The organism is Niallia sp. (assembly GCF_031978665.1).
In the GTDB taxonomy this organism is placed as follows: domain Bacteria; phylum Bacillota; class Bacilli; order Bacillales; family Cytobacillaceae; genus Niallia.
In genome coordinates, this window is record NZ_DALZDK010000005.1 from 1 (window position 1) to 57,671 (window position 57,671).

The 57,671-nt window shown below is 36.7% G+C and carries 46 protein-coding genes and 1 pseudogene; 10 read left to right on the forward strand and 37 right to left on the reverse strand.

What is annotated here, in order from left to right; all coding sequences use genetic code 11:
- The coding region (locus tag RTL21_RS03705; RefSeq protein WP_312093452.1) for a VOC family protein at window positions 1-872 on the reverse strand (872 nt) is incomplete at its 3' end.
- Between the two features lie 226 nt (window positions 873-1,098).
- Window positions 1,099-1,569, reverse strand: coding sequence for a CBO0543 family protein (locus RTL21_RS03710; RefSeq protein WP_312093454.1), 471 nt, complete (start codon window positions 1,567-1,569; stop codon window positions 1,099-1,101).
- A gap of 208 nt (window positions 1,570-1,777) precedes the next feature.
- On the opposite strand from RTL21_RS03710, the gene RTL21_RS03715 reads away from it, so the two are divergent.
- A complete protein-coding gene (locus RTL21_RS03715) occupies window positions 1,778-2,668 on the forward strand; it encodes a LysR family transcriptional regulator (RefSeq protein ID WP_312093456.1) in 891 nt (296 codons plus the stop codon).
- Here the strand turns inward: RTL21_RS03715 and RTL21_RS03720 are convergent.
- The 6 genes from RTL21_RS03720 to RTL21_RS03745 form a co-directional block, all read right to left on the reverse strand.
- Window positions 2,628-3,197 carry a UbiX family flavin prenyltransferase gene (locus RTL21_RS03720; protein ID WP_312093458.1) on the reverse strand — a complete coding sequence of 190 codons (570 nt, stop codon included), beginning with the start codon at window positions 3,195-3,197 and terminating at the stop codon, window positions 2,628-2,630. The two genes, RTL21_RS03715 and RTL21_RS03720, sit on opposite strands and share 41 nt — an antisense overlap.
- A 5-nt stretch (window positions 3,198-3,202) precedes the next feature.
- Window positions 3,203-3,568 (reverse strand): prenylated flavin chaperone LpdD, encoded by a 366-nt coding sequence (lpdD, locus tag RTL21_RS03725; RefSeq protein WP_312093460.1) that lies wholly within the window; start codon window positions 3,566-3,568, stop codon window positions 3,203-3,205.
- Window positions 3,569-3,661: 93 nt separating this feature from the next.
- Window positions 3,662-4,393, reverse strand: a complete 732-nt coding sequence (locus RTL21_RS03730) for a DUF554 domain-containing protein (RefSeq protein WP_312093462.1) — start codon at window positions 4,391-4,393, stop codon at window positions 3,662-3,664.
- A gap of 75 nt (window positions 4,394-4,468) precedes the next feature.
- Complete coding sequence (locus RTL21_RS03735; protein WP_312093464.1) at window positions 4,469-5,962, reverse strand: UbiD family decarboxylase domain-containing protein; 1,494 nt, start codon at window positions 5,960-5,962, stop codon at window positions 4,469-4,471.
- A gap of 646 nt (window positions 5,963-6,608) precedes the next feature.
- A complete protein-coding gene (locus tag RTL21_RS03740) occupies window positions 6,609-8,597 on the reverse strand; it encodes a glycoside hydrolase family 127 protein (protein ID WP_312093466.1) in 1,989 nt (662 codons plus the stop codon).
- Between the two features lie 21 nt (window positions 8,598-8,618).
- The gene (locus RTL21_RS03745; protein WP_312093468.1) at window positions 8,619-9,989 is read right to left on the reverse strand and encodes a glycoside-pentoside-hexuronide (GPH):cation symporter; all 1,371 of its coding nucleotides are present in this window, start codon (window positions 9,987-9,989) and stop codon (window positions 8,619-8,621) included.
- Window positions 9,990-10,266: 277 nt separating this feature from the next.
- Here RTL21_RS03745 and RTL21_RS03750 point away from each other — a divergent pair, with 277 nt between their 5' ends.
- A complete protein-coding gene (locus RTL21_RS03750; RefSeq protein WP_312093470.1) occupies window positions 10,267-11,220 on the forward strand; it encodes an AraC family transcriptional regulator in 954 nt (317 codons plus the stop codon).
- 48 nt (window positions 11,221-11,268) lie between these two features.
- Here the strand turns inward: RTL21_RS03750 and RTL21_RS03760 are convergent.
- Window positions 11,269-12,635, reverse strand: a pseudogene (locus RTL21_RS03760) (glycoside-pentoside-hexuronide (GPH):cation symporter).
- A 15-nt stretch (window positions 12,636-12,650) separates the two neighbouring features.
- Window positions 12,651-15,044, reverse strand: coding sequence for a hypothetical protein (locus RTL21_RS03765; protein WP_312093476.1), 2,394 nt, complete (start codon window positions 15,042-15,044; stop codon window positions 12,651-12,653).
- A gap of 190 nt (window positions 15,045-15,234) precedes the next feature.
- Between RTL21_RS03765 and RTL21_RS03770 the strand changes: the two genes are divergently transcribed.
- Complete coding sequence (locus RTL21_RS03770; protein WP_312093478.1) at window positions 15,235-16,119, forward strand: AraC family transcriptional regulator; 885 nt, start codon at window positions 15,235-15,237, stop codon at window positions 16,117-16,119.
- A gap of 33 nt (window positions 16,120-16,152) precedes the next feature.
- Here RTL21_RS03770 and RTL21_RS03775 read toward each other — a convergent pair whose 3' ends face one another.
- Both RTL21_RS03775 and RTL21_RS03780 read right to left on the reverse strand, forming a co-directional pair.
- On the reverse strand, window positions 16,153-17,982 hold the full coding sequence (locus RTL21_RS03775; protein ID WP_312093480.1) for a hypothetical protein: 1,830 nt from the start codon (window positions 17,980-17,982) through the stop codon (window positions 16,153-16,155).
- 168 nt (window positions 17,983-18,150) lie between these two features.
- Window positions 18,151-19,260, reverse strand: coding sequence for a GntR family transcriptional regulator (locus tag RTL21_RS03780; RefSeq protein WP_312093482.1), 1,110 nt, complete (start codon window positions 19,258-19,260; stop codon window positions 18,151-18,153).
- A gap of 353 nt (window positions 19,261-19,613) precedes the next feature.
- On the opposite strand from RTL21_RS03780, the gene RTL21_RS03785 reads away from it, so the two are divergent.
- Genes RTL21_RS03785 through araA form a run of 3 tightly spaced genes read left to right on the forward strand, consistent with a single transcriptional unit; the run spans window position 19,614 to window position 23,403 of the window.
- The gene (locus RTL21_RS03785) at window positions 19,614-21,227 is read left to right on the forward strand and encodes a xylulokinase (protein ID WP_312093484.1); all 1,614 of its coding nucleotides are present in this window, start codon (window positions 19,614-19,616) and stop codon (window positions 21,225-21,227) included.
- 19 nt (window positions 21,228-21,246) lie between these two features.
- Complete coding sequence (locus RTL21_RS03790; protein ID WP_312093486.1) at window positions 21,247-21,942, forward strand: L-ribulose-5-phosphate 4-epimerase; 696 nt, start codon at window positions 21,247-21,249, stop codon at window positions 21,940-21,942.
- Between the two features lie 42 nt (window positions 21,943-21,984).
- Entirely contained in the window at window positions 21,985-23,403 is a 1,419-nt protein-coding gene (araA, locus tag RTL21_RS03795) for an L-arabinose isomerase (RefSeq protein ID WP_312093488.1), read from the forward strand.
- A gap of 107 nt (window positions 23,404-23,510) precedes the next feature.
- Here the strand turns inward: araA and RTL21_RS03800 are convergent, their stop codons facing one another.
- The 9 genes from RTL21_RS03800 to RTL21_RS03840 form a co-directional block, all read right to left on the reverse strand.
- Window positions 23,511-23,684, reverse strand: coding sequence for a hypothetical protein (locus RTL21_RS03800; RefSeq protein WP_312093490.1), 174 nt, complete (start codon window positions 23,682-23,684; stop codon window positions 23,511-23,513).
- Between the two features lie 148 nt (window positions 23,685-23,832).
- Complete coding sequence (locus RTL21_RS03805) at window positions 23,833-25,176, reverse strand: M20/M25/M40 family metallo-hydrolase (RefSeq protein ID WP_312093492.1); 1,344 nt, start codon at window positions 25,174-25,176, stop codon at window positions 23,833-23,835.
- A 31-nt stretch (window positions 25,177-25,207) separates the two neighbouring features.
- Window positions 25,208-26,473: a M20/M25/M40 family metallo-hydrolase gene (locus RTL21_RS03810; RefSeq protein ID WP_312093494.1), complete on the reverse strand. Its 1,266-nt coding sequence runs from the start codon at window positions 26,471-26,473 to the stop codon at window positions 25,208-25,210.
- Window positions 26,474-26,524: 51 nt separating this feature from the next.
- Window positions 26,525-27,520 (reverse strand): ABC transporter ATP-binding protein, encoded by a 996-nt coding sequence (locus RTL21_RS03815; protein WP_235251969.1) that lies wholly within the window; start codon window positions 27,518-27,520, stop codon window positions 26,525-26,527.
- A complete protein-coding gene (locus RTL21_RS03820; protein WP_235251948.1) occupies window positions 27,507-28,526 on the reverse strand; it encodes an ABC transporter ATP-binding protein in 1,020 nt (339 codons plus the stop codon). Before RTL21_RS03820 ends, RTL21_RS03815 begins: the two co-directional genes overlap by 14 nt.
- A gap of 15 nt (window positions 28,527-28,541) precedes the next feature.
- The gene (locus RTL21_RS03825) at window positions 28,542-29,447 is read right to left on the reverse strand and encodes an ABC transporter permease (RefSeq protein ID WP_235251949.1); all 906 of its coding nucleotides are present in this window, start codon (window positions 29,445-29,447) and stop codon (window positions 28,542-28,544) included.
- Window positions 29,448-29,506: 59 nt separating this feature from the next.
- Entirely contained in the window at window positions 29,507-30,457 is a 951-nt protein-coding gene (locus RTL21_RS03830; RefSeq protein ID WP_235251950.1) for an ABC transporter permease, read from the reverse strand.
- A gap of 204 nt (window positions 30,458-30,661) precedes the next feature.
- Window positions 30,662-32,224: an ABC transporter substrate-binding protein gene (locus tag RTL21_RS03835; RefSeq protein WP_235251951.1), complete on the reverse strand. Its 1,563-nt coding sequence runs from the start codon at window positions 32,222-32,224 to the stop codon at window positions 30,662-30,664.
- 27 nt (window positions 32,225-32,251) lie between these two features.
- Entirely contained in the window at window positions 32,252-33,589 is a 1,338-nt protein-coding gene (locus RTL21_RS03840) for a CapA family protein (RefSeq protein ID WP_235251952.1), read from the reverse strand.
- 235 nt (window positions 33,590-33,824) lie between these two features.
- On the opposite strand from RTL21_RS03840, the gene RTL21_RS03845 reads away from it, so the two are divergent.
- Window positions 33,825-35,120: a helix-turn-helix domain-containing protein gene (locus RTL21_RS03845; protein ID WP_235251953.1), complete on the forward strand. Its 1,296-nt coding sequence runs from the start codon at window positions 33,825-33,827 to the stop codon at window positions 35,118-35,120.
- 57 nt (window positions 35,121-35,177) lie between these two features.
- On the opposite strand, the gene RTL21_RS03850 is transcribed toward RTL21_RS03845, so the two are convergent.
- The 8 genes from RTL21_RS03850 to RTL21_RS03885 form a co-directional block, all read right to left on the reverse strand.
- Window positions 35,178-36,170, reverse strand: a complete 993-nt coding sequence (locus RTL21_RS03850; protein ID WP_235251954.1) for a zinc-dependent alcohol dehydrogenase family protein — start codon at window positions 36,168-36,170, stop codon at window positions 35,178-35,180.
- 15 nt (window positions 36,171-36,185) lie between these two features.
- Window positions 36,186-36,509, reverse strand: coding sequence for a PTS sugar transporter subunit IIB (locus RTL21_RS03855; protein WP_268817889.1), 324 nt, complete (start codon window positions 36,507-36,509; stop codon window positions 36,186-36,188).
- A gap of 142 nt (window positions 36,510-36,651) precedes the next feature.
- A complete protein-coding gene (locus tag RTL21_RS03860; protein WP_312093692.1) occupies window positions 36,652-38,574 on the reverse strand; it encodes a BglG family transcription antiterminator in 1,923 nt (640 codons plus the stop codon).
- A gap of 168 nt (window positions 38,575-38,742) precedes the next feature.
- On the reverse strand, window positions 38,743-40,134 hold the full coding sequence (locus tag RTL21_RS03865) for a glycoside hydrolase family 1 protein (protein WP_235251955.1): 1,392 nt from the start codon (window positions 40,132-40,134) through the stop codon (window positions 38,743-38,745).
- A gap of 22 nt (window positions 40,135-40,156) precedes the next feature.
- Window positions 40,157-40,486: a PTS lactose/cellobiose transporter subunit IIA gene (locus RTL21_RS03870; RefSeq protein ID WP_235251956.1), complete on the reverse strand. Its 330-nt coding sequence runs from the start codon at window positions 40,484-40,486 to the stop codon at window positions 40,157-40,159.
- Between the two features lie 110 nt (window positions 40,487-40,596).
- Window positions 40,597-41,925 (reverse strand): PTS cellobiose transporter subunit IIC, encoded by a 1,329-nt coding sequence (celB, locus tag RTL21_RS03875; protein WP_235251957.1) that lies wholly within the window; start codon window positions 41,923-41,925, stop codon window positions 40,597-40,599.
- 42 nt (window positions 41,926-41,967) lie between these two features.
- A complete protein-coding gene (locus RTL21_RS03880) occupies window positions 41,968-42,276 on the reverse strand; it encodes a PTS sugar transporter subunit IIB (RefSeq protein WP_235251958.1) in 309 nt (102 codons plus the stop codon).
- Between the two features lie 266 nt (window positions 42,277-42,542).
- Window positions 42,543-42,824: a hypothetical protein gene (locus RTL21_RS03885; protein ID WP_235251959.1), complete on the reverse strand. Its 282-nt coding sequence runs from the start codon at window positions 42,822-42,824 to the stop codon at window positions 42,543-42,545.
- A gap of 309 nt (window positions 42,825-43,133) precedes the next feature.
- On the opposite strand from RTL21_RS03885, the gene RTL21_RS03890 reads away from it, so the two are divergent.
- Window positions 43,134-44,024: an EamA family transporter gene (locus RTL21_RS03890; protein WP_235251960.1), complete on the forward strand. Its 891-nt coding sequence runs from the start codon at window positions 43,134-43,136 to the stop codon at window positions 44,022-44,024.
- A gap of 31 nt (window positions 44,025-44,055) precedes the next feature.
- On the opposite strand, the gene RTL21_RS03895 is transcribed toward RTL21_RS03890, so the two are convergent.
- Window positions 44,056-46,110 carry a metallophosphoesterase family protein gene (locus RTL21_RS03895; RefSeq protein ID WP_312093505.1) on the reverse strand — a complete coding sequence of 685 codons (2,055 nt, stop codon included), beginning with the start codon at window positions 46,108-46,110 and terminating at the stop codon, window positions 44,056-44,058.
- 162 nt (window positions 46,111-46,272) lie between these two features.
- On the opposite strand from RTL21_RS03895, the gene RTL21_RS03900 reads away from it, so the two are divergent.
- Together RTL21_RS03900 and RTL21_RS03905 are read left to right on the forward strand one after the other, a co-directional pair.
- Window positions 46,273-46,482, forward strand: coding sequence for a hypothetical protein (locus RTL21_RS03900; RefSeq protein ID WP_312093507.1), 210 nt, complete (start codon window positions 46,273-46,275; stop codon window positions 46,480-46,482).
- Entirely contained in the window at window positions 46,482-46,679 is a 198-nt protein-coding gene (locus tag RTL21_RS03905; RefSeq protein ID WP_312093509.1) for a YwbE family protein, read from the forward strand. Before RTL21_RS03900 ends, RTL21_RS03905 begins: the two co-directional genes overlap by 1 nt.
- A gap of 161 nt (window positions 46,680-46,840) precedes the next feature.
- Here the strand turns inward: RTL21_RS03905 and RTL21_RS03910 are convergent, their stop codons facing one another.
- From RTL21_RS03910 to RTL21_RS03940, 7 genes are all read right to left on the reverse strand, one after another.
- Complete coding sequence (locus tag RTL21_RS03910; protein WP_312093511.1) at window positions 46,841-47,845, reverse strand: DUF3231 family protein; 1,005 nt, start codon at window positions 47,843-47,845, stop codon at window positions 46,841-46,843.
- A gap of 318 nt (window positions 47,846-48,163) precedes the next feature.
- The gene (locus RTL21_RS03915; RefSeq protein WP_312093513.1) at window positions 48,164-50,530 is read right to left on the reverse strand and encodes an immune inhibitor A domain-containing protein; all 2,367 of its coding nucleotides are present in this window, start codon (window positions 50,528-50,530) and stop codon (window positions 48,164-48,166) included.
- A gap of 463 nt (window positions 50,531-50,993) precedes the next feature.
- Window positions 50,994-53,615 carry an alpha-mannosidase gene (locus RTL21_RS03920; protein ID WP_312093515.1) on the reverse strand — a complete coding sequence of 874 codons (2,622 nt, stop codon included), beginning with the start codon at window positions 53,613-53,615 and terminating at the stop codon, window positions 50,994-50,996.
- A 28-nt stretch (window positions 53,616-53,643) separates the two neighbouring features.
- Window positions 53,644-54,687 carry a PTS fructose transporter subunit IIC gene (locus tag RTL21_RS03925; protein ID WP_312093517.1) on the reverse strand — a complete coding sequence of 348 codons (1,044 nt, stop codon included), beginning with the start codon at window positions 54,685-54,687 and terminating at the stop codon, window positions 53,644-53,646.
- Between the two features lie 35 nt (window positions 54,688-54,722).
- Window positions 54,723-55,037: a PTS fructose transporter subunit IIB gene (locus RTL21_RS03930; RefSeq protein WP_312093519.1), complete on the reverse strand. Its 315-nt coding sequence runs from the start codon at window positions 55,035-55,037 to the stop codon at window positions 54,723-54,725.
- A 29-nt stretch (window positions 55,038-55,066) separates the two neighbouring features.
- On the reverse strand, window positions 55,067-55,525 hold the full coding sequence (locus RTL21_RS03935) for a PTS sugar transporter subunit IIA (RefSeq protein ID WP_312093521.1): 459 nt from the start codon (window positions 55,523-55,525) through the stop codon (window positions 55,067-55,069).
- Window positions 55,522-57,441 carry a BglG family transcription antiterminator gene (locus RTL21_RS03940; protein WP_312093523.1) on the reverse strand — a complete coding sequence of 640 codons (1,920 nt, stop codon included), beginning with the start codon at window positions 57,439-57,441 and terminating at the stop codon, window positions 55,522-55,524. The genes RTL21_RS03935 and RTL21_RS03940 overlap by 4 nt, the downstream gene beginning before the upstream one ends.
- Window positions 57,442-57,671: the final 230 nt, after the last annotated feature.

Genomic DNA, 57,671 nt, shown 5'->3' on the forward strand with positions numbered 1-57,671 from the left:
TCCCCTAGTGTTTCGTATGGCTCATCTCCCATGAATCCAGGACCGTCTGTCGCTAACTCAAATAGGATTTGTGGTGCCACATTAGAGTAAAGAGAACCAAAATAATATCTTTCTACAAATCCAGAGTTCGGCAACTTAAAGCTGCTCAAACGCTCTTGCCATTGATCTAATTCTGCACGATCTTCCACTCGGAAAGCAGCATGATGGACCGTTCCAAAGCCTTGTCTTGCTTGTGGAAGAATGGTATTAAATTCCACAATGACTTGTGCCCCATTTCCCCCTTTTCCCATCTCAAATAGATGGAAGGAGCCCTCTTGAGAAACTTCTTTCATCAAGAATACCTTCTCTAATACTTCTTTAAAATAATCAAAGTATGCAGTTCGAACAAATATTGGTCCTAATCCTGTGACAGCAAATTCCAAAGGAACTGGACCATTTTGCCATGGGGTGCCTGCTGAAACACCTTCATTCTTTTCATCTGAAATCAATTGATATTGCTGATCATCAAAATCCACGAAAGATACTATCTTTTTACCAAACTGTTCTTGGATTCCTTTATGCTTCACATCATACTTGTCAAAGCGTTTTACCCAATATTCTAATGCAGCATCTGTTGGTACACGGAAGGAAGTTTTAGAAATTTCATTTGTTCCGTGTACACCTTTTGGAATGCCAGGGAAATCGAAAAATGTCATATCCGTACCAGGACTACCTACATCATCCGTAAAGTATAGATGATAGGTTTGAATATCATCCTGATTGACCGTTTTCTTTACCAGACGAAGTCCTAAAACGTATGTGAAAAACTCATATATTTTTTCTGCACTGCTTGTGATTGCCGTAATATGATGAAGTCCTTTTAATTCATTCATTTCTTATCCTCCTAATTATCTCGAATTTGAGATATTTATATAAAAAAATACCTTTAATTAATATATCTTTAATTCGAAATAATTTTAGCATGTAATAGACTATTCGTCAACATAAAAGAAAAACAACTTACGATAAAAATAATCATGCTGTTTTTCTTAAACTCCCAATTAACTATCCCTTTAATGCCAACCCTTCCTCTCCCTATACCCATTCAGGGCTTTCTATCTATCTCCACATTTCTTTTTTATCTAAGTATTTTATTAATCCAAAGAATCCTCTTATTGTAAATAAAGTGAAATTTACACTTGCAAAAGTATGTAGCGGTGACCATTTCTTCCATTTGAATAATTTGCTATTCTTCTCAAAGTACCATTGACCAAGACTCATAGGAACGCTAAACATAAGACTTTTCAATAGTTTCTTTCCTAAGCGATCTTGCTCCGACATTTTCACCCAAACTACACTTAATAGCGGGAAAAATAAAATATCATAAATGATATTTGTTTTAAAAATCTTTGGAAATGGCCGAGCCGGATAAGCAATTTTTTTTGTCCCTACAACATAAGCATCTATTAAAGTTGCAAGAACACCTTTCGAGAAAAATATTAAAAAATTATCTCTTCTCTTTCCTCGAAACAAAAACGGGATAGCAGCCATACAACCAGCCGTCAATAAACGCAACAATAATTTCTCCATAAGTCGTCTCCTGCTTTCAACATAAGATTCTTTTTTAAGTTTTCCATTTTTCAACAAAGTATGCAGAGGAAGGGACGGTTCTTGTAAGACCTATGCCCTCACAAAAACCATCCCTCTGCTTCCTTAAAGTTCATGAAAACTTCACTTCTTTCTAACTATCCATATGTTAAAATGAATGTAACTCACGTCTATTTTGGAGGTAGATAAAATGAATATAGAAGATTTGAGATACCTTCTTGCTGTTAGTAAATATAAGAGTTTCTCTCTTGCAGCAGATGAAATGTGCATTTCACAATCCTCCTTGTCGAAACATATTAAAAATCTCGAAGAAGAATTTGATACCGTTTTCATTGATCGAAAATCCAGAATATTAGCTCTTACAGAAGCAGGTCATGACTTTATCGAACATGCGATCAAAATCTTGAATGACTACAATGACATGGTCATTGCGATGAAAAAACACTCCAATCTCAAAAAAGGGAGAATATCACTTGCTACGATTCCTGTCATGTCCCAATATGGACTTTCTCCTATAATTGTCTCCTTTTCAACTGCATTTCCTCATATTCAAATCGAAATGACAGAAAAAGAAAATAACTTCATCTTAGAAATGATTAGAAATTCCGCAATTGACGTAGCAATTATGCGGATGAATTATATCCCTCAAGGGTTAGTAGATACATACCCGCTGGTAGAAGATGAGCTAGTATTAGTAACTTCAAAGAATCATCATATCGCAGAAAGAAAATCCATCAGTCTTGAAGAAGTAGCAAATGAACATTTTATCCTACTAAATCCTGAATCTGGCATATATCATACCTGCGTGCAGGAATGCAAAAATTTCCAATTTTCGCCAAAGATTCTCTATACAAATAGCAGGATTGAAACAATTCTTGGTCTTGTAGCAGAGGGGGTTGGGGTATCCTTATTAATGAAGAAGGTAATTGAACCTTTTGATCCATCCAAGCTTTCGATTATACAGCTAAACAAAAAAGTGGCAAGTACATTAGCCCTTGTCACTCCAAAACATAAGAAAGTATCTGATGGTACAAAAGCATTTATTGATTTTGTAACCCAGTCCAACGTTTATCATTCTTGACATGAATACCGAATTGATCAAGAATTTTCATAGCTTGATGATTCACTACATCATCAATATTTTTAGGATTATTATAAAAAGACGGCATTGGTGGAACAACTGCTACTCCCATTTTTGAAAGCTTCAGCATGTTTTCCAAATGAATAGTACTTAATGGGGTTTCCCGAGGACAAATGACCAGTTTTCTTCCTTCTTTCAACATTACATCGGCTGCTCTAGAGATTAAGGAATCAGAATATCCATTGGCTATTGCGGCTAATGTTTTCATACTACAAGGAACAATAATCATCCCATTTGTCAAAAAGGAACCGCTTGAAACTTTGGCTCCCATATCCCGATTATCATATAAAAAGGTCGCCAAACTCTCTAGATATTCTAGTGAATAATGTGTTTCCACCTCTAAATTTTTTTTGGCCCAATTACTGATAATGACATGAGAATGTATCTCTTTAAATGGCTGAAGCATTTCTAACAATTTGACTGCATAAATCGTTCCCGTTGCACCTGATATTCCTATTACGATATTCATACAAATCACCAGCTTTCTGTGTTCTTAACTTCTGAAGTTAGTTCGTCTATTACTTCTTTTCCTAGCTCTATACAAAGATCCGTTAATAATGTTATCTCTTCTTTTTGGATATTATCTAAATGTACGCCTCCACAAATAGCAAAATTTCCAGAAAATTGCTTTCTTAAAAGAATGGATAACTCCTCTGTAATATAAAATTCTTTATGTTGCTGAAGCTGAATCGTCTGAATAGGTTCAAGTCTAGCACCAGCTGTAATGGTTCCTAAGTGAGGTCTGTCGCCGCCTGACAGAAAGAGAAGTAAATCTTCCCCCATAAAATAAGCATCCAAGACTACATGTATTCTGCCGCTCTTCTTTTCTCTATGAATCATTTACCTTCACTTCTTTTCTAAATTTATCTTTTCGAGCGTCTTCTCATCCAATGAAGACGCTCTGTAGTTAACTTGTTTATATTAGTTTTTCTACTAAAATATAAGTGCCCAAAGGGAAGCAATTGGCATGACAATGACCAATCCCGGCAGCATATTAGCTACTGGAAAGGACTTAATTCCACAAATTCTTAAACCAGTCACTAGCATGATTATCTCGCCAAGAGCTGAAAAATCCGCAATCAAATGGTCATTTACAAGGGGCAAAATTAATCCCGAGCTAAAAAACAATCCACATAAAATAACTAATTGTGGCACAGCAACTGTTAATACAATATAGCCTAGGGCTGTTGCAAAAATAGCTGCTGTAAAGAAGTCCAGAAACGACTTAGAAAATAAAATAGAAGTATCTCCAGTCATCCCTTCATTAAGAGCTCCAAATATCCCTGTTCCACTAGCACAAAATAAGACAACAATTCCTACGAATTTCTCCATAAAATCAGCAGAATCTGCAGAATCTGCCGAATCAGCGGAACGCTTACTTGAAAAAAGTTTTTCAATTGGTCCTCGTACTTTTTTTGCACACCATTCTATTCCCTTTTCCAATTTAATTAGTTCCCCAATTGCACTTCCGATAATTAAGGCAAGAACTACAGCTGGAAGTGTGTGCACTTTCACAATAAGTACAATCCCCATTCCCATAGAAGCAGCCCCAAAGGTTAATGGTAAAGCAATACGAAGTCTTTCAGGGATTTTGTTGCCAAGAAAGGCACCAATAAATCCCCCCATTAATACAGCTAACGCGTTTGTTAATGGTCCTACTGGCATAGTTATGTCTCCTCCTGGATTAACCTTGAGCAAACGAGACTGGGCAAAGCCTAGCTCTCGTTTACCATTTTTTTCTTATTCAAATAAAGATGGGGCAAATCGCTTAGCATCCATTTCTTTAAACTGTGCACGCTTAAATCTATCTTTAAGGTGAAAAGGCACTGTACAGTCAAAAATAGTTTTACAAGAAATGCCATGATCTTTAATATGTGGACTGTAGGCAGGATCTTGTGATGGATCTAACGGATGGCATCGTACACCTGGAATAAAGACTGTATCCACATCTCCTTGGAATCTCGTATTTAATGCCCATAATACATCATTGCTGTCAAACGGATCGACATCTTCATCAACAAGAAATACATGTTTCAATTCACTAAAAGCCGAAAATGCCAGCAGTGCTGCTTGTCTTTGTCTGCCTTCGTCACTTGGAACACTCTTTTTAAACTGTAAAACAGCCATATATTTACCGCCACCGGCAGAATGAGCATAGACATTTTGCAGCTTGCCAGGCATCGCTCTTTCTACCATTTGTAGAATACTTGCTTCTGTAGGAATACCGGCCATGCTGACATGCTCTTCACTCGGACCAATAACTGTTTGCATGATTGGATTTTTACGATGGGTAACAGCTTTAACTTTAATTAAAGGTACTGCAGGATTTGCCACTCCTGTATAGCCTGGGAATTCTGGCATTGCTTTTCCTGTATCTGTATTTTGATCCTCGCGAACATAGGAATTCGGAATTAATTCTCCTTCAATAACATACTCAGCATTTGCAATTGCATTTTCCTTTATCGTTAAACAAGGAACTAGTTTTACTGCCTCATTACGAAGTGCTCCTGCAACACATAGTTCGTTATATCCAAGTGGCGTAGTCGGTGGTTCAAAACATGCACCTATTTCAATTGCTGGATCAACACCAATGCTAATGGAGATTGGAAGTGGTTTACCTAGTTTTTCTGCTTTTTCCCGGAACACTCCTAAATGACGTGCGCCTGGTGTAAAGAACATGGAAATTTCATCTTTTGATTGTAAGCATAGGCGGTGGATGGTAACATCTGATTCACCTGTTTCCGTATCCGAAGCATAGCACATCCCCATCGTAATATATGGACCAGCATCTTCCTCGGTATTAGTAGGAGCTGGTATTAATTTGCGAATATCAAAACCTGGCTCATCGGCATAGTGCACTACCTCTTGGCACTTTGCTTCTTCATTTGATATAACAACTGGCTGTATAGGATTTTTTACCGCTTCATTCAAAAGAAAACCAAGTCGCTCTGGCTTTTCATTTAACAGTAGTCCCACTCTTTCACGGCTTGCTAGTAGACCAATAATTACACTTGCATCCTCATGACCTTTCACGTTGTTAAAAATCATTGCTGGTCCAATTTGAGTAGGACGCATAACAGTACCCCCGGCACCGATATAACGATAAACACCTGATATTTCTGCATGTGGATCTACTGGTTCATCTGTTTCAATCAATTGACCTGGAATAGAGCGAAGCATTTCAATAGAAGACCGTAAATCATAATCCTGCTTAATATCTTGCAACACTTTCACCAACCTAATCGTCTCCTTCATCCATCATTATTTACTATCTCTTAGCTAAGATAGTTTTATTATAGGACTGCAAAATTACCCACTCAATTCAAATTTGGAAAGATAAAATTCTATAAAGGAATAAGGAAAGGAGAAAGACAGTTTGTAATATACAGCCAGAGAAAAAGAGTTTACTAAAGTAGCGCTCTTCTCTTAGTATCCAGCACAGAGGAAGGATTTTTGAATTCCTCTTAAAAACAATCTTTTTAATAAGCAATTTTTATATAGATAGTTGCTATTTTTACCAAACTATTAGAAAGTGCTAAATACTGAAAGCAGGAGGGAATTTAGAATCTCTATCGGGAACTCGTTAGATTGTAATGTATCAATAAAAAACATAGAAAACGTCGAGAAGAAAGAAGAAAGGAGGTATTAGGGCAAATCAAATGCTTTTTAAGTGAATGGCAAAAATCCAATTGATCACAGTCAACTATTTACGTGAACTGTAAATAATTCTTTCATTTTTTTCTGTCATATAAGAATAATCCCCCTCCAGATAGACTTTTAAGAACATAAAGCAAAGCGCTCTTTTTTCTCTCTTCTACCAAGAAGGGGATTATCAATTATTTCACTCGTATATTTATTTCTGTTTTATCGCTTACTAAAGTTAGCTTTCTTTACGAACCCAAACAAGCATTTCTCCTATGCTCCTATTTGCCCATGCAAAATAAGGAATAAAGGTTAATTCATTTTCTTCAAATTGGTCCTTTGAATACAAGGCATAAAGAGTATCCTCTCCAAAATCTTGAACACTTTTTTTCTTGCCCTGTGTTTTTATCACGCCAATTCCTTCGCACTGTTCTTCCACAAAGTCATATGTGAACTTCGCATTCTTTGAAACTTGTAGTAAATGAAGATTGTTCCCATTGTCTTCTTCTTCCAGACAATAAATAAATGGACCTCGCTGTATAGCAATTTTCCCCATATTCTCTCTGACAAGTGGATTTGCGCTCCACTCTTGAACAGTCATATCTAATTGCAAAGTTATTTCTTCCTTACCATCCCACTCTTTTTCCAATATTAGATAACCATTTTTAATTGGTGGATTATATAAAGTGCTTCCATTCACCTTTACTTCAAATCTTCTGCTCCAATTTGGAATTCGTATTCCTAATCCAAAGGAAGATTTTGTATTGGCTTCAACGATAAAACGAATTAATCCTGACCAAGGATAGTCTGTATGTTGCTGTACATTGACAGAAGTATCCTTTACTTGGAAGATGGATTCATTTTCCATGAACAAATTTACATAAATCGTATCCTGATGTTGTGTATAAATGTATTTATCTAAAGAATTGATTAATCGAGCAAGGTTTGGTGGACAACAAGCACAACCGAACCATGCTGGTCGTGTTACTTTTACATGACTTTTTCCTGGGTCCTTCTCGCTATATTCTGGCACGACTTCAAGTGGATTAACATAGAAGAAGTGCTTCCCATCTAAAGCCATTCCACTTATAACAGAATTGTATAATCCACGCTCTATCACATTCGCATACTCGCTATTTGGTTCATTTTTCAACATTGCTTGCGCAAAGAAAATTAAACCAATGGATGCACATGTTTCACAATACATAGTGTCATTTGGTAAATCATAATCTGCAGTAAATGCTTCCCCGTCTACTGTAGAACCGATTCCACCCGTTATATACATTCGCTTTGTCACAATATTTTTCCATAACCTCTTGCATGCAACTTGCATTTCCCTATCTTTCGTTAATCTAGCTACCTCTGCCATCCCCGTACATAAATACACTAAGCGAACGGCGTGTCCCTCTGCTTTCTCTTGTTCTAACACCGGTTTATGTGCCTGATAGTAACTTAAAGGACGATGTGCCATTCCTTTTATGACTTCTCTCTTACCGTTGTCTTCCCTTCTTTGCCTTGCAAAGAAGCTAGTATCCTGCCCCCGCTCATATAAGAAAAAACGGCTTAATTGGAGGTATTTATCATTTTTTGTACATTCATATAGTTTTGTTAATGCTAATTCTATCTCTTCATGCCCATCATAGCCTCTTATCTTACCATCTTCATAGCCAAAGTTTGCATCAATACAATCAGCCAATTTACAAGCAATGGATAGTGCCTTTTCATTATGTGTTGCTTCATAATAAGCTACTGCTGCTTCTATATAATGCCCTGCACAGTATAGTTCATGACTTTCTGCTAGCATTTTGAATCTTCTCTCAGGCTCTTCAATAGAAAAATACGTATTTAAATAACCATCTTTCTCCTGGGCCAATTGTAGCAAATCAATAACACTATCTGCTAAGTCTCGCAGTTGCTGATCCTCCTCTTTTTGCAAAGAATAGGCAACTGCTTCTAACCATTTATAAACATCACTATCTTGAAAAACCCAACCATAATGATTCCCTTCTTTTAGTCCCGCTGCAATCTTAAAGTTATCGATTGCATGGCTTTTTTCTGATGGAATATAATCATCATTTCTTTCTTTTTCGATGGTTATATCTAAGTGATCATTTAACACGCCCCATTGATAAGGAAGCATTTTCGTTCTCACCTTTTCCATATACTTTCCCCAGAACCGATCTTTAATTTGAATGGTGTTAGTGTTGATATTCGTATTAAGTGTCATACAAATCTACCTTTCTATTGATTATTTTCTAGTCGCTAACTCTATTTGAATATTTCGTTCATTCTTTTCATATTTTGCATAAAACACCATTGGGATAATACCCAATATAAATACAATTGCCGGCAACCAAATAAAGCTAAATTGAATACCTAGTAAAGAAGAGCTTGTTTGGGTAGTATTTGGAATATATCCAAACATACTCATAATCTGTGTTGGCAAGAAACCGCCAAGTCCCGCTCCAGCTTTTATACAAAAAGCGCTTCCAATCGCTGTTAAAAACCCACTAGCACGCACTCCCGTTTTCCATTCGCCATAATCTACTGAATCAGAAAGCATGGCAAACGGCATCGAACAAGCAATCCCTGAACCTATACAACCAATTACCCATCCTGTGATAATGACAGATAAGGAAGCATCTGCAAAATACATGATTACCTGACCACTTGCAGCAAGTACAAATCCTAGAATCATCGTTGAATACTTTTTCGTTAATTTCACAATAAACGGTATTGCTGCCATTCCTAATACTTGAATAATAGAAATACCATTGATGAACGGAACCAATTCTTTCTTCTCTAGATTATATTCGAAATAATATACAATCGTAGAAGTACGAATGGTTAGTCCAATCCAGAAAATCAAGTTGGCTATAATTAAAATAATCCATGGCCAATTACCTTTAACAGCCTTCACACTATGTCTTATCGAAACTGGTTTAATTCTTTCTGTATTTATTTCTCTTAAATTGGCAAAGGCTATTAAAAACATAACAACAGCTATCACAGCAAACACTGCTACAGCCAATGGAAAACCCTTTTGATCATTCCCATTTCCCAATAAGGCCGCTAAAGGAAGGGTGAAAGTGACAGCTAAGAAATTCCCAACATTACCGCCGACCATACGGAATGAATTTAAAACAACACGCTCATTCGGATTACTGGATAGATTCGGCAAAATAGAGGTGATAGGAGTAGCAATTCCTGTATAGCAGATTCCTGCTAGTATATAAGTAATAGCTGCATAAGCAATTTTGGCACCACCATCTAAATTCGGTGTAACGAATGTTAATACCGTAAAGATAGCAAACGGGATGCTCATCCATAAAAAGTAAGGTCGACTTTGTCCATACTTTGATTTTGTTCGATCAATAATCATTCCCCATATTGGTGCATCCACTGCATCTACTAATCTTGCAATTAACAGTAATGTTCCTGCTACCCCAACAGATAGCCCAAATACATCTGTATAAAAATAGAGTAAGTAGCTACTAATGATGCAGTATAATAAATTTCCTCCCGTGTCTGTCAGAGCATAACTAATTCTTCTGTGAAAAGGTACTTTTTCATCCAATAAATTAGTTGGTATTTTTTCTAAATACTGTTTTTCTTCCATTACCTTAACCTCCTACACTCAATTCAAGTAAACGCTTACCATTCCATCTATAGGTACATTTTAAGGGTTTTCAAAACAAAAAAGTACCACTAAAAAAGTAGAATTAGTGGTTATATCCGACAACAATTATGAAAGGATAAACCTTAAAAATCATCCTTATGTAAACGATTTATTATGGTATAATCATCAATGTAAGCGATTATATTTTTCACTCCCGAAAAATAGTGGTTAAATACGACTTTTGGTACACAAAAATGTTTGCGTAAGGTGTGATAATATGGATGAAATATTTCAATTTCCCATTAGTGTTCCATTAATGTATTATAAGTGCGGACAATTTGTAAGTAATGCTGGATGGATGCATAAACCTATGTGTTTAAACGGAGATTACGAACTCATTTTAGGTCTACAGGATACGATTTATTTAGAAATTGAAAAAACTAGATTAGAGGTAAATCCTGGGGATGTATTACTAATTCCTCCTACTATTCACTATCAAGGATTTGCAGCCTCTAAGGAGAATGCAAGCTTTTACTGGATGCACTTCTTCCCGCGAAAAGATGTAAATAAAATAAGTAAAACTCAATTATCTCATTATTTATTCACCCAAGATATTAATCCAACAAATGATGCGCTAAATGGTTCTGCTTTTCTACCATCCTTTTTTCATTTGAAGCAATCGACAAAGGCTTTAATTCTTATGAAACAAATACTAGATATCTCTCACAGTAATTATTATAGTACCTATGCTGTTGATTACTTGGTTACCTCTTTGCTGCTTGAACTTACGAATCAATACACACAGCAGCTACTTCAATTCCATCATCAGGATAGTGAATCGTCTCAAAAGTTTTCACAAATACTTGAATGGGTTCGAGTCAATATATATAAAGATTTAACGGTAAAAGAAATAGCCGAAAAGTTTTCTTTTAATCCAGACCATTTGACGAGAATGTTTAAAAAGAGGGTAGGTATGAGCACAATCAAATATATTAATACGTTAAAAATTAACAAGGCGAAAGAAATGCTTTGTATTACCAATAAAACGATTAAGGAAATTGCATATGATCTCCACTTTATTGATGAGAAATACTTTATGAAGTTATTTAAAAGCTATGAAGGAATGACACCCACTCAATACAGAGATGCCTATACACGCATTTATATTAATAATAAATTTGTTGATCCTGATATCCCTCTTCCCCATCATTTAAAGCATTTAGAAGGATGAGAAAAAAACATAGGGACGTTTCTTGTGAGAGAACCGTCCCTATGTCACTTATGCAAGCTGTTTACGAATATTTTCTTCGTTTCGCTCATATTTCGTGTAGTTTAGCATGATAAGAGCGCCTACGATAAAGAAGATGGCTGGTAGCCAAGTAAAGCAGAATTTAATTGCAGCTAAGGATGTAGCCGTTTGGGTTGCGTTTGCTACATATCCTGCTTGCCCCATAATAATGGATGGAATAAAACTTCCTAATCCTGAACCAATTTTGATACAAAAGGAGCTTCCAATGGCTGTTAGGAATCCACTTGCTCGGATACCTGTTTTCCATTCTCCGTAATCGACGGTATCTGATAGCATCGCAAATGGTAATGTTACAGCAATCCCTGTACCAAGAGAAGCGATCACCCATCCGAAGATAATATCGATATACTGCTTCCAGCAAATGCGATAACAATTTGACCAAGGGCAGCAACAATAAAGCCAAGAATCTGCGTATGCGTTTTCAAGAATTTCTTGACGATAAATGGAATGATTGTAATAGATACCATTTGGAAAACGACGAGTCCATTTAAAAGGGAAGCAAGATTTTTATGATCTAAATTATATTGAGCGTAATAAATTACGGTTGCCGTTCTCGATGTATTGCCCAGCCAATAAAAGATAAAGGCAAGAACTAACGTAATCCATGGCCAATTTCCTTTCATTGCTCTGAAACTTTCACGAATAGGAATCGATTTGATGCTACTCGTATTGATTTCTCTCGTTCCTGAGAAAGCAAACAGCAAAAGAGCAATAGCGATAACCGCATAAATTCCTACTGTTATTTGAAATCCAAGTTTATCGTTTCCATTCCCAAAGAAAGCAACAAGTGGCAATGTAAAGGAAGCCGTAATTAGATACCCAATCATTCCCCCATTACTTCTCCAAGAATTTAATCGAACTCTTTCCGTAGAATTATTCGTTAAGTTCGGTAAAATTGCAGTAATCGGTGTCGCTACTCCCGTATAAACCATACCAGCAACAATATAAGTAATTAAAGCATAAACTACTTTCGCAGTAGGTGATAAATCAGGTGCTAAGAAGGCCAAAAATACGGTTAGCCCGAAAGGAACAGCTAGCCATAGCCAATATGGACGATTCTTTCCCCACTTTGTATTGGTATGGTCGATAATTAATCCCCAAATCGGTGCATCTAGTGCATCAAAAATACGTGCAATCAGAAGAATTGTTCCTGTAGCAGCTACTGATATTCCAAATACATCTGTATAGAAATACATGATAAAGCTAGTCATTGTGCAGTACAGCAAATTCCCTGCTGTATCTGTACTTGCATAAGCCAACACTTTTTTTAAAGACATTTTTGATTCTTGGTCTTTAGGTATTTCTTCTTGTATATACTCCGCTCTATTTTCACTCATTATCTATGATCCTTTCTAATAGGAAATTAATTCTTTGTTTTTAAATTCACCATCAACAAACAATATTTGAGGCGTATACTTTCCTTTTTCTGAAACATAGTGTACATCCAAGTCGTAAAAATGATATTCCATTGGGTATGGTGCATAGCTAGTAATGAGTAAGCCTTCTGATGTTTCTTCTATCGAGCCATTGATTACTGCTATATGGCCCTCTTCTTCATAAAGATAGGTCTTTTTTCCAAATCCATCTAAATAGGCAACTAACTCTTCTCCCATATCCCAATCTGCCGTTTCCTCTTCTTTCGTAAATAAGCGGGTAAATATGCCACCATCTCTAAAAAAAGTGGATTGACCAAATCGATTTCTTGATAAATCTGGCCGATTTACATGCGGTCCTGCGATGCTGTAAGTAGAAGCAGCCTCTCCCATCGCAATCTTTGTATTCGTCGCTTTTGCATTTGTATCATAGCAATAAAGGATTCCAACCGTTGCCCGATAGGCAGCCTTTAAAAATCTAGTGTCCTTTAGCTTCTCATACGCTTTAAGCGAAGCTGCCGCTGTAATACCACCCCATAAGGAATGAATCATATAGGACAGGGCTTCCCACCAACGATCAGGGCTCTGTGCACGAAAATCATTAGCAAAACCAATGTTGGCAATTACTAACTCTCCGTATTTCTTCGCTGCATCTAGATGGCCAGTACTCGCTAAAGCTCCTGTCGCCGGGCCGAATCCAGCATTATCATAAAAATGTTCTGTGACTGTAGCTTTATATTTTTCGCTATCAAACGAGACTTTCTCTGCTATTTGAGACCATAAGGATTGAATATGTTGATATTTTTCGAGAAGCCCACGGGTTTTCAATTCTGCTAATAAGTCATCAATATATAGGAAAAATACCCCTAGCATTTGCGCCTCTTCTTTGCCTCTTTCATTGTCATGCATTGCAGGATCTACACGCAGTGAAAAGACATCTGCAGCCCAAGATAAATACGTATCAGGATGATGAAGCTTTAGTATCTCTTCATCGAACTGTGAAAGAAGCAAAAAAACGTGTGCAATATATTCAAAATCCATGCAGCGATAAAAATCTCCATATAAATAAGCTGGTTTTGTAAAATCGCCATTTATAAACCACTTTTGGCGAATGTAGTTTACACACGAAGCTTCTACTTTTTGAACCTCTTCTACATCCGTTTCACGCAGCAAATTGTCTTTTAATACAAGACTTAGCTTTCCAAGGGATTCTCCTTGATTGGAGATTGGTGAATAACTATATGGCACAGGGCTTTCCGGTCCATTAAACAAAGTGTTACTAATATAATTCGAACGATTTTCAATTATTTTCTGAATTGGCTCCATTACATTTAAAATGATGCTATCGGAATGTGTGTGATTCACTTCAATCGTGATTTTATGCTCTCCTGGCATATCGAAAGAAAGAGAAGCCTGATACTTCCTACCTTCCTGTTTAATAAGTGGAAGGATTGTTGCCTTTTGCTTTTGATTCTCCTTGTCTAAATACTCCATATAAGCATCGGTACAAAACGCGTCAGCAGGCAGTTCAAAGGAAAAATCATAGTGCTTGTCTACAATCGCTAAAGGCTCAAAATCAAAGATGGGATGTCCGTAGTTTTTTAGCCCATTATGATAAAAATCTTCTTGATCACTAAATGGCTCCAATGCATATTCCCACTCTTTTTCACCGGAAGCAGAGAGCATTAGCGCATCCTTTCCATACACCCAATCAGCGTTTTCGAAATGCTCTGGATAGCCGCCAGCTAAAACCAATTGATGAAATAATAGTCCATCCAAGGAAGGCGAAACGCTTTCAAAAAACAAATTACGATAAGCACAGTACGTACCTACGGAAAGAGTTCTTCCTTTCTTTTGATAGATTCCTAAGTGCGGTGCTAGATTGCTTCTGCGAACACATGCTAGTTTCGTATAATCGCCTGAAATAGACGGATAGACTGCAGTAGAATGGTTCGTTTGCATTTGATAATCATTAATGCGAAACATCACGTAGCTAACAGATGCCCATAGGTGAAAATGTGTAATCGTTAAAACTTGGTCTGTGCGATTTTTCAAGTTTATCTTCCATAGTAATTGACAATCAGATTGCTCTAAATCATAATCCATGGTTACTTCTACTAGATTAAAAGAATAGGTCAGCTTGATAACTTTCTGATCCTGTATAATTATGGGAGTAGCTTCTGTACTCATATACCGTTCTCCATTAACGGTAAGTGAAAAATTTCCAAATAATTTATCTTTTTCATCATATCCGTATTTTTCAAGATACGGAGAATCCATAACCCAATTCATTTGATGAGCATCTTTATTCAGTATCAATTTTGATAAATTTCCACACGGAGAAACTTCCAAATGGAATTGCTTATTATCCAATACATTCTCCTCCTTTTATTAGAATGATTCTAGCTAAAGTAGAGGTTAAGCAGTATAATTAAATCAGAAAACGTTTTCTTTTTTAAAATATATCAGAATCCATTAGAAAATTATATAAAGGATTTTAGTCAAAATTTAAGATATTCCACACGGGCATTTTGAAAAAGGAAGCTAAATTGAGGTGAATTAAATGGAAATAATATCGATTGCAGTTCCTCCATTTCCGATTTTCATTGAAGGAAATCTTACAAAATATGAAAAAGGTACATGGCATCCTAATCGAAATGACTTAGCGTATTTTGATATTATTTTTGTAAAAGAAGGACGTCTTTTCTTAATCGAGGAAGGAAGAGAGTTTACGATAAATAAGAATGAAATGTTGGTTTTACAGCCATTAAAACATCACTATCCTTTTAAACCAACAGAAGAAGATACGGAATTTTATTGGTTACATTTCTATACAAACAGCTATTATACGGAAGCTAGTGAGCCGACCAACTTAACATCATCCATCCCTATTCCTTCCTTGCACTATCATAATCATAGCTATACGATTCATTTGCAAAAGAAAGGGGCTCTAGTTGATCATAAGGAGATTTATCAAAAAATGGACCAGCTATTATTAGCAACCACTAACGAAAATAAAGATCTATCCTTCTGGGATATCCAATTAAGCTTTTTCTCGTTGATTAATCTATTAGAATCGCAAGGAATAGCAAAGGATAACAGCTATATGACAGCAGAGAAGGTTGTGCAATTTTTAAGAGAAAATTACCATCTGCCCATTACGAATGATACATTAATGGAGCATTTCAATATACACGAAAATACGATTTCTAAATATATGAAGAAATTTTACAAAGTGACCGCACTAGAATATTTAAATTCTTATCGATTAGAGCAAGCAAGAATCTTACTATTAAAAACAGATGACTCCATTCAAACAATCGCAGAGAAATGCGGCTATACCTATGGCCAATACTTCTCAAGTGTCTTCAAGAAGAAATATGGCATTTCCCCATTAAACTATCGAAAAAAGCATTTGGAAGGAGAATCAAGGGAACGATTCTTGTGAGTAGAATACCACAAGAATCGTCCCTCCACTTCCCTATTTCAACAACAGCTTAGCCAATTTCCGTTCTTCTTTATCTTTTGTAGTGGTTGCTATTATATTAAGGCTTTGTTGTATCTCGGCTTGTTTTCTAAAGGTTGTTGACCATTCTGTCAATACACTTAATGCGTGCAAGCGTAAGTTTTCATTTACTGATTTGAGTGCTGCTTGAACTAATGGTATTCCTATGCCATCGAATTCGTGTAAATCTTGTATGATACATTCGAGACAGTTCTGTTCTTCTATTGATAAGCTTGATAAAGAAAACTGCGATTGCGCAAAGGCACAGAGATCCTTAATAGGCTGTAACTCTCTTGTATCCATTATGGCCAAAAACAACATACTGTTTGTTGGCTCCTTCTTTAGCCATTCAAATAATAGAGCAGTGATGTCCAATTGATAGAATCGTGCAATCTCAATCGAGCGGAAATCAATTTCCTCACTCTGTTGCAAAGCATCCATTGCCAGCTGTGACCATTTAGGATTATTAATATAGGGCTGAACTGCTTCTTGAAGCGCTGTACGTTCATGCTGTTTCCATTGCTCGTTTAATCGATCCTCCCAAATTTCTTCATCCGCATTTACAAATTCACTAATTTTGATAATCGGATAGAAATCCTCCAAGGTATCACAATGAGCTTGTGCATGGTGAAGGAAACGTGACAATACAGCACCAGCATAAGGATAGTGATTAATGCCGTCTGGATTTGATTCATCTAATAATCCCTCAATAATCATAGCTGCTCCAGTATATAGTTCCTTCGAAATACTATTTTCATAGAGCGCTACATCAAGCTCTCCCTTTGTAGCACAACGAAGGGCCATAAAATCAGTAAATCTTCTATTTTCACAGCCTTTTGTTAGCAGCCAATATTTCATTTCTGGCGTTTTGGCTTCCACTAGCTCAATTGCTGTCATTTTTCCCAATCCATGAACAGACTGAACTAGTTTCCATATTTGGTCATTTACTCCCTTCCCTCCACTTCTTATTGCGAAAATGGCATATGCCGTAAATTCATCGTGTAAGCCAATTGTATATAACAGCTCTTGATGTTCCTCACAATTAGTAAAGCCGAGTATAAGAATTGCAAATTTAACAACATCTCTATGTGCAGCATGCTCGAGAAGCCACAATGCCTCTTGCTGTAGCACATGTTCATCAAATGCAAGTTGTCCTAATTCCTGAATGATCTCATCTCGATAGATAGCAATATGGTCAAAAATAATTTGGTCGTATGTCGCTTTTCTTGCTTTTACAGTCGGATTTTCCGACTGCTCTTTAAAAAGTTTCATAAGCTTGCTCACAAAAAACGGCGTCTTTGGTTCATTGATAATCAAATCAAAAAGGCCAGGATCTAGCCTCGGCTTACCTGTACCAAAAAAGTAGTCATCATCTGGCAAGCGTCCATCTACTATTCTAGTATTTTCTTGAACCTGCTTTTGTATAAAAGGAATAATTTTGTCTTTATGCTCCCATGGCAGAAATTCAAGCTTTTCTGATTCATTCATAATCGTTTCGTTATCGATTTTAATGATACAGTTGAGACTTATATAGCCACCAATTTTAACAGAGACTTTATGCGTTTTTCCATTCTCCAACGTAAGAATCCCTGATAAACTTGCGTAAGGAAGAAGATGCGAAAAAATAGATTTCCGTCTATTGGAAGCGACTATTACTCCATCAATGAGAAGAGATTCCTCTTTCATTTTATTTACGACTTCAATACAATGCCCTTTATACTCAATGGTCCAGGCCCTCTGAACCTCTTTTTCAATATCCTTTTTCAAGTTTTGCATATCATGTTTTAAACCATCTCTAAACCCCATGCTGACCTCCCTTTTCTTCTTTTTATGTCAAAAATGAATAGGATAGTATATTCATCCATTTTCTACTAATTATTTCCTTCATTCTATTAAATACTATCTTTCTCTTATAGGAAAGACTTTTAAGTAAAATAAGAAGATTAATATGAAAAAAGGACGATTCTTGTGACCTCACAAGAATCGTCCCTCTGCTTCCCCTTTTAAATCTTTAACCGTTTCTCCTTCTATTAATTGCGGTTGATAGTAGTTTTCGTTTTGCAATTCTTTTTTCCCTTGGATTTTTTTTATGATCCAATCGGCTGCATCATGTCCCATTTGCTCTTGGGGATGTGTTAAGGTGGTCAGTTTGATGTTTGCATTTTTAGCAATATAAGAATTATCCTGACCTATAATAGATAATTTTTCTGGAATCGAGATATTAAGTTGTCTGCATACATTTACAACTTCTAAAGCAACCTCATCGTTATAGCATACGATGGCAGTCATCGCTTCTATATGTTCATTCAAGAACGCTTTCAAGTTTATATTTAAATCTAGCTTCGTCTCCGTAGTAAAAGAAAAAACATGCTCTGCCTGAAATCGCAGCTTGGCTTCTCCCAGTGCTTTTATATATCCTTTCATACGGAACTTTCCCTGTAAATCGTCCATTTTTGCAATGAGGCCAATTTTTGTGTGCCCTTTTGCAATTAATTCATTTGTAGCGAGATAGCTTGACTGTACGTCATCTAGACAAAAGTAGGGTACTTCTAATTCCTCGTAATAAGCATTAACCATAATGAATGGAACATCCTGTTCTTTGAATGATAAGTAATATGCAATATTAGGATTGTATACATTACTTTTCGTAGGTTCTACGATTAAACCATCTACACCAAATGACAGCATCATTTCTAATGCTTTCTTTTCTTGTTCCACATCATTATTTGTACTAGCTAAGAGCAGCGAATAATCTTCTACATTCAATCTCCCTTCAATGCCACGGATAATAGAAGGAAAAATGTAATCAGAAATATAGGTTGTTATAACACCAATCGTTTTCCCTTTAGATTTCCCACTCGTTTTTGACTGATATAGATTACTAACATAAGTACCAGATCCTTTTTCGCTTCTAAGATACCCGTCATTTGCTAATTCTAGAATTGCCTTTCGAACAGTATGGCGGCTAACTTGGTACTTTTCTTGCAGGATCGACTCAGTAGGAATTTGTTCTCCAACACGGTAGTCACCTGAAAGAATTTTACTCTTTATCTCATCAATTATGATCTGATACTTTAATTTCATTTAACGCACTTCCTTCAATGTTGTTTTCCATTCAAATTTTTAATCACGATATTTGTATGGTCATATTTTAGCATACGTATGAATAAAATAAAATATCACATAACAAACCATACAAATTACGTACAAATGTTTCTTCTTTCTACTTTATTGATTTTTCCGATTAAATCAGTACAATGCCTTTTGTATGAAAATACTAAAATTGAGTCAATATATATCCACATTCGTTATTTGTGTGTACATTTATATTTTCAATTGACAAAAGTACGTACATATAATATGGTGGATATGTACTAATTAAACAAAAGCATCTCCATTCGATTACAATTGATGAAATCGCTGTCAGGGGGAAATATATGAAAACCAATCAAATAAACATGAAACAGGCAATCGTTGATGGAGCAACTTCACTGGGAATTGAATTCGGGTCCACGCGGATTAAAGCGGTATTAATTGATAATAGCTATGAAACCATCGCATCAGGAAGTTATGAGTGGGAAAATCTGTTGGAAGATGGATTTTGGACGTACAATTTAGTAGATATTATCAACGGTCTACAAACAGCTTATAGTGAAATGAAGCAAGAGGTTGAGCGTAATTATGGTGTCACCATTCGCACAGTTGGTTCTATTGGATTTTCTGCGATGATGCATGGATATATGGCCTTCAATAACACAGGGGAACTACTTGTTCCATTTCGGACATGGCGCAATACAACAACTAGTGTTGCTGCAAAAAAATTAACTGATACCTTTCAATTCAATATTCCAGAACGTTGGAGCATTTCACATCTTTACCAAGCAATTTTGAATGAAGAACAACATATCCCGCGTGTTGAACATATTACCACTTTAGCTGGGTATATCCACTGGTTATTAACTGGCAAAAAAGTGCTAGGCATTGGGGATGCTTCAGGTATGTTCCCAATTGATGAAACAACGCAGGATTACAACCAAGCAATGATTGAACAATTTGATTCGTTAATTGCTACAAAGGAATACCCTTGGAAGCTGAAAGATATCCTTCCTAAAGTTGCAACCGCAGGGGAGCAAGCAGGTGTACTAACAGAAGTAGGGGCAAAAATTCTCGATCGCTCTCGGAACTTACAGCCTGGTATCCCCCTATGTCCGCCAGAAGGCGATGCTGGCACAGGGATGGTTGCAACCAATAGCGTAAGAAAACGTACTGGAAATGTTTCTGTTGGAACCTCTGTTTTTGCAATGATTGTATTAGAAAAAGAGCTTACAAAGGTTTATCCAGAAATCGACTTAGTAACAACACCAGATGGCAGTCCAGTTGCGATGGTTCATGCAAACAACTGTACAAGTGATTTAAATGCATGGATGCGACTATTCCGTGAATCTGCAGAGGCAATGGGACAAACGGTAGATATGAATAAATTATTTGAAGCCTTATTAAGTACTGCTTTGGAAGCGGATCCAGATGGTGGTGGCTTGCTAAGCTACGGTTATTACTCAGGTGAGAATATTACAGGATTAGAAAGTGGACGACCACTCTTTGTCCGTTCACCAGAAAGTAAATTTACTTTAGCAAACTTTATGCGCACACATCTCTTCTCTGCCTTTGGTGCATTGAAGATTGGAATGGATATATTAACAAAACAAGAAAATGTGGCAATCGATAGCATTTTAGGTCATGGTGGTTTATTTAAGACTCCTGTTGTTGGCCAAAAAATTGTTGCTGCTGCCATGAATACTCCTGTTTCTGTAATGGCAACTGCCGGTGAAGGCGGTGCATGGGGAATAGCTATTCTTGCTTCTTATATGATGAATAAAGATCAAAATGATAGTTTAGAAGACTTCCTCGACAAAAAGGTATTTAAAGAGGTGGATAAGCAAGAAATTTATCCTGATCGCTTTGACGTAGAAGGATTCGAAGCATTTATTGACCGTTATAAAAAAGGGCTAGCTATAGAGAAAGCTGCCGTTGAAAATTTGATTCACGAGTAAGGAAACGGAGGGTTTTAATATGTTAGAACATCTAAAAGAAGAAGTATTTTATGCAAATTTAGAGTTGCCTAAGCAAGGACTTGTGAAATACACATGGGGGAATGCAAGTGCGATTGATCGCGATAGTGGTTTATTCGTTATCAAGCCTAGTGGTATTGACTATGAAACAATGAAACCAAGCGATATGGTTGTTATTGATTTAGATGGGAATGTAGTAGAAGGCGATTTCAGACCTTCTTCCGATACAGCTACTCATGCAGTACTTTATAAGCATTATCAAGAAATCGGTGGCATCGTGCACACTCATTCCACTTGGGCAACAATATGGGCGCAGGCAGGTCTTGACCTTCCGGCAATGGGCACCACTCATGCAGACACCTTTTATGGCTCCATTCCATGTGCTCGCTATTTAACGCAAGAAGAAATTGATCGTGGCTATGAAGCGGAAACTGGTAACGTAATCATCGAAACCTTTGAAGAACGCGGATTAGATATTTTAGCTATTCCTGGAGTACTACTACATGGTCATGGTCCCTTCACATGGGGAAAAGATGTTCATTCCGCCGTCATGAATAGCGTCGTGTTAGACGAAGTTGCAAAAATGAATTTATTTACTCGAGAATTAAACCGTTTTTCAGAAGAATTGCCTCAACGCATCTTAGATAAACACTATTTACGTAAACATGGAAAAAATGCCTATTACGGTCAAAAGTAATCGTAAACTACTAAACTTATAAATCGAAAAGAGGGAAATTAAATGTCAACGAATAAAGTATTCTGGTTTGTCGTAGGTTCACAGCATCTATATGGAGAAGAAGCGTTAGGAGAAGTAAAAGCAAACGCACAAAGAATGACTGATGCTTTAAATGAAAGCGGAATTTTACCTTACCCACTTGTTCTACAAGATTTAGCGGTTAATGCTGATAAAATCACAAGCATCATGAAAGAAGTCAACTACCGAGATGAAATTGCTGGTGTCATCACATGGATGCACACTTTCTCTCCTGCGAAAATGTGGATTCGCGGAACCAAACTATTACAAAAACCATTGCTTCATTTAGCCACACAATACAATGAAAGTATCCCTTGGGCAACGATTGATATGGACTTTATGAATTTAAACCAAGCGGCTCACGGTGATCGTGAATATGGTTTTATCAACGCTCGTTTGAATAAACAAAATAAGGTGGTTGTAGGATACTGGCAACGAGCATTCGTACAACAGCAAATTGCCGATTGGATGGATGTAGCAGTAGCATATAACGAAAGTTTTAATATTAAGATAGCTCGTTTTGGAGACAATATGCGTAATGTTGGCGTTACAGATGGAGATAAAATTGAAGCACAAATACAATTCGGATGGACAGTTGACTACTTTGCCATTGGAGACCTTGTTCAATACGTGAACGCTGTAACAGAAGAAGAAATTAATGATTTATTTGCCGAATATGAAACACTTTATGATTTTGATTATGGCAACTATAGTAAAGAAGATTGGGAAGCAAGTGTTAAAGTACAAGCAAGCTATGAAATTGCGATTAAGCGTTTCCTTGACGAAGGCGAATACAATGCCTTTACAACTAACTTCGAAGATTTATATGGCATGAAACAGCTTCCTGGTCTTGCTGTCCAACGTTTAATGGCACAAGGCTATGGCTTTGCTGGAGAAGGAGATTGGAAAACAGCTGCACTTGATCGTCTCCTAAAAGTAATGAGCCATAACCAATCAACAGGATTTATGGAAGATTATACGTATGAATTAGCAGAAGGACAAGAAGCAGTACTTCAATCCCATATGCTTGAAGTAGACCCAACTTTAGCAAGCAACAAACCAAAAATTATCGTCTCACCATTAGGCATTGGCAATCGAGAAGACCCAGCTCGTCTAGTATTTGATGGAAAAGCAGGAGACGGAGTAGTTGTTTCCATGGCTGACTTCGGCACACATTATAAACTTTTAATTAATGAAGTTTCTGCATTTGAACCAACTGTTCCAGCACCAAATCTACCAGTAGCTCGTGTACTATGGGACATCAAACCAAACTTCCAAGACGGAGTGAAGGCTTGGATTGAGAATGGCGGCGGTCACCATACAGTAGTATCCCTAAACCTAACAACAGACCAAATCATCACCTACGCAAAACTCGTCGATTTAGATTACGTTGTCATTAAATAAGGGACATGGGGACAGGTCCCTTGTCCCACTTTGTAAAATAAAAGGAACGGTTCTTATGAGTCGAATGATCTCAAAAAGAACCGTTCCTCTGTTTCTTCTTCATTGAATCAACCTATTCCTCCTGGTCCACCGCTGGAATTAACGCGATTGTAATGAACAACTTCTCCTAATTTTTCTGCTTGTTTGTTTTCAACAGGGGCTGTCATGCCAGATTTCTTTTCGAAATATAATACTAACCCTATCATAATGGCTACTGGTGCAAATAAGAATAAAAATATCATTCTAACACCTCCAATTTTATACTATTTAACATACGCTTTTGTCTTGCCATTAGTTTCATTTATTTGGAAAAAGAAAAAGGGACGGTTCTTGTAGGTCAAATGACCTCACAAGAACCGTCCCTCTGTTTCCCACAAAACTTAGATGCTCCTATGCATAACTGCGTAATACCGATGCCATAAACTTTATGCCTTCTATATAGTCGGTTAGGTTTATGTTTTCGTTTGGAGCATGGTTTTGGGAGGTGGCATTGCCTACACCAAATCCAAGGGATGGGATGCCGAATTTTTGACAAAGATTATACATAGGACCTGTTCCAGCTTGTGAGCGCAGGACTTGTGGTTTTTGGTCATAGAACTGCTCAGCAGTGCTTACAACTTTTTCGACAAGTGGATCGGTTAATTCAGTTGTTCCGGCTCTTTGTCCTTTTAACTTAATAACTTCAATGTCACCAAAGCCGTGTTTATCTAAATGCTTGATCAATAGATCGTAAATCTCTTGGGGATCTTGTTCTGATACTAGACGGAAATCAAGTTTGACCTTTGCTATGGAGGGAAGAACCGTTTTAGATCCTTCTGCTGTATATCCAGATTCGATTCCGCAAATCGTACAGGTTGGTTGAAAAATTAATTTTTCTTTTAAAGGAAAGCCAGTTAAATTATTAACATAGCTTTTTAACCCTAAATTTTCTAAATCAGCTGATTCATCAAGCTCCATTTCTTCTGTCAGCTTTCTTTCTTCTTTTGTTAAAGGTTTGACTTTATCATAAAATCCTTCTATTAACACTTCTTCTTTCGTGTTTTTCAACGTAGAAAGCGCCCATACTAGTCTCCAAGCCGGATTTTCCACAATGGCTGCTTTCGCTGAATGCAGGTCAATATTTGCCCCTTTGGCTCTTAACTCTACATATAACATTCCTTTGCAGCCTAAAGTAATCTGTAGTCTTCCATCCATTGTTTTAAAGCCATTTTCCCAAATACATCCATCAGCTTGGATTTTTTCTGGATTATTAGTAATAAACTCATCTAAATGAGGGCTGCCGATCTCTTCCTCTCCTTCTACCAAAAACTTCAGATTAATAGGCAGTTCACCATATACTTCTTGATAAGCATGGACAGCACAGATTCTAGAGAGAAGTGTCCCCTTATTATCCGCTATACCCCTAGCATATATTTTTCCTTCACGGATTTCGGGAGAAAAAGGATCACTTAGCCATTGATCAATCGGGTCTTCTGGCTGGACATCATAATGATTATAAAAAGAAAGAGTCTTCTTCTCCTTGCCACTTTTTATCTCCCCATAGACAACCGGATTTCCTCCTGTTGCCACTAACTCTACTTCCGCTCCTAAGTTTTTCAAATGATTCTCAACCATTTCTGCCGTTTCCTTTATACCACGGTTTTGAGCGGCTACACTTGGCTGCTTGCAAAGATCAAGCAGCCACTTTACATACAGCTCTTTATTATCTTCTATATATTGATAAACTTCTTTCATAGCTGGATTCTCCCTTATACTATTTACCATTTTATTCGTTTCTCTCCAATAAGGAAGACGTCACCTGTTCTACTCCAACTAAGCCTAAAATCGTTAATAGTATTTTTTGCGCACCGATGTGGCCATCTGTCGGATCATAATACTCCTGTAATGTATGGAATCCTCCACCATCACCTCCACCACCAAGGGTTAATGCTGGAATACCTAAATGAATAGGCACATTAGAATCGGTACTACTCGCTTTATCTAAAATCGGTTCAAATCCAAGCGCTGATGTAGCACATCGAGCCGCTTGCACAATCATACTATTTTTATCTTGTGAACCAGCTGGACGATCGCCTACTTTTTCTATCTGCACGCTAACTTGTGCCTCTACATTCCATCGAGCATTTTCTTCTTCCTTCGCTTGCTCCATTAAATGCAAAAATTTACTTTCAATTACTTCGAGCTCTTCTTGAGAATTAGAACGTAAATCTACTAACATTTCGGCTGTTTCAGCAATGGTATTAACAGAAGTACCGCCTTTTATCATGCCAACATTAAATGTTGTCTTTGGTTCAACTGGTGTTTGCAAATCAGAAATTTTAGCAATCGCTCTCCCTAATGCATGAATCGGACTTGGAATACCAAAATTTCCAAAACTATGTCCACCTGGTCCTGTAAACAACACTTTAAATCTTTTGCTTCCTGTACCTAAGTAAGTAATGCGGCTTGGATCTCCTGGCTCGATTGAGATAAATCCATCTATATCTTCGCGATTTTCAAATAACGCTTTCACTCCTCTTAAATCTCCAAGTCCCTCCTCCCCTACTGACGCACCAATGATTAGATCTCCTTCTGTCTTTAACCCAGCTGCAGTGATAGCGCGAATAATGGTTAAGACAACGGCTAGCCCTCTCCCATCATCACAAATTCCTGGAGCATAGATTAAGCCGTTTTCTCGTACCGCCTTTACATTTGTTCCTCTTGGGAAAACAGTATCTAGATGTGCACAAACAACAAGTTTGGGGCCTTTCCCACTTCCGGGCAACACGCCAAAAACATTTCCTACAGCATCTGTAGATACTCCCTGAACACCTAGCTCTACCAATCTCTTTTTATACCACTCTCCTTTTTCATTCTCTTCAAAGGTTGGTGCTTCTATTTCTGTGAGCTCAATTTGTTCCTCTGTGGTTGCATCATTGTCTTCTTTTAAAAACTCTAATGCCTTTTTGACTTGTTCATTCTGGGAAAGCTTTTTATAGACTTGCTCTACTTTTTCCGTAATACCCTCCGTTTTTTGTTCTACATTTTCCATATAAATGAACTCCTCTCCATCATTTCTATTTTTTAATCTTCTTCTCTTTGTTCAATCATATAAATGACAAGCAACAATATGTTTATCATTAACTTGTAATTTCAAAGGTATTTCTTGCTTGCATCTTTCCATTGCAAATGGACATCTTGTATGAAATACACATCCTGTTGGAGGATTCAAAGGAGAAGGTAACTCTCCTTTCAATTGTATTTTTTCTCGCTTCCTTTTTGGATTTGGGATTGGTACAGAAGATAACAAAGCTTTCGTATAAGGATGCAATGGATTTGCAAATAGTTCATCCGTTGTTGCCTCTTCCATCATTTTTCCTAAATACATGACACCAATCCGATCCGAAATATGACGTACCACACTAATATCGTGAGCGATAAACAGATACGTTAATCGATACTCTTCTTGAATTTCTTGCATAAGATTAATAATTTGCGATTGAATGGAAACATCTAAAGCGGAAACAGGCTCATCACAAATGACTAGCTTCGGATTAGCAATAAGGGCTCTTGCCAGTCCAATTCTCTGCCTTTGCCCTCCTGAAAATTCATGGGGATATCGATAATAGTGATCTGCTTGTAAACCGACCTTTCCCATAATATCCATGACCCGATTCGTATGGTCCTTTTTATCACCAATCGAATGAATCAATAGTGGCTCTTCCAATGTGTTTCCAATTCTTTTTCTTGGATTAAGAGAAGAATAAGGATCTTGGAAAACCATTTGGATTTCCTCTCTCATTTTTTTCAATTCTTTTCCTTTTTTCTGAAAAATATCTTGATTTTTATAGATAGCTGAACCTTCAGTTGGATTGGTTAGTCTCATCAATGTTTTGCCTGTTGTACTTTTACCACAGCCAGATTCGCCAACTAATCCATATGTCTCCCCTTCGTATAATCGAAAGGAAACATCATTGACAGCCTTGACATAATTCTTTATCCCTCCTAATTTCCCAAGAGGACTTTTTACAGGATAGTATTTTTTTAATCCTTGTACATCTAACAGGATTTTCTTCTCTTCCTGGTTAGCTTGAAACATTTGCATAACATTCCTCCTCTTGTGCTATTTTTTCATAATGCCAGCATCGAACCTTTTGATTAGCAGAAGTTTCGGTTAAATCTGGTGCCTTTTCTAAACACAACGAATCGGCGTAAGGGCATCTTGGTGCAAATCTACAGCCTACAGGTACCTTATCAAGGGAAGGAACTGTGCCTTCGATTACATGCAATTTTTCGGAACGATCTCCTTCCATTTGCGGAATAGACTTGATTAATCCTTTTGTATAAGGATGAAGCGGCCTTTCAAATAAGCTTTCTACACTCGCCTCTTCTACTATTTGACCTAAATACATAACTACTACTCTATGACAAAGCTCTGCTACCACCCCTAAATCATGGGTAATAAACATGACGCCCATCTCCAGCTTTTGATTAAGCTCACTAATTAAATCCAATATTTGCGCTTGAATCGTCACATCCAAAGCTGTCGTTGGTTCATCAGCGATAAGTAATTTAGGCTGACATGCCAATGTCATAGCAATCATGACTCTTTGCCTCATACCGCCTGATAGATTATGAGGATAATCATGAACCCGCTTTTCCGGTGCTGGTATTCCAGTGAGCTTTAGCATTTCAATTGCTTTCTCATATGCTTCCTTCTTCGTCACATCTTGATGGAGCATAATCGCCTCCGCTATTTGGAAACCGATTGTTAACACAGGATTTAAAGAACTAAGGGGATCTTGAAAAATCATGGAAATATCATTTCCGCGAATCATCTGCATTTTCCTTTTGGAAAGCTTTAATATATCTGTCTCTCCTTCAAAAAAAATCTGTCCTTCATATTTCACGAGATGCTTTTCATCAAAAAGACGCAGAACCGATTGGGAAGTAACACTTTTCCCGCAGCCTGATTCCCCTACTACTCCCACGATTTCCCCTTTATTAATTTGAAAGGAGACACCATCGATAGCGGTCACTTTTCCTCTTTCTGTATAAAAATGGGTTTTTAAGTCTTGCACATCCAATAACGTATCCGAACTCATATCCTTCCCTCCTTACTATCTTCCTTTTTTTCCTTTGCTTACATTAGGATCTAATAAATCTCTTAGACCATCTCCTAATAAATTTAGTCCCAGTACGGATAGAATAATAAGAATCCCTGGAAATACAGTCATCCACCACGCGTTAAAGATAACAATTTTCCCATCATACAATATATTTCCCCAACTTGGGCTCGGGGCTGGAATACCTGCACCTAAAAAGCTTAGTGCTGCTTCTGTAATAATGGCGTCTGCAAAAATAAACGATGCTTGAACAACTAATGGAGAAATCGTATTTGGAGCAATATGCAGAGCGATAATTCTCCAAGTACTTGCTCCCTGGGCTCTAATCGCTTCAATATAAGTTTCTTCTCTTATAACCAATGCCGTAGACCGAACAATTCGAGCTACGTTAGGAATAAAAACAATTACAAGGGCAATGACTACATTTTGCTTTAATGGTCCTAGTGCTGCCACTAAAGCGATGGCCAATAAAACTCCAGGAATCGCCATTAATCCATCACAAATACGCATCAGAATATTATCCAATGTTTTATAATAGCTTGCGAGCAACCCAATAATTAAGCCAATTAAGCAAGCAAAAAAAGCCACCAATGCTCCTATTCCTAAGGAAACCCTTGCGCCGTATGCAATTCGGGAAAGTAAGTCTCTGCCAAAGTTATCTGTTCCAAGTATATGTTCGGCACTTGGTGCTTTCAGACGGTTTTCCACTTGCATTTCATAAGGACCATATGGAACAACGATCGGAGCAATAAGTGCTATTAATGTTAAAAGCGTTAGAATAATTCCCCCTGTTACAATCAGTTTATTTCCAATAATTCTTTGAAAAAGTAAAAGACGTTGCTGCTTTTTTAAATCATTCTTACTTTCGATAAACTTCAAATCCCGCTCTAATACACTCATCGATTCCCCTCCTCTGTTGTTTTTTCGCTAAAGAATATAAATGTTTTTCTCATAAGCTTTTATTGTCTCTCCAATCTCACCCTTGGATCCACGACACCATACAATAAATCGACGATTAAATTAATAATGACGTAGATGAAGGTCACAAATAGCACCACGCCTTGGATAACTGCATAATCTCTTCGTTCGACTGAATTAATAATTAATTGCCCGATTCCCGGAATATTAAAGATGGTTTCTGTTACAACAGCTCCAGCTACTAATGAGCCAAAGGTTTGACCAATAACCGTTAATATAGGAAGAAAGGCATTTCGAAGGGCATGTCTATAAATGATAAGTTTTTCAGTAACTCCTTTAGCTCTTGCAGTTTTTATATAATTGGTATTTAAAGTCTCTAATAAACTAGAGCGAGACATCCGTGAGATTAAAGCTGTATGCATAGCTCCAAGGGAAATGGATGGCAAAATTAAATATTTAAAATGTTCCCATATACCCTCACTTAATGGTCGATATCCTGCTACAGGCAACCATTGCAGCTGAACGCCAACAATCAATACTAAAAACAGTCCTAACAAGAAACTAGGCACACACATTCCCAATAAAGAAATCCCCATTATTGTCTGATCCGTTCCTGTCCCTCGATGCATTGCAGCTAGTATTCCAAGCGGCAAAGAAAAGACAAGCGAAATCACGCCAGCCAATATAGCTACAGATATCGTTGGACCAAGATGACTGGTAATCGCTTCAAGGACAGGCATTTTCATAAAATAAGAAACACCAAAATCACCTTGAACCGCTCCTTTTATCCAGTTAAAATACTGTTCGATGATTGGTAAATCTAATCCCATTTCCATGCGCAATTCCTTAATTTGCTGTTCCGTCGCTTCCTCTCCAAGTAGAACAGCAGCAGGATCTCCAGGTGTTAAGTGAATAATGGAAAAGATGACAATCGATACGACAAATAAAACGGGTATTAAAGAAAACAATCGATTAACAAGATACATTTTCATCTAATTTCCTCCTTTACATTCGATGAAAATCACTACAATTTCTTCATCCCTTTATTTCATTAGATGAAATTCTCTTAAGCGTTTTTTCTTCCCCACTGAAAAATTTCCTTTCAATAGGTTATTAGCTAGAGAGACCCGCTTAAGTAGAGACAGTATGGTAGAAAAATCCCGTCCTATTTAAGCGAGTTATTAAGAAGATCTAGTTTACTGCGTTTTTTTTACGTTCCATAGAATAGGTCCTTGGAATACAGTGAAATCCTCCAATTTATCTGTAGCTGTGATAATACTTGCATAATGTCCAAATAGGGTATAAGGAACATAGTCATTCCACATATAGGATTGCATCTCTGCCCAAAGTTCTTTTGCTTCCTCTTTCGTTGATGCTGTGCGAATCTTTTGCAAAGAATTCGTCATTGTTTCATCATTTGTCCAACCTACATAATCTGGATTAACCACTAATAATTGCGAAGGAGTGGTAACATAGCCAGTACCTACAATTAATAAATCCCAATTTTCTGGATTTGCACGTTTTTCGGTTAATGTTGGCCAATCATACAGTTCAAGTGACACCTTTACTCCCATTTGTTCTAACTGTTCTTTTAATACAACAGAGGAATTGTATTGATGGTCATAATCCCTTGTTGAATAAAGAATAATTTCTTCGCCATTATAGCCAGCATCCTTTAGCATTTGCTTCGCTTTTTCTACATCACCTAAGTTAAAGACTTCTTTCCCCGCATCCGTAGCCCAGTCTTTTTGCTCTGGACTCATATAACCAGGATCCAAATTGTATAAATCTTCACTGCCAAAGCTTGCAAGCATAATAGCATTCGCATTAATGCCTGTATTAATCGCTTTTCTTATCTCAGGATTAGTCATTATTCCTTGTTTTTTGTTATAAGCTACATTTAATGTTCCAGAATCAAATGATGCGAAGGTTTTAAGATTTGGTGTATTTTTTAATTGCTCATAGTTATCAAATGGCATGCTATTGGCAATGTCGTATTCACCTGTTTGAATACCAGCTAGTCTTGTAGAGGAATCTGGAACAATATGATACGTAACATCATCTATATAGACTGTCTTTTTGCCAGATAGACCACTAGTTTCTTCCTCTGATGCTACATAATCAGCAAACTTTTCTAACTTGATGTATTGATCTTGCTTCCATTCCACAAACTTAAGAGGACCTGTACCAATATATTCAGTAACACCATCTTTACCAGCCTCTGCTATTACTTCAGATGGCATGATAGCCGGGAACTGCCCTTTTCCTGCCATAATATCTAAAACATCTGTTACTGCTTCAGCTAGTTTTAATGTGACTGTATACTCATCCACTGCTTCAAATTTTCCTCCACTGAGTAATAATTTTGCTCGAGAGGATTGCTCTAGCCATCTATTCATAGAAGCAACAACATCTTCTGAAGTCATTTCTTTTTCGTTATGAAACTTCATTCCTTTCCTTAGCTTAAATGTATAAGTTAAACCATCTTCACTAGTTTCAATCGATTCTGCCAGCATCGGTACTGCTTGTTGGTCCTCGTTTTGAGTAACCAATGTCTCATATATATTTCTCATTATTTCAATGGCATCAGACGAGGTAGTCAAATGAGCATCAAGTGTTGGCGGCTGCACACTGATAGCAATATTTAAACTCCCTCCATAAGAATCTTCACTTGAAGTTCCTTCAGAGCCTGTGGACTTACTACACCCAACGCTAATCAGTAAAAATAAAACGGAAATAATCATTGCTAACTTTTTCAAAGCCTATTCCCCTCACTTAATTTAGAATTATAAAAAGATTCTGTCTTTTTTAACTGCAGTTGTCTGTTCTTTTAAACGAATTACTCCAACATTTCCTTCGATATCGATGTTTGTGCCGTATGGCTCAGAAAGCTTAGCAAGTCTTTTTAATATATCCTGATTGCCGGATAGAACCGGCCAGCCTCTTTCATACCTCTCTTTACCATAGCCTAATTCTACTGGATAAAGCTTTAGTTCAGCTAATTCGCCTTTTTCCATTGTCCAAACTGGGATGACTGATTCCCAAATTTTATGATTAGTCCCGAATCCTATTGTGTTATTTTTGCTTCTTTTATCTAAGGCATCTGCGACATTATCAGAATGGCTTAATTGATACTTTTCATAAAAGTCTGTTGGTAAATAAGGAACCGTATCATTTTGGAAAATAAAGTTACCCAAGCTATAAAAGATTGGTCGATTTTTATAAATTTCTATTCCTCTTAATACATGAGGTCCATGACCAATGATAGCATGTGCTCCTTCATCAATGCACTTTCGGGCAAATTCTTCCAAAAACTCTGCAGGTAGTTCCTTCTCCCCGTTTCTCATTTCATGTGCATGAATACTAACAATAACATGGCTAGCTTGCCTTTTTGCTTGCTTAATACTTTGTATCATTCGGCTCATATCTCGTTCATCTGGAGCAGTCGATTGACCTTCTTCATTATTTTCTTGGAATAAATATTCCCCAAATGAATAGATTCCATCATTTCTTCTTACAAGAAAACCTTCTTTGATTGATAATTCTTGGGTTGCATTAATATACGTAGTTGAGGCAATTTGCTTTAAAGTGTCCATATTCTCAGGTGTTATCTGGTGGATGGTTTTATAACGTAGTGGATTTATGCCAGGTCTTCCTATCATATCAGGGCGCTGTTCACCTGCCAACCAAGACTCATGAAAGGTTGATGTGGCCGATATCAAGGCAACTCTGCCCATCTCTGTCTCCAAATATCTCGGTTCACTAGCGTAAGCCATATTCTGTCCTGCACCTGCATGGACAAATCCAGACTGATTTAAATATTTTTCTGTTGCTTTTAGGCCATCAATAGAATAATCCAATGTATGATTGTTCGCCCAAGCTAGCGTATTAAATCCATAATTCTTTAAATCTAGCAGCAATTCTGGAGAGCCCATGGCCCAAGTCCCGCCACTTACCGCTCCGGGGATACCTTCATTATGATGTAGCGTTACTTCTAAATTCGTAAACCGAAAATCAGCTTGATTAATAATGTCAGCAATTTCCTTATAAGATTCATTTTTTGCTGGAAGTTTGCGAGTGATAAAGGAATCACCAGTTGCAGCAAATGTAATCGTATCTTGCATTTTTTCTCCCCCTTTGTCTCCTCTTCTTATATTCGGAATATTTCCTTAATTGTTCCTTAAATTAAAGTATAGATAGACAAATTATTAAAGTCAATAATCCATATAAAAAACACTGTTAGATTATCTGACATATAAATTTCTATCCATTCACTATTACAGAATTATTACGGAAATTAGTTTGCTAATCTTTTATTTTTTATAGTATACTCTAGAAAAAATACAGTTGGAGGCACTTATGAAGGCAAAAGCTGGTCTACTAGGGCCAAAAGACTCGGTGCAAAAAATAATGGAAATCGCCTCAGACTTCCATTCTAAACTGGAAGTCATTCCATATATTTACAGCGAACCAATTGAATCAGAAGCAATCGTAGAACAAAATCATCATTTTGTTGATTTTTGGATATGTACAGGATATACCCCTTACTATCTAACGAAGAAATTTCATAATCAGCAATTATTCTATTACCCACGATTTAATCAAGGATCAATCGCAATCATACTGTTAAATATTCTTTATAAAGATAAGAAAAATATTGAGAGAATTAGTATTGATAGTTTTTTTAAACAGCAATTTATCGAGCTTTACCAAGAAAATCATATTTCTTTAGACAAATTACATTTCCTACATAATGTTGGACTTCCATCCAATGAAATTGTGGAATATCATGCTAATCTCTTTCGTACTGGCAAAGTAGATATTTGCATCACTTCCCTGCGATCCGTATATGAAAAACTTGAATCCATGAATATTCCTGTCTACCGTGTTACCGCCACAAAGGAGAATATTCAACAATCTATTAGTGATGGATATGAGAAATGGGAAAAGTTCCATTTCCGTAATTCCCAAATTGCGGTCATGATGATAAAAATCGGAGAAATGATGGACACAGCAGCAAAGGATTCAATATCCTATGATTTACATCGCTTAAATTTAAAGATTCAAAACTCGGTATTAGATTTTGCCGAATCTGTTTCAGGCTCTTTTATCACGACCGGTATCGGAAGCTTTATTATTTTCTCTACAAGAGGCTCTATCGAAAATAATAGCCAAGAGGGAAATTCTCTTCTTTTCCAGATAGAGCTTCTTACAGATTCTAAAGCAAATGTTGGAATTGGCTACGGGGATACTGCTATGATCGCAGAAAAAAATGCAATCCTAGCACTAGAACATGCAGAAGCATATGGTACATATACAGGATTCCTTGTAGATGATAAAGGAAATATAACTGGTCCCCTTCATCAAAATAAGACGATTGGATTTAATTACAGAGTGACAGATGAAGAACTAAGCAATAAACTCAAAAAAGCAGGAGTAACCATCAGCACCTACAATAAGATGGCCTCTATCCAAAAAAACTTAGGGAAGCACGCATTAACCGCTACGGATATATCTGAATGGCTTAAAATGACTCCAAGAAATGCAAGAAGAATCCTGACCAACTTAGAAGAACAGGGACTGGCTAAAATAATCGGTGAAGAAGTTCCTTTGACGAGAGGAAGACCAAGGAAAATTTATCGGATAGGAACATAAATTAAAGGGACGGTTCTTTTGGAGTCGAATGACCACACAAGAACCGTCCCTTTGTCCTTAATACTTAACAACCCCTTTAACTACATTAAACATTGGATAGTTTTCCATAATAAAGGGCATTTCTTCTATTGTAAAACGATGAGAAATAAGGGATTGTACATCGACCACTTTTTTCTCGATTAGATTAATCGCTTCTTCATGGGTATATGGATTGATGAATGAGCCTTTGATAATAAGTTCCTTCGCAAATATATCAAAAGGAGAAATCGATATTTTTGTACTTGGAGAAGATACACCAAATAATAGTACTTGTCCGCCTTTATTTACCGTGTTGAAAGCTATTTCCATCGTGTCCTGTCTACCTACACATTCAATGACAATATCCGCAACTATTTCATCCACATTATCTGGATGAACAACTCTATCAGCACCAAGTCGATATAAATTTTCCCATTTGCTTTCAGCTGGTTCACTAACAATAATGCTATTCACACGCTGATTTTCCACTAATTGCAAAAACAGCTGGCCGATAAAGCCTCCCCCGATAATGAAAACAGTACTCAAAGGAGAAAAATCGATTTTCTTAAATCCATGTAACACACAGCCTAAAGGCTCGACCAGTGCTGCTTCTTCATACGTCATTTCCTTTGGAATCTTGTAGCAATTTGCTTCTGGAACCACGCAATATTCGCCCATTCCTCCATTTCTAGTCACACCGACCGCTTGCAAATTTTCGCATAAATGAGCCTGATTTCTTCGGCAATACGGACAAATCCCACAATAAATATTGGGATCAATCGAAACACGGTCTCCTTTTTTTAAAGTCGAAACCTGTGAACCTACTTCTTCTATTTCCCCTGCTAATTCATGACCAAGGATAATGGGAGGATGGACTGCTGCTGAACCTGGATTCCCATGATAAATATGCTGATCCGTTCCACAAATCCCACAGCTTTTTACCTTAACTAGTACTTCCTTGGAAGATAAAGACTCTACCTTCCACTCTTCTAGTTCTATCTGTTTTGTCCCCTTTAAAACGGCTGCCTTCATTTTGCATGCTCCTCCCTAGTTCTCATTTTTTTCTACAAGCGTTAATGCTTGCTCCAAAACTTGTTCCCCATCCATCTTTCCATAGTATTGGACATTAATATCTTCCATTGGAATGTTTTTACCTTCGATTAGTTCCTTAAATAGCTGTTTTCGATATTTGACTTGTGGAGCTAATAGTATGACATCGACCTTTTTATTTTTTAATGTTAAGTCCACTTCAGGAGCAGATACGGCAAATATATCCGCTTCTATTCCCTTGGATTGTGCTGCTCTTTTCATTTTTGTCATTAATAAACTGGTACTCATGCCTGCAGCACACACTAGCATAATCGTTTTCATCTCTATTTCCTCCTGGCTGATTTCTTTTAAAGAAACCACTTAAATACATTATAAAATGTCCATTCCTGCTTTTTAATCCAATGCTTTTCCGTTAGGAAGCGGAAACGTTTACAATATAAAACGAAAATCAAGGCAATTTCCATTAACTTTCTTGGAATAACTTAATTACTTCGTCAACTGATTGACTTTTAACTATTTTTTGAACGATTGACTTATTTTCGACTACTTCAATCAGTTTTTCATACATGCTATCAAGATCTCCTTTTGGAGCGGATTCGATATTTAAGAGACAGATAAATTGAACCATTTGATTTTCATTCCATGGAATAGGCTGCTTTAACGTACAAATAGTCCAAAAGGTTTTTTCCGTTACTGGCGTCACCGGATGAGGAATAGCAACTAAGTTTCCAAAACTAGTCGGTGCCATTTCTTCTCTTTCCAAAACAAGCTGTTCGTACCCCTCTGTTACGTATCCCTGTTTCGTTAGCTCGTCACATAAGAAGCTAATCACACTTTCCTTGTCCTTCATATCCTGTTGAAGGAATATTCTTTTTGAATCTAAGTAAATCGAGCATCCTTTTTTATGAGCGGGAGATAAATAACCTTTGATATGCTGAATATCTGCCTCTTCTAAAAAAGTATTAACAACTTGTACAGGGACTCCTAATTCTTCTTTAATAGGAATGGTGCTAATTATGAGATCAATGGATGATAAATTGTACTCAGCAAGCTTATAATAGTTGATTGAAGCAACAATCTCTAATTCGTTGGGAAACAAATGCTTTAAACGATAGTAAAGTAATTTCGCACTACCTACGCCAGAAGCACATACAACGATTACTCTTTTTATTTGTTTAGAATTGCTCTTCAGTCTTTCTAGTGCCACACCAATATGTAAAGCAATATACGCTATTTCATCTTCTCCAGGTTCAATCGATAAATATTCTTCCATACACTTACAAGCAACGACAGCCCCTTCAAAAGCACTAGGATATCTCACCTTTATTTCATTTAATAGGGGATTTCGAATGTTCATTTTATATCTTAGGCGATTCATCGCAGGGCGTATATGTAAGGTTAATGCCTGAATAAATTCATTATCCTTCTCAAAATCCCAATTCCATTCATTCTTTAGCCTTTGTAGCATACATTGGACAATATGCCCCACTTCATCAAACTCACTGAACTCTGTTAAACTTTCTTTATGGAGCAGCTTTGTTCCTAATAGATGAACAATGATATAATCAATCTCGGACCGTTCAAAATGAAGCGCTGTATACTTTTCTATCTCTTTAATAATCTCTATTGCTACAATTTTTTCAAATGGATGATCATCAAGTAAATCTTCGCTTACATGCTCAATAATGAAGCCTTCTTCAATTCGTTTGCATGCAATAACAATATGAATGGCTAAATTTTCAAGGGCTATATCGGAAATCTCTATTTTATATTCATTCACTTTTTGGATGATCGTTTCTTTAATTTTTTTATAGAGTACATGATCGATTAGCGGCAAGCGTTCAAAATCGACAAGGACTTCCTTGCGATTAAAGATATAATTGGATAAGCACCGTCTTTTCATATATTCATCGCCTTCCACCTGTGTACCGTAATGGGGACGATTCACTAGCTTTAAATTATATTTCTGCAAAATTCCCTTTACCACTTTCAAATCATTTTGCATCGTTGATTTTGATACATACAGCTCTTCTTCAAAACCTTCTAATTTAATCGATTCCTTTTCCAATAATAGTCTCTTTAATATAAAGACTACTCGATCCTTTTGTTCGGAAAAATTCTGTCCTGCTTCTTTGTTCATTACCCTTATCAATTGGCTAAACTCCTTTGAAAAGAGTTCTTGATCGAAAATGTGAATTTGATATCCTTTTCCACGAAAAGACTCAATGGAAATCCCTAGCCTATGGCACTCTGGCTGAATGAACTTTATATCACTTCGAACGGTACGATCACTTACATTTAGCTCTTTGGCAATCCATTCTGCTGTTATCGGTACATCCGTTTCTTTTAATAATGAAAGTATTTCGATTTGACGATTTGATAACATAGACACTTCTCATTTCCTACTCCCTCATCTTTTTGGTTTATACCTTCATAATACCTATTTATTCTGTCCATTTCTATCTTTCCATATGATAGTCTCCCTGGAATTTAACGGAAATCTACCTATACCTAAAAAAAGCAATGGAGTTCTAACTCGCATTGCTTTTTTAGGCTATCGACTAACTGATTCAGTCACTTCGTCTAATTGTTTTCCATTAGAAGCAATGACGTTTTTAAACCAATTAAAGCTTTTCTTTTTATATCTTTTTAGATCTCGTAAATCTTGTTCTTCTCGATTTACAAAAATAAAGCCATATCGTTTCTTCATCTCGCCCTGAGAACTTAGAAGATCGGTAGCTCCCCATGTTAAGTAGCCAAAAACCTCTACGCCTTCTTCCATTGCGAGCTTCATTTGTTCAATATGTTCTTTTAAATAGGCAATTCGATAATCGTCTTCTACCGTCTTATTCACATCCAGTTCTTCTTGGACACCAATGCCATTTTCAGTGATAAAGATAGGTAAACGATAGCGTGCATACATATCCTTTAAAGCAACTCGAAGTCCAATTGGATCAATGGACCATCCCCACTCATTTGCTTCTAAGTGTGGATTAGGCGTGATGCCAGAAATTAATTGGTCTGATTCTTCTACGTGTTTGACCGTCTGGCTTTGATAATAGCTGATGCTCAAATAATCCACTGTATTTTCTTTTAATAATTCAGCATCTCCCTCTTCAAAAACAGGCATAATCCCTTTCCTTTGAAGGTCACTCGTCACATATGTCGGATATTCTCCATTTGCGAACACATCACAATAGAAATCGATTAAAAGTTCTTTCGCCTTTACGTTTGCTAGTACATCAGCAGGCTTGCAGGAAATCGGATAGGTCGTCATATACGTAATCATGCCTGCCATTTTCCCATCTGGAATGATTTCATGAAGAGCCTTTACTGCTTTCGCATGCGCAATGAATGAATGATGGACAGCTTGATAGCTTAAAGCCTCTCTATTTTCATCGGTTACCTTTACCCCTAAGAGCTGAGGCTGCGTCAAAAATAGATTTTGCTCATTGAATGTTAACCAATACTTTACTTTATTACGGTATCTTTCAAAGACAGTTCTCACATACTTTTCAAAAAGATCAACCACTTTTCGAGAAGCAAAACCGTTATATTTTTCCGCTAATGCCAGTGGAATATCAAAATGGTATAACGTAATAACAGGCTGTATTCCGTTTGCTAAAAACTCATCAAATAAGTCGTCGTAAAATTGTAATCCTTCTTCATTCGGCTCCCCTTCTCCATCTGGAAAGATTCTTGCCCAAGAGATACTTGTACGATATGCATTAAAGCCCAATTCCTTAAATAAGGCAATATCTTCTTTATAACGATGATAAAAATCGACTGCTACTTTCCAATCCGAAAAACCTTCTGGAATTGGCCTTGCATCCACGATAGAAGGGCCTTTTCCGCCTTGATCCCAAGCTCCTTCTGTTTGAAAGGAAGTAACGGCTCCTCCCCATAAAAATCCATCAGGAATGATATTATCTACTTTTTTCGTCATCGTATTTCCTCCTTATGATTGGTTACTTACTATTTACCTGCTCCAATAATTCCACTCTTTGATAAAGGCTGATAAACTCTTCTGCTAGTTCCTTTACTGTGATAGCATTCATTAAATGATCCTGTGCATGAACCATCAAAAGGGATATTTCCGTTTTTTCTCCCCTTACTTCCCCCTGAATTAACTCGGTTTGAATATGGTGGGCTTGGACTAATTCATCCTTCGCCTTTTGTACACTATCCTTGGCTTTTTCAAAGTTATTTTGTTTGGCATACGCAAGAGCTTCCATTGCATAGCTTCTTCCATTCCCACTATGGAGAATCAACGTAAAAATCTGTTGTTCAGAATTCATTTTTATCCCCCGTCATCTTTATCCATATTTTATACATAGCTTACTTATGAACATTTCGTCATCTGATAAAAGAAGGGCTGATCATTTAGCTACAGCCCATTCTATGAAACTTACTTCGCGATTTTTTCCTCTGAGAATTCAGCTTCTTCCTTCAGTTTCTGCTTATCCCATATTCTAAAGAATGGATAGTAAAGAGCTGAAGCTAACAGAACATTGAATAGTTGGAGAGCTGCTCCAGAGATTTTTCCACCAGTTGCTAGAAATCCGCCAATCGGAGCCGGCGTTGTCCATGGAACCATGATTCCTGCTGTTTTTGCTACTAAGCCAAAATCCATCGCTAAGTAGGAAACAGTTACGATAATGACCGGAATAAAGATAAATGGCAGCATCATAATCGGGTTCATGATCATCGGCAATCCAAAAATAATCGGCTCATTAATATTAAAGATTCCAGGTGCAAGGGTTAGTTTTCCTAGCTGTTTGTTTTGTTTACTTTTTGAAGCAAAGAATAGTAATAGCGCTAAACCTAATGTAGTTCCAGAGCCACCGATAGAGTAAAAAATATCCATAAATTGAATGTTTACGATATTAGGAATCTCTTGACCTGCTGTATATGCTACTCTGTTTTGATCCACAAGAGCCAGCCATACTGGAGACATAATTCCCCATACAAGACCTTGTCCATGAATACCTGTTACCCATAATAATTGAGCGATTAGCACAGCACAGATTGCCCCAGCTAAAGATCCACCTAAAAGGGATAATGGTTTTCCTAGCAATTCACCAATAATGTTATGCATATTCTCAAATGGTGTTACTTGAAGAATTAAGCGAATTACCCACATAACTAAGATAGAAATAAATCCTGGCGCTAAGGATGCAAATGATTTTGCAACAGCTGGCGGAACACCATCTGGCATTTTAATAACAAAGTTTTTCTTCACTACAAAACGATAAATTTCAGTCGTTAATAATGCGACAATAATGGCAACGAACATTCCTTTACTGCCTGTAAGAGCTAAAGGTATCCCTGCTACATCATAGGATTTATCCATGCCTTCAGGCGTAAATACGATATTATATGGTGTTACTAGCATAAAACTCGCAAAGGCAACTGCAGCAACAGACAGTGGATCCATCTTATATCGCTCAGCAAGTCTATAAGAAACACCGATTGCTACAAAAATAGCAAGAAGATCAAAGGTAACACCAACAGGATAAAGCAGATTATTTTGCCAGTTTCCCCCAAAGATATTACTCATCAATGTCTCATATCCAGGTATTGGCAAGAAGGCAAGAATTAAAAATAGCGATCCAATGATTACAAGTGGCGTTGTCAATACAATTCCATCTCGGACAGATTGAAGATGTCTTTGCTCTCCAATTTTAGCCATCGTTGGCATAAATTTCTCATCTAGGAATTTTGTTATTCCGTTCATATTGGTTCCTCCTATACTATTATGGGAAATCAATGATATGTTTTATTTTCCCTCTACAAGTGCAATGGCAGTCTTTAAAACTTCTGCCCCGTTACACATTCCATAATGCATCGGATTAATAGAATCCACCGGAATATTCTTTTCAGCAGCAAGCTTTTTCATTTGTGGCAGCATATAACGAACTTGTGGTCCAAGCAACAAGACATCTGCATCATCAATATGTTGTTTGACAGCATCTGCGCCTTCTGCCCAAATTCTATAATTTAAGCCCTGCTCCTTTGCAGCTTGCTCCATTTTTGTTACCAATAAACTTGTAGACATCCCAGCAGCACAGCATAATAATATATTCATAAAAAATTCCTCCTTAAGATTTTCTAAATATTTTCTTATCAAGATTCGTAAAGAATATTATTAGCAATTTCTCTTGATGCTTTTATTCTATTGTAAAAGCGTTTTCATTTGTAGGTATTCTATTTCCGTTGCCCAACGGAAATCGTTAGAGGGAAACAGAGGGACGGTTCTCCTAGTTCCCTTGAATGATGTTCATTCACCAAAGGAATGCAAGAGAACCGTCCCCCTTTTTCAAGAAAAGCTCTAAACGTTTAGTGTCTACTTTATTAACTAATTACTTCTAGAAGATGGTTAATGTCTTCTGTTGAATCAGCATAAAGATGGACATGGTTGTTGGATCTTACCGTGAAATAAACATTGTACATTTTACCAGAGTAGCCATACTTCAGTAAATTTGTGTGTTGTTTTGGACTTAGCTGTACTTGAATAGTAATGGTATTTGGTTGATAGAATCTTGTTTGACCAAAATATGCCTCCTGAATTGGATTTACTTGAACGTTCTTCACAAAACCATCAATATCTGAAATCGTTTGATTATGGGGATCCATTTTCTTTTCTCTCCTTCTTTCTTTTATAGCTTTATCTTACTCTAGTTGTTTGTAAAACGCTTAACATTGCTAACTATTTCACATATTTTTCATAATCACACCAAAAAGAGATAATAAAATCAACATTTTAGGGATTTCTTAACCCCTTTGACAACTAATATGGTTGTTTTTATAATAGAGAAGAATGGAATAATAAAACCTTATTTTTAGGACGTGGATTTTTCTAGAGGGAACTCTATTTTCGCCACACAATTGTCAGAAGACATTTGTGTGGCTTTTTTATGTGTTCAAAGGGAGGAGAAAACAATTTTGAAAAAATGGCAATATGCTTTAATCGTTTTTTTAGGTGGCTGCTGTTATGGAATATTATCGACATTTGTTAAATTCGCATACGCAGCTGGATTTACAGTGGCTGAAGTCACAGGAGCACAATATTTATTTGGAACCTTCATTACTTGGATACTTGTTTTGTTTACAAAAAAGGATAAAATCACCCGTATTCAAGCTATCAAACTACTATTATCCGGCATTCCGTTTGGTTTGACGGGAATCTTTTATTATCAAGCATTGCAAACAATAAATGCATCATTTGCAATTATTCTCCTGTTTCAGTTTGTATGGGTTGGCACGCTTTTTGAACAAATTATTTATAAGAAAAAGCCTACAAAAGAGAAGGTAATAGCAATAATCATTCTCCTGTTTGGCTCTGTCCTTGCAGGAGGTATTTCTTTAGAAGGAGGAAGGAATATTTCCTGGCAAGGTGCTGGATGGGGATTACTCTCTGCATTCACATTTGCTACATTCATTTTTCTTAGTGGATCAGTCGGGAAAAACACCTCTCCCTTACTAAAGAGTGGTCTTCTTTCCGCTGGTGGTGTAATCGTTGTTTTTCTAGTGTTTCCACCTGTTTACTTAGTTGATCTGCCTACTTTAATAGGGGTAGCACCATATGGATTACTGCTCGGACTTTTTGGAGCAGTTCTCCCGCCTCTTCTTTATTCCATTGGAATGCCAAAAATCGGACCAGGACTTGGCACCATCTTAACAGCATCAGAGCTTCCAGTAGCTGTCTCCATGTCTGCGCTAGTTTTGGGAGAACCTGTCAACATATCACAATGGATTGGTGTGGCACTAATATTAGGGGGAATTGCATTTAGTAATGTTCAGCTTTCAAAGGCTAAAATGTTGGTAGAATATTAACATACTATATGGAGAGACGGTTCTTGTGAGATTACAAGAACCGTCCCTTTGTTTTCTGTAAAAAACGATGGGTAAAGCCTTCTTTATGAAAAGCCAACCACCCTAAATTATTTTTCGTATCAATCATCGAACCATTCGGCAAAACATGATGGGAGATTATTTCTTTCCATAGATATGCAGAAGTTGCTTCCTTTTCATGAATGACATAATCATGTCCGCAATAGCGCGACAGCTTCTTCTCCTCCTTTGCTCGACTATGTCTAAGCAGGAGCAGACTTTTTAAAGCAATTCCTGATACCCCATCAAAAGACTGATTTTTTATTGGGCTACTTGTAAATTGATAAATAGTACGCGTTTCTTCATGTTGAAAATACACCTCCGCTTGAATGGAAGAGGCCATATGAGCATCTCCGGATAAGATAATACAGTGACTTGGATTCCATTCTGCTATTTGTTGATGGAAAAAGGAAAATCCTCTTCCGTTGAATTTCCACCATTCCAAATCTAAACTCCTTTGCAGTGATGGTAGAATATTAGTAAGTGGCATTACATAATTTTTCAAAAAAGATTCAATTAAATGAACGCCGTATAATGGAGTAGCAGAGATTATTACTAATGGAGTTTGCGTTTGCCAGCCATTTGCAAATAATAAATCCGATAAATGCTTCCATTCTTTCTTCCGTATTAAATTAGGACCATTCGTCCGTTGCTTAAGCATATTTCCAACAATATAAGTTCGTTCTGCTGGATAGGCACGTTGGGTTCTTGTATCTAATACGAGGATTCGGGGATTGGTTGGTGCAACATAGCTCCAAGAATGAAAGGATAATAGTGTGTGGAGCCACTCTTCATATGCTGTTGTGTTTGCCTTTAATCTTTTTGAATAATTGCCTATTTTGGTGAAGAAAGTTAGAGGAAAAGCAGCAGGATCATTGCCCCATCCTTGAAAAGCCCAATAGGCGGTTAAAGCATTGGCGATGACATGATTTCCGAGCGGCGAAACGGCCACTTTTTCCCGCCATTCTTTTGTAATATTCCAATCATCTGTTACATCATGGTCATCAAATATCATATAGGTTGGAATATTGGCTAATAAACGGCGTACCTTTGGAAGACTTTGCTGGAATGTTTCTGTTTCTTTTTGTTGCTCCGTGTATTCTTTTTTTAACGTGGTTATTTTTCTTTCATACTCCTCTTCCTCTATATCCATATAAATTTGATTATCTACTAAATAATCATCAAAATCTTTTAAATATCCCTCTTTCCTTGCCATTTCCCAAATTTCCGGATTCCAGCTCAAGCTATACATGGCTGCATACTCCCCAAGTGTCAAAAGGTGATTGTCGCCTTTTCTCGAAGTAAACTGACAGTATTTTTTGATGATTTCTTGTCTCCCATTTATTTGGTTGATAGCTGCTGGAAGGGCTTTATTTTTAAGGTCTTTACATAATTCTTTTAATGGTTCTTCCTTCCCCATCAAGTGATTACCCAATAGGGACAAAAAGGGAGCGATTGGTGCAGGGACATCATCTGCATAAATCTGATCACCGGTTAGAAAAAGTGCACTTGGTCTTTTCTCCAAATGAAAATAATACTCCTGCAGTTTTTCATCCCCTAAACATAATGCATCCGCTCCTATTCCATGCAGCTTGCGGCAGGAGCCATATAAGATATTTTTTTCATCAGTCGCTGGAATAAAAAAGGTGGGATAGTGTAGGTTTCCATAGCAGATAGAGGCTGGACTATTTGGGGACAATAATTCAAAATCGCTTAAATCATAGATTTTATTACCTTTTTTAAATTCAATATTATATCCTAATAAAGTTTGAGCGGGAAAGCTTTCTGATTGTGGCTGGATTTTGATTAAATAGATATATAAATTTTTTCCTAATTGAACTATTTGTGTATCAGATTGGATTACAAGTGGTTGATAATTATATTCCTCTGGTGTTTCTTGATTTCCTTGAATCGTATAAAGCTTGACGCTTAATTGATATTTTTGGCTTAATGCTATCCAAAGATAAGCTGAATCATTTTCCACCCTGCGCACTATTGGTCCAGATAAAATGACCGGCAGATTCATCATTACCACCATCCATTTCCTGTTCTCTTCCAGCTTATTCGGAAAAAGGAGAGGATATGTGTGGGACATGGGGTCAGGTTCCTTGTCCCACTTTGGTACCGGCCCTTGATTGAAGTATCTACCGTCCTTTGTTATGATGGGGATAGTAACCTTATTTTAATAATAATGGAGGAAAATTCCGTGAACGATAATCAGACAAATGAGCAAGAAGGCAAAAAGAAAATTAGCCTACAAGAAGCAATGAAGCAACAGTTAGCAAATAAAGCACAAGCACAAGGCGGAAAAGCAAGTTTGAGCGGCAATCAAAAAACGAAGAAAATGAAAAGCCAGCTGACGAAAAAGCCAAATAATCAAAGAAAACGCATGGGTGTATAATGAAGAACGGTCAAAATAGGAAAGACATCTCTCCAGGCGTTCCTGTTGAAATTGTCCTAAAGCAAGACCAAAGAACAGGGAAGCGAACAGAAGGCATTGTAAAAGATATTTTAACAAAGTCTCCATTTCATCCTCATGGAATTAAGGTTCGCCTAGAAGATGGACAGGTAGGACGGGTGCAGTTGATTAAAGAATGATAATCAAAAAAGGACGATCTCAGTATAAAACTTATACCCTGGTCGTCCTTTTTTCTCTTTTAGGCTTAGCCTTCTTTTTTGGAAGGTCGCACTATATCAAATGCACAAACTTATGAGTTTTTTTCTTTTTGTGGTTTCTAACACTTAGATTTTCGTATTTACTAAATTTCTTTTACAATCTCTTTTCTGTTTGGAGCAAGAGGCGGTTGTTCTAACCATTTATTTTGTACCATAATATTAAACCATTTCTTTGTTACCATAAGATTTTTTAGAATAGTACCCTCATATGCGGTTACAAGATCTGTACGCATAGCTGATGAAAGTCCTCCCCCATGATAGTTTTGTGCTGCTTGAAACAAGAATCCGATATGATACATCATTAATTTATCGGAAAAAGGCGAGTCCGTTGAAGTCGTCACTTCTGTTTCCCACGATTTCGGAACTGGTAAATTATCGGATTGCATTATTTTTGAAAATGTTTTTATTTGACCATCCGCCGTGTTTTGGGAATCCGTTAAAAACTTTCTTACTTCTTTTGTTTGAGCGACCTGACTAAATGCGATAGAAAGGGTTTTAGACATAATGCTTTTTTTAAGATTGAATGAAATGCTAATGATTTCTGTTGCTGATAATTTTCTTCCTTTTCCGAAAAATCCATCAGTGAAATCTTTACTAGAAATAAATTCAGGGTTTTTAGCTGGATAAAATAAAGGGTCTCTTTGAAAACTTCCCTTCTCCAGCAATAACTCAATTGTTTGGTGGTACATCTTTTTTGCATCGTTGTCACAAGAATCGTAAAATTCCCGTAAATCTTTTCTCACAGAAACAGATAATGCAGTAGTGTGACCTAACAAACCATGTAATGTCATGATATGTAAATAATTCAAGCAAAATATATCTGTGAACAATCTCTGTTTCCCTTTAAAGAGATCCGTTTCAGTAAATCCTATTGGAACCGGAAACCCCTCGTTCTCCATAAAAGCTGCAAGTTGTTTCTTTTGTTTCGCAAACGTCTTAATAGCATCCGCAAAAATAGCTTTAATGGACTCGTCCTCAACAATGGAGTGCATATATCTATTTACAATATCCACGGCTGTTCCATTTATATACTCTCCCCAAAGCGTTCCTATTTCAGAAGATGTGAGTTTTGATTTAGCATCATCCATATTATCACCTCTTGGATATTATTGACCAATTCAGTATATAGTATGAATATCTATGAAAAATAAGTGAGGCTTCAGTAAACTAATTTATCTTTATGCTGAAAAGGAGGAAACACTGCAAAGAAAAATACATGAAAAGACATGTTTCGGAATGATGGGATGGAATTAATCTACAAATCAGCAACCTTAAAAATTATATATGGGAGGATGATAAACGATGCTTTTTCAATAATCTCAGACGGTTCTTCCGCTTCCACCTGTTTCCATCCACATAAAAAGGGAAGCATAAGACCGAACCAGCCCTATGCTTCCCAATCATTCCTATTTAAATAATAAAACCTTACCTACAGTACCATCACTGCTTTCGCCAACTATGCGAATTTTCAATCCAGTAGTAGGAATATTACGTCCTGCTTCGATATTTCCTGGGTTACTGTAGTCTGCACTATCGTCAAATAGTGGTGTTCTCTTTGTAAAGTTATCCTTTAATGTTGTGCCATTAATAGTAGAGTAATCTAACAGCATTTTGCTTGATTTACCTAAACTAAAGGCTGCATCATTTAATTGATAACGTGTAGTTCCAACGACTCCATCGCTCCAGTAATTAGTATGCTGATCAGCATCGACTACCCCTAAATAACCGTCTCCTGGGTGAATTCCTGTCCAGTTATCACCATATGCTTCATCTACGTACCAAACAACAAGACCTGGATCGTAGCTCATTAAGCTAGCACCGCGACGAATATGAGCGAGCCCTTCATCTACTCCATTTTGGGATCTCCATTCTAATAAATAATAATGTTTAGAATAGAACTTTCCTTCATCTTTCTTAAAACCAGCTAAAGTAAAGGCAGAATCACCTTCCACATCGTCTGTTACTACTTCTGATCCATCAACCGTTACTTTAATATCATCCACATAGAAACCTGGATTTGCAACCGCAACATCTGTCCAATAATTAAATTCTACTTCTACTTTTTGACCAGCATATGCACTTAAATCAAAGGCTGCATCCACCCATTCCCCATTTGTACTTCCTGTAATTCCGTTACCTGGGTTTTGGTCATTTGGATTTTCTGTTGTGGTAATATTTCCTTTAATAGACTCTCCATTTACTTTAACAGACGCATAATCCCAATCCACTTCAATATCATACCAAGTTTTAAAACTTAACTCAGCACTAGTTGCATTCGTTAGGTCTACAGTTGTTTTCATAGAGTTATCTAAATTATTTCCACTGCCACCAAAATATTCGTATTGTCCACTTGCTGGTGTGTTCACATTTGTTACTTTATCAGGAAGATTAACACGAACTGCATCATTATTGGTTCCTTTTGTTACCGCTTCGTCTAATAAAAGCTCTGTTCCACTACTTGTAATATCTTCCACATTCAAAGTTGTACCGCTTAACCAATCACCTCCGTGTGCTCCTTGTAAAAATTCCTTCGCATAAGCACTAAATCCACTTGGCTCTGTTCCAGGAACATCCCCAGCCCAGCTGCCGCTTGCCATGATGGACCAATAAGCTACAGCTTCACCGCCACCAGAATATTGCGTATCATACTCATCAGGCAATCCTAAATCATGGCCATATTCATGAGCAAATACCCCAGCCGCTCCATCTTCCGGTTCAATTGTGTAGTCATATGCACCAAGTAAACCACCAAAACGATCACTATTAGAAGTGCCACCTGGTACTGCAACTAGGTTACCTAAATTCCAGCGATGGGACCAAATAGCATCTCCACCTAAGGCACCGCCACCTGCTTCTTCCCCAACACCTGCATGGATAACCATTAAGTGATCAATGATGCCATCTGGCTCATTATAAACACCGTCACCATCATAATCATCACGATCCCACACATCATATTCACTTAAATCTACATTAGGATCTTGCCCAGCTTTTGTTAATGCTTCATAGACTAGCTGGCGAGGACGTGCATCACTATCCTCTGGTCCAGGATAATTTCCTCCATAATAAGATGCTTCGTGATCAGCTGTATACCATCCAGCAACTTCCCCAGCTACCGTATAGCTTCCACCAGATTGCTCTTCATAATATTGTTTCATCGAGACAAGGTTTTCACCATTCGGACCTTCATAGCCATCTTCTCCAAAAATCATATCTTGAAAATGTTCATGTGTGTAATCTTCATAGAACATATCTGTTTCATTTTTTGTAATAGAGCTTTTTTCATAATCTGGGAATTCTATAGCTAAAACGAGTACTTTATCTTCACGAACTTCCCCGTTATAGGCTTCTTTTTCTACAGAATCAACCTTATTTTTCTTTGCCTGTCCTAATTTATTTCCCTTTCCTTTTTGAAGACTATTCGTAGTTTCTTTTTCTCCATTTGTCTCTAATTCAGCTAAAGCTTTCGGCAATTTATCCTTTGTTTCTTTTTTAGCACCTTCCGCTTTACCCTTTAAATATTGTTGTAAAGCTTCTTCCGCTTCTTTAGAACTTGCATCCTTCGCTAATTTCCCTTCTTTTTTCAGCATCTCAATGAGCCTCTCATCATTTGCAATGCCTAAATCAATGGGAGCTCCTCCATAATTCGAAACAACTTCTTTATATGCCGCCTCTGCAGCAGCTTTCTCAGGAGGGCCATATAACCCAAGTGAGAGCGTACTAATTCCAAGTACCGCAGCCAATGCTGTTTGTTTAAGCTTCTTCTTAACCACCAACAAATCCCCCTCTAATTCAAATATGTAATTACTACAAAATTAAATATTCTAAATTAATATTCAATTATCCTTTTCACTTTTTTAAAATAGTACTTTTATATCAGAAAATTTTCTATTTTTAAAATTTTATTTTATATTACATACTACCTTCAGCACTTTTCCAGGTAGATTATAAGTGTATTAGTCATTCTCCTAAGGGTTTCCTTTCATAAATCACCAGTTATTAATAATCTCGTCATTCGCTTTAATATTTAATAAGCTTATTTTGCATCTCAAACTATATGAAAATATTAATGAGAATGATAGATACTATAGTGAAAAAGGAAGTAGTTGTTGAAGAGGGGAGTAAACTACTGGTGATAAAAAGCTTTTTCAAAAAACATTTAGCAAAACTAAGATATTCCTAGAAAGTCAAAAAAGTAAGCAGGAGAACTTCCCCCCTGCTTGTGATACTGCCATTCTATTTGGCACTATATTCAATTTGAAGTGTCATATAATCATAAGGCTTTATCAAGGATTCTCTATTAATTTCCTCTTCTAAAGCATTCATTATTTTAGCATTTGCTATCAAACTATCATCCACTTTCACTTCATTCGAAGTCGGATTTGCTAAACGAATAACAAATGCATTTGCATGTCGATAGGATGGATAAATTGCAGATACAATTAAATGCTCAGGTAATTCAAGTAGTGAAAACACAGATGATAATGGCTCTATTTTTCTTTGTGGCCATATTTTATTATCTAACCGATTAATAAATACATTTAGCAATTGTTTTTGATAGGATATAGACGGATTTAATCTATCATAAGATATTTTTGCTGTCTCCATTTCATTAAATGGTTGCCCTACTACACGAATTGCAAATGTGAATTGGTTAATCCCGAGCTCTTGAGCCAATGGAGTCGGCATCATAATATGCCCTTCATTAGTCGTATCCCCAGATGCTCTACCTGGTCTCCAAGCTAAGTTTGGCTTACCTAGTTGCCCAGTAGTTGCCATAAGTGTAATAAATAATTTATTTTTAACTCGCTCATATTCTCTTAGCCCATCCGCATAAACCGTAATATGATGTCCTTCATCCTCAACTGTCACACTTTTATCGAATATCTCTAGGTTTACAGGTTTTTCAACATATTTTTTTTGCCAATCTTCTGGAATAAAGTCAGGTTTATTTCTAACAAAACCATTTTGAATTTGAGCAATAGATGTCTCATCCTCATTTCTCACATCAATTTGTAATCTTAAACGATGCGATAAAACTTGGTTGTTCACCCTTATTTTCCCCTCAATTAAATCATCATCCCCTTTTTTGATGATTAATTCTAATTCAAAACTTAATTCACCAGTTTGAGGATTGGGGGATAGTCTATCTTCTAAATCATATGGAATCTCTATTACACCATAAAGCATCAAGGATTGTTTTGTAGAGTCTTCAAATGCCTTCGCTTCTTTATAATAGAGATCAATCTCTTTGTCACCAGCTAACGGAGAGTAATCATAAGTATCACCGTCATTTGCTGCATCGACTAATTTGACAAAATCTTTAAATAATAAACCAGTGGTTGTTTCAAGTGTTAATTCGTTATTTTCATATCTCAACTTGTAAACATCATTTTGAATACATGTAGTATTTACTTCCTGTTTTTCCTCTAACGCCTGAGTGCTTTCCGAAAATTCAATCACTTTATACCCAAGCCCAGGTAATTCAACGTTAATACACACATCTAATTCATAGTAAGAAGGCTCATCAAAATAATCAAACCCAGTTGCGACTAACTTCATAATATTCTTACGCTCTGGATAATAGACTTCTTTAACAATTACTGCTTGCTCACTTTCTTTAAAAGCAATATTTTTACTACGGGTAACAATGTGAACCACTTTCTCCCCTGTAAATGGTTTTGGATCTGTATTAAAAATTAATACTTGATTTGGTTTTAAATCGAGCCTATCAGCAATTTTTTTCGCTATTAAATTCTCTAGTCCATCTGCTATTTCATTAGCCTCTTTAATACGATGAAAAATGTCTTCCGCTACATTATCTGACACACAGCCCCCAATACTATCATGTGCTTGATTTTCAAGCACTTTTTTCCATAATCTTTGAAGGAGTCCATTGCTAATTTCTATATTATTTTTTTTAGCAATAACCATTAATGGTTCGATTCTCCGCAATATCTTTTGTTCTAATTTAAAATTTTCTAGCTTCATTTGCGTACGAACAGAGCCTATTGAGCGATGTGCTCTAGAATAAACAGGTTCCCTCAACTCTCCTTGATACTTAGGTAAGTTCTCCTTCTTACGAATAGTATCAACATAGGTTGGATAATCACTAATCACATTCTCATAGTTACTTACCTCGTTTAAAGCCTCTACCACTTTATCAAAGTCACGGACAATGTTTTTCTGATCAATTCCTGAAGGGATTAAAATATCTTGATTATCACCGTGTTCTTGAAGAAATGTAATGGATGGATCCAACTTTTCTTTAACAAACGCTTCAATATTTTCTTGCGCTTCTACCGTCATCAACCCTGTCATATAGCCAAAAGGGAAATTCATGGCATAAACAAAGCGATCCCCTAATCCTTTCCAAACGAAATATGGCGATTCTACCAACTTTTCAAAATTAATGCCTCTCCAACACATAAAGTTATCTATTCCTACTTGATTTAGTAATGTAGGTATTTGTGCATTAAATCCAAATGTATCAGGTAAATAACCAACCATCATTGGTTCACCATATTTTTTCATCGTATCATTTATCCCAATAATCAAATTTCTAAGAATAGATTCCGCATCTACTAATAGTGCATCAGTTTGAGTAAACCATGGACCGATAAATAACCTCTCTTCTGCGACAAGTTTCTGAATAACAGGTAACTTATCAGGATTTAATTCAATATACTCATCAACAATAGAAGATTGGCCATCCAAGCAAAAGTTCACATTTGGATTGCTTTCAAGTTCATCTAATACTTCTGTAAAAACTTGATCACTTAAGACTTTTGCATCTTCAGTTGTAAAATACCATTCTCTATCCCAATGTGTATGCTGTACAATATATGATTTTGTCATAAAAGCTCTCCCACACTCTCTTCTATAATTAGATATTAGCTTGATGTTGTTGTTCTTTCTTTCTAAACTTCATCAACTTAAGCCCATTCACCATCAACGCAGTAATTAAACCACCTACTAAAATAGCAATACAGTATAAGAAAATATTAGATGTAAAAGGAATCGCCATAAAGGTTGCAAGCATTGTTTCTTGTGTCACTCCAAATGCACCGTTTATTGCACATCCTGCCGCAGTACCAACGATAATACTTGGTATCACACGTAATGGATCAGCAACCGCAAATGGAATCGTTCCCTCCGTAATACCGACAATTCCCATAATCATGGCCGTTTTTCCGTTATCTCGTTCACTCTCTGAATATAGTTTTTTATTTAGCAAGGTCGCTAAAAACATACCGAATGGTGGAATAGCAATAGCGAGTAGCATTGCAGTACTAGCTGCATAGCCACCTGAGGTAAAGGAGGCTACACCAAATGCATAAGCGATTTTGTTTACCGGTCCACCCATATCAAATGCCATCATTGCACCAAGAATAGCAGCTAATATTGCAGCGTTTGCACCGGACATACCATTTAACCACTCAGTTAGTGCTTCCGTTAATGCAGTAATAGGGGTGCCTAAGATATACCAAAAAATAAGTCCAACAACTGCCGTTGCAACAAAAGGAATAATAATTAACGATTTTAAGCTCATAATTTGTGCAGGAACTGGGATTTTCTTCAAAGCATTAACTAAGTAACCTACTGCAAGTCCTGCAATCATACCGCCAATGAATCCAGTGCCCATTTCATTCGCAATCATCCCACAAATAAACGCAGGGGCTAAGCCGGGACGATCAGCAATTGCATATGCGATGTAACCAGCAATCATCGGTACAATAAATTGTAGTCCAGTCTGACCAATCATACGAATAACGCCCCAGAATGTATCGGTTTGATCCCATACATTTGTACCTCCAAAAATTACTGCAATGGAAGTGAGTAATCCGGCTGCTGTTACAAGGGGTATCATATAGGATACGCCACTTTGAAAATAATTTAGCATTTCTTTACCCAATTTTTTCAAGCTCATTTTTCCATCCTCCTCGTTGATTTATGAAAACCCTTTTATTTTTGACCAAGTTCTATCGCCTTTTGAATAGTCGTGGCTCCATCTTTCACAACTTCAGAAGTACCTACTTCAATAATTTTTTTCCCATTAAAACGATCCCGTTCAGCTACATTAGTGTCCACCGCAAAAATAACTGCATCCGCTTCTTCAATTTCTTGTGGTTTAAGTTTATTTTCAATTCCCATAGCACCTTGTGTTTCTACTTTAATAGTTACTCCATTCTTTTTCGCATATTTTTCAAGGTTTGCTTTCGCCATATACGTATGAGCAATACCTGCAATACAAGCTGTTACAGCTACTAATTTTGTCATTTTTTATTCCTCCTAAATTTCACTCAAGTTTACTTTTCTAAAAATGATAAAACATCATACAAAGCATCCACACTGTCCGCTTCTTTGATACTTTCCACAAAATCATCATCCATCAATTTACCCGACAAATCTGCTAATAGCCTTAAGTGTGCGTCTCCTTTATCTTGATCCTTAATTGCCAACAAAAACACTATAGTTACTAGTGTTCCATCAAGCGAATCCCATTCTACTGGTTGCTGTAGGCGTGCAACAGCAACAGTAGATTCTTCAACTGCGCCACTTTTCCCATGTGGAATAGCTAAGTTATTACCAATTCCAGTAGTCATTTGTTGTTCTCGATCAATTACATCTTTTATGAAGATTTCTAGATTTGAGACATAGTTATTGTTAAATAATAGATTCGCTAATTTCTCAATCACTTCTTCTTTACTGTTAGCTACTAAATCTAACGTAATATTATCTTTATGAATCTTTTGTTTTGTCGTCATAAGCTTATCTCCTTCAAAAGTGATTGAATGTCATTTTCATCCCGAGCAGCCACTAATCGCTTCATAACAGAATAATTAGAGACCAGTTCATTAAAATAGGCATAAACCTCATTAATGGAATCCTTAACTGTTCGATTAAGCGCAAAGAAAAATACAATGTGTACTTTTTCATCTCCCCAAGCAATACCTGTTGAATTGATATAAATTGATATACTTGGCTGCACATTGTAATCTACTTCTGCATGTGGCATTGCAAAGATCCCCATAGCCGTTGATGACAAATTTTCACGCTTTAATGCACTTTCGAATACACCATCTCTTGCATACCCTAGCTGAATGAGCTGGTTACTAATTGTTTGCAATACCGACTCCATTGTTTCCACATCTTCTGAGAAGAAAAGCAACTCTTGTTTTATTAATTCACGAAAAGCAATATAAGAACGTTCAAATTTATTTCCTACTTGTTCTTCGACTAGCTTAATGTCATGTTCTGTCATTAACGGACTTACGACAACAACCGGAACAGGACTATTTTCAATTGGGATTGTGCTAATAATTAGTTCTTCCGATAGATCTGTATGTTGTAACTCTCTAAGTGACAATACCTTTGTTATCATTAGCTTTTTTGAAAATGTTTTCTTTAAGCGTTGCTCCAATAGCTTTGATGTCCCATATCCACTACTACAGACGAGCACCACTTTCTTGACGATTGCTGGTTCTCGATCAAAGAAAGCCTGAATATGCAATGTAATATACGCTATTTCGTCATCATTGAGATGAATTTTGAATACCTTTTCTAATTCGCCAGTTAATTCAACGGCAACTTCAAAAGAACGTTGGAAAGTTGTACGGATTTTATCTGTATATGGATTGTAGATATTTAGCCCTAGCTGCAATCGTTTTACTGCAGCATTTAAATGCACAATAAGATTCTTAATTAATTCTTGATCAGGATGATACGTATCTAGCGTTTCTATAATCAAGCTCCTTAATTGTGTGCTAAGATCTAATACATCAACATTAGCGGCAGCTTTACTATTTAAAGTGTTTTTCTCAATTGCTGAAATGTGAATATTTATATACTCTTGTTCATATTTTGGAATGTTGATATGAAAAACTTCTTCTAATTCGTTTATCAGCAATATCGAACTTGATAATAACGTTTCTTCCTCTTCGATTGGCTTATCAATATAAAAGTCTTGCTTAATTCTTTCTATAGCTATTACTAAATGAATTGCAAGAGATTGATATTCATAATCTGTGACATTCAAACCCGATTTCTCAATAAAATTATTTAGAATATCAGCAACCTTATCTAAAGTGTTGAAATTGATAAAATCCTTAGTTCCAGCCGACATAATAATATTGAGCTTTAGGCTTTGTTTCTTTTTTTTAGTTGCCCTTACACCACCCCAATAGTAATTAATAACATTTGACATTAATTTTCTTCTATCATTTTCATTTGCCTTTAGCTTTAAGCCATTACGGTTACTGATAATTTCCAAATTATTTTTGGCAAATGTCTTTCTCACCTCACGCATGGTATGCTCCATTGTTGTTCTACTTACATGAAGCTTATCAGCTAAATCTTGAATCTTAACATATCCATTGCTATTCAATAGTTGAGAATAAACAAACATTTCTCTGTCTTCGATCGAATCCACAGGTTTCATATTCAAATGATTCAATAATTGTTTGATTTCTTCTTTTTCTCCAATTATTGTGACACCTTCACGTGGCTTAATAGATAAGGATAAATTTGTTTGCATCAAAATATCCTGAACGTCTTCAAGATATTTGCGCACTGTTTTGGTTGAAACATTCATCATTGCAGCAATTTCATTGTGAGTCGTAATTCCCTTGTCTAAAATATATTGAATGATTTTCATATATTTATCCTCATAAGCCTGCTTCATATTATCACCTCATCTGAATACGGTTTCATTATATCTTACTACTACTTACCTTCCATACAGCATCTTTTACCTTTTTAATGTGGAAATTAAGAGAGGGGAAACGTTATCATTTTCATCCCGCCATTTTTTTATTTCAATAGATTACTGGAATAAACATTATCAATAAATATATCAGAGACTATCTTCCTATTATAGACTGCCTCCTATACATAAGTCCTATATCTTCCACG

What these genes read in the sequence shown, in the direction of transcription:
- RTL21_RS03710 (WP_312093454.1), bottom strand. Translation starts at nt 1,569, where the DNA reads ATGGAGAAATTATTGTTGCGTTTATTGACGGCTGGTTGTATGGCTGCT.
- RTL21_RS03715 (WP_312093456.1), top strand. Translation starts at nt 1,778, where the DNA reads ATGAATATAGAAGATTTGAGATACCTTCTTGCTGTTAGTAAATATAAG.
- RTL21_RS03720 (WP_312093458.1), bottom strand. Translation starts at nt 3,197, where the DNA reads ATGAATATCGTAATAGGAATATCAGGTGCAACGGGAACGATTTATGCA.
- lpdD (WP_312093460.1), bottom strand. Translation starts at nt 3,568, where the DNA reads ATGATTCATAGAGAAAAGAAGAGCGGCAGAATACATGTAGTCTTGGAT.
- RTL21_RS03730 (WP_312093462.1), bottom strand. Translation starts at nt 4,393, where the DNA reads ATGCCAGTAGGACCATTAACAAACGCGTTAGCTGTATTAATGGGGGGA.
- RTL21_RS03740 (WP_312093466.1), bottom strand. Translation starts at nt 8,597, where the DNA reads ATGACACTTAATACGAATATCAACACTAACACCATTCAAATTAAAGAT.
- RTL21_RS03745 (WP_312093468.1), bottom strand. Translation starts at nt 9,989, where the DNA reads ATGGAAGAAAAACAGTATTTAGAAAAAATACCAACTAATTTATTGGAT.
- RTL21_RS03750 (WP_312093470.1), top strand. Translation starts at nt 10,267, where the DNA reads ATGGATGAAATATTTCAATTTCCCATTAGTGTTCCATTAATGTATTAT.
- RTL21_RS03770 (WP_312093478.1), top strand. Translation starts at nt 15,235, where the DNA reads ATGGAAATAATATCGATTGCAGTTCCTCCATTTCCGATTTTCATTGAA.
- RTL21_RS03775 (WP_312093480.1), bottom strand. Translation starts at nt 17,982, where the DNA reads ATGGGGTTTAGAGATGGTTTAAAACATGATATGCAAAACTTGAAAAAG.
- RTL21_RS03780 (WP_312093482.1), bottom strand. Translation starts at nt 19,260, where the DNA reads ATGAAATTAAAGTATCAGATCATAATTGATGAGATAAAGAGTAAAATT.
- RTL21_RS03785 (WP_312093484.1), top strand. Translation starts at nt 19,614, where the DNA reads ATGAAAACCAATCAAATAAACATGAAACAGGCAATCGTTGATGGAGCA.
- RTL21_RS03790 (WP_312093486.1), top strand. Translation starts at nt 21,247, where the DNA reads ATGTTAGAACATCTAAAAGAAGAAGTATTTTATGCAAATTTAGAGTTG.
- araA (WP_312093488.1), top strand. Translation starts at nt 21,985, where the DNA reads ATGTCAACGAATAAAGTATTCTGGTTTGTCGTAGGTTCACAGCATCTA.
- RTL21_RS03800 (WP_312093490.1), bottom strand. Translation starts at nt 23,684, where the DNA reads ATGATATTTTTATTCTTATTTGCACCAGTAGCCATTATGATAGGGTTA.
- RTL21_RS03805 (WP_312093492.1), bottom strand. Translation starts at nt 25,176, where the DNA reads ATGAAAGAAGTTTATCAATATATAGAAGATAATAAAGAGCTGTATGTA.
- RTL21_RS03810 (WP_312093494.1), bottom strand. Translation starts at nt 26,473, where the DNA reads ATGGAAAATGTAGAACAAAAAACGGAGGGTATTACGGAAAAAGTAGAG.
- RTL21_RS03815 (WP_235251969.1), bottom strand. Translation starts at nt 27,520, where the DNA reads ATGTTTCAAGCTAACCAGGAAGAGAAGAAAATCCTGTTAGATGTACAA.
- RTL21_RS03820 (WP_235251948.1), bottom strand. Translation starts at nt 28,526, where the DNA reads ATGAGTTCGGATACGTTATTGGATGTGCAAGACTTAAAAACCCATTTT.
- RTL21_RS03825 (WP_235251949.1), bottom strand. Translation starts at nt 29,447, where the DNA reads ATGAGTGTATTAGAGCGGGATTTGAAGTTTATCGAAAGTAAGAATGAT.
- RTL21_RS03830 (WP_235251950.1), bottom strand. Translation starts at nt 30,457, where the DNA reads ATGAAAATGTATCTTGTTAATCGATTGTTTTCTTTAATACCCGTTTTA.
- RTL21_RS03840 (WP_235251952.1), bottom strand. Translation starts at nt 33,589, where the DNA reads ATGCAAGATACGATTACATTTGCTGCAACTGGTGATTCCTTTATCACT.
- RTL21_RS03845 (WP_235251953.1), top strand. Translation starts at nt 33,825, where the DNA reads ATGAAGGCAAAAGCTGGTCTACTAGGGCCAAAAGACTCGGTGCAAAAA.
- RTL21_RS03850 (WP_235251954.1), bottom strand. Translation starts at nt 36,170, where the DNA reads ATGAAGGCAGCCGTTTTAAAGGGGACAAAACAGATAGAACTAGAAGAG.
- RTL21_RS03855 (WP_268817889.1), bottom strand. Translation starts at nt 36,509, where the DNA reads ATGAAAACGATTATGCTAGTGTGTGCTGCAGGCATGAGTACCAGTTTA.
- RTL21_RS03860 (WP_312093692.1), bottom strand. Translation starts at nt 38,574, where the DNA reads ATGTTATCAAATCGTCAAATCGAAATACTTTCATTATTAAAAGAAACG.
- RTL21_RS03865 (WP_235251955.1), bottom strand. Translation starts at nt 40,134, where the DNA reads ATGACGAAAAAAGTAGATAATATCATTCCTGATGGATTTTTATGGGGA.
- RTL21_RS03870 (WP_235251956.1), bottom strand. Translation starts at nt 40,486, where the DNA reads ATGAATTCTGAACAACAGATTTTTACGTTGATTCTCCATAGTGGGAAT.
- celB (WP_235251957.1), bottom strand. Translation starts at nt 41,925, where the DNA reads ATGAACGGAATAACAAAATTCCTAGATGAGAAATTTATGCCAACGATG.
- RTL21_RS03880 (WP_235251958.1), bottom strand. Translation starts at nt 42,276, where the DNA reads ATGAATATATTATTATGCTGTGCTGCTGGGATGTCTACAAGTTTATTG.
- RTL21_RS03885 (WP_235251959.1), bottom strand. Translation starts at nt 42,824, where the DNA reads ATGGATCCCCATAATCAAACGATTTCAGATATTGATGGTTTTGTGAAG.
- RTL21_RS03895 (WP_312093505.1), bottom strand. Translation starts at nt 46,110, where the DNA reads ATGATGAATCTGCCGGTCATTTTATCTGGACCAATAGTGCGCAGGGTG.
- RTL21_RS03900 (WP_312093507.1), top strand. Translation starts at nt 46,273, where the DNA reads ATGGAGGAAAATTCCGTGAACGATAATCAGACAAATGAGCAAGAAGGC.
- RTL21_RS03905 (WP_312093509.1), top strand. Translation starts at nt 46,482, where the DNA reads ATGAAGAACGGTCAAAATAGGAAAGACATCTCTCCAGGCGTTCCTGTT.
- RTL21_RS03910 (WP_312093511.1), bottom strand. Translation starts at nt 47,845, where the DNA reads ATGGATGATGCTAAATCAAAACTCACATCTTCTGAAATAGGAACGCTT.
- RTL21_RS03920 (WP_312093515.1), bottom strand. Translation starts at nt 53,615, where the DNA reads ATGACAAAATCATATATTGTACAGCATACACATTGGGATAGAGAATGG.
- RTL21_RS03925 (WP_312093517.1), bottom strand. Translation starts at nt 54,687, where the DNA reads ATGAGCTTGAAAAAATTGGGTAAAGAAATGCTAAATTATTTTCAAAGT.
- RTL21_RS03930 (WP_312093519.1), bottom strand. Translation starts at nt 55,037, where the DNA reads ATGACAAAATTAGTAGCTGTAACAGCTTGTATTGCAGGTATTGCTCAT.
- RTL21_RS03935 (WP_312093521.1), bottom strand. Translation starts at nt 55,525, where the DNA reads ATGACGACAAAACAAAAGATTCATAAAGATAATATTACGTTAGATTTA.
- RTL21_RS03940 (WP_312093523.1), bottom strand. Translation starts at nt 57,441, where the DNA reads ATGAAGCAGGCTTATGAGGATAAATATATGAAAATCATTCAATATATT.